Origin of the sequence: Azospirillum himalayense, assembly GCF_042657465.1 — a bacterium.
GTDB lineage: Bacteria > Pseudomonadota > Alphaproteobacteria > Azospirillales > Azospirillaceae > Azospirillum > Azospirillum himalayense.
Genome location: NZ_JBHSLC010000023.1, coordinates 177413 through 230500 on the forward strand (window position 1 = coordinate 177413; position 53088 = coordinate 230500).

General features: G+C 69.3%; 50 protein-coding genes. 23 read left to right on the forward strand and 27 right to left on the reverse strand.

What is annotated here, in order from left to right:
- A partial coding sequence (locus ACFPMG_RS14900) for a winged helix-turn-helix domain-containing protein (protein ID WP_376995875.1) occupies positions 1-310 on the forward strand: 310 nt, incomplete at its 5' end.
- Positions 311-322: 12 nt separating this feature from the next.
- Here the strand turns inward: ACFPMG_RS14900 and ACFPMG_RS14905 are convergent.
- Positions 323-649, reverse strand: a complete 327-nt coding sequence (locus ACFPMG_RS14905) for a hypothetical protein (protein WP_376995876.1) — start codon at positions 647-649, stop codon at positions 323-325.
- Between ACFPMG_RS14905 and ACFPMG_RS14910 the strand changes: the two genes are divergently transcribed.
- From ACFPMG_RS14910 to ACFPMG_RS14935, 6 genes are all read left to right on the forward strand, one after another.
- On the forward strand, positions 636-1871 hold the full coding sequence (locus ACFPMG_RS14910) for a flagellin N-terminal helical domain-containing protein (protein ID WP_376995877.1): 1236 nt from the start codon (positions 636-638) through the stop codon (positions 1869-1871). The two genes, ACFPMG_RS14905 and ACFPMG_RS14910, sit on opposite strands and share 14 nt — an antisense overlap.
- A 92-nt stretch (positions 1872-1963) precedes the next feature.
- Entirely contained in the window at positions 1964-2356 is a 393-nt protein-coding gene (gene flaF / locus ACFPMG_RS14915; protein WP_376995878.1) for a flagellar biosynthesis regulator FlaF, read from the forward strand.
- Positions 2346-2786, forward strand: coding sequence for a flagellar biosynthesis repressor FlbT (locus ACFPMG_RS14920; RefSeq protein WP_376995879.1), 441 nt, complete (start codon positions 2346-2348; stop codon positions 2784-2786). The genes flaF and ACFPMG_RS14920 overlap by 11 nt, the downstream gene beginning before the upstream one ends.
- Positions 2787-2793: 7 nt before the next feature.
- Positions 2794-3210, forward strand: coding sequence for a hypothetical protein (locus ACFPMG_RS14925; protein WP_376995880.1), 417 nt, complete (start codon positions 2794-2796; stop codon positions 3208-3210).
- Complete coding sequence (locus ACFPMG_RS14930) at positions 3207-4001, forward strand: DUF1217 domain-containing protein (protein WP_376995881.1); 795 nt, start codon at positions 3207-3209, stop codon at positions 3999-4001. The genes ACFPMG_RS14925 and ACFPMG_RS14930 overlap by 4 nt, the downstream gene beginning before the upstream one ends.
- A gap of 41 nt (positions 4002-4042) precedes the next feature.
- Entirely contained in the window at positions 4043-5131 is a 1089-nt protein-coding gene (locus tag ACFPMG_RS14935; protein WP_376995882.1) for a hypothetical protein, read from the forward strand.
- A gap of 24 nt (positions 5132-5155) precedes the next feature.
- Here ACFPMG_RS14935 and ACFPMG_RS14940 read toward each other — a convergent pair whose 3' ends face one another.
- On the reverse strand, positions 5156-6352 hold the full coding sequence (locus ACFPMG_RS14940; RefSeq protein WP_376995883.1) for an MFS transporter: 1197 nt from the start codon (positions 6350-6352) through the stop codon (positions 5156-5158).
- A gap of 262 nt (positions 6353-6614) precedes the next feature.
- Here ACFPMG_RS14940 and ACFPMG_RS14945 point away from each other — a divergent pair, with 262 nt between their 5' ends.
- A complete protein-coding gene (locus ACFPMG_RS14945) occupies positions 6615-7487 on the forward strand; it encodes a LysR family transcriptional regulator (protein ID WP_376995884.1) in 873 nt (290 codons plus the stop codon).
- A 6-nt stretch (positions 7488-7493) separates the two neighbouring features.
- On the opposite strand, the gene ACFPMG_RS14950 is transcribed toward ACFPMG_RS14945, so the two are convergent.
- Together ACFPMG_RS14950 and fliI are read right to left on the reverse strand one after the other, a co-directional pair.
- The gene (locus ACFPMG_RS14950; protein WP_376995885.1) at positions 7494-8099 is read right to left on the reverse strand and encodes a hypothetical protein; all 606 of its coding nucleotides are present in this window, start codon (positions 8097-8099) and stop codon (positions 7494-7496) included.
- Positions 8096-9436, reverse strand: coding sequence for a flagellar protein export ATPase FliI (gene fliI / locus ACFPMG_RS14955; protein WP_376995886.1), 1341 nt, complete (start codon positions 9434-9436; stop codon positions 8096-8098). Before fliI ends, ACFPMG_RS14950 begins: the two co-directional genes overlap by 4 nt.
- 125 nt (positions 9437-9561) lie before the next feature.
- Here fliI and ACFPMG_RS14960 point away from each other — a divergent pair, with 125 nt between their 5' ends.
- The 9 genes from ACFPMG_RS14960 to ACFPMG_RS15000 all read left to right on the forward strand — a co-directional run bounded on the left by ACFPMG_RS14960 (position 9562) and on the right by ACFPMG_RS15000 (position 16696).
- On the forward strand, positions 9562-9954 hold the full coding sequence (locus ACFPMG_RS14960; RefSeq protein WP_376995888.1) for a flagellar basal body rod protein FlgB: 393 nt from the start codon (positions 9562-9564) through the stop codon (positions 9952-9954).
- Positions 9955-9974: 20 nt separating this feature from the next.
- The gene (flgC, locus tag ACFPMG_RS14965; RefSeq protein ID WP_040137944.1) at positions 9975-10394 is read left to right on the forward strand and encodes a flagellar basal body rod protein FlgC; all 420 of its coding nucleotides are present in this window, start codon (positions 9975-9977) and stop codon (positions 10392-10394) included.
- 13 nt (positions 10395-10407) lie between these two features.
- A complete protein-coding gene (gene fliE / locus ACFPMG_RS14970) occupies positions 10408-10773 on the forward strand; it encodes a flagellar hook-basal body complex protein FliE (RefSeq protein ID WP_201043616.1) in 366 nt (121 codons plus the stop codon).
- 147 nt (positions 10774-10920) lie between these two features.
- Positions 10921-11187: a flagellar biosynthesis protein FliQ gene (gene fliQ, locus ACFPMG_RS14975; RefSeq protein WP_014199655.1), complete on the forward strand. Its 267-nt coding sequence runs from the start codon at positions 10921-10923 to the stop codon at positions 11185-11187.
- 1 nt (position 11188) lies between these two features.
- Complete coding sequence (locus ACFPMG_RS14980; protein WP_376995891.1) at positions 11189-11971, forward strand: lysozyme family protein; 783 nt, start codon at positions 11189-11191, stop codon at positions 11969-11971.
- 83 nt (positions 11972-12054) lie between these two features.
- Positions 12055-14148 (forward strand): flagellar biosynthesis protein FlhA, encoded by a 2094-nt coding sequence (flhA, locus tag ACFPMG_RS14985; RefSeq protein WP_376995892.1) that lies wholly within the window; start codon positions 12055-12057, stop codon positions 14146-14148.
- Positions 14149-14158: 10 nt separating this feature from the next.
- Complete coding sequence (locus ACFPMG_RS14990; protein WP_376995893.1) at positions 14159-14917, forward strand: flagellar biosynthetic protein FliR; 759 nt, start codon at positions 14159-14161, stop codon at positions 14915-14917.
- Between the two features lie 24 nt (positions 14918-14941).
- Positions 14942-16042 carry a flagellar biosynthesis protein FlhB gene (flhB, locus tag ACFPMG_RS14995; RefSeq protein WP_376995894.1) on the forward strand — a complete coding sequence of 367 codons (1101 nt, stop codon included), beginning with the start codon at positions 14942-14944 and terminating at the stop codon, positions 16040-16042.
- A gap of 114 nt (positions 16043-16156) precedes the next feature.
- A complete protein-coding gene (locus tag ACFPMG_RS15000) occupies positions 16157-16696 on the forward strand; it encodes a hypothetical protein (RefSeq protein ID WP_376995895.1) in 540 nt (179 codons plus the stop codon).
- A gap of 28 nt (positions 16697-16724) precedes the next feature.
- Here ACFPMG_RS15000 and ACFPMG_RS15005 read toward each other — a convergent pair whose 3' ends face one another.
- The 7 genes from ACFPMG_RS15005 to ACFPMG_RS15035 all read right to left on the reverse strand — a co-directional run bounded on the left by ACFPMG_RS15005 (position 16725) and on the right by ACFPMG_RS15035 (position 23761).
- Positions 16725-17726, reverse strand: coding sequence for a glycosyltransferase family 9 protein (locus tag ACFPMG_RS15005; RefSeq protein ID WP_376995896.1), 1002 nt, complete (start codon positions 17724-17726; stop codon positions 16725-16727).
- Positions 17727-17981: 255 nt separating this feature from the next.
- The gene (locus ACFPMG_RS15010) at positions 17982-18509 is read right to left on the reverse strand and encodes a flagellar protein FlgN (RefSeq protein ID WP_376995897.1); all 528 of its coding nucleotides are present in this window, start codon (positions 18507-18509) and stop codon (positions 17982-17984) included.
- Complete coding sequence (locus ACFPMG_RS15015) at positions 18506-18811, reverse strand: rod-binding protein (protein ID WP_376995898.1); 306 nt, start codon at positions 18809-18811, stop codon at positions 18506-18508. The genes ACFPMG_RS15010 and ACFPMG_RS15015 overlap by 4 nt, the downstream gene beginning before the upstream one ends.
- Before the next feature lie 24 nt (positions 18812-18835).
- On the reverse strand, positions 18836-19972 hold the full coding sequence (locus ACFPMG_RS15020) for a flagellar basal body P-ring protein FlgI (protein ID WP_376995899.1): 1137 nt from the start codon (positions 19970-19972) through the stop codon (positions 18836-18838).
- A gap of 37 nt (positions 19973-20009) precedes the next feature.
- Complete coding sequence (locus ACFPMG_RS15025) at positions 20010-21074, reverse strand: flagellin (protein ID WP_376995901.1); 1065 nt, start codon at positions 21072-21074, stop codon at positions 20010-20012.
- A gap of 4 nt (positions 21075-21078) precedes the next feature.
- The gene (gene flgK / locus ACFPMG_RS15030) at positions 21079-22464 is read right to left on the reverse strand and encodes a flagellar hook-associated protein FlgK (protein WP_376995902.1); all 1386 of its coding nucleotides are present in this window, start codon (positions 22462-22464) and stop codon (positions 21079-21081) included.
- A gap of 25 nt (positions 22465-22489) precedes the next feature.
- On the reverse strand, positions 22490-23761 hold the full coding sequence (locus ACFPMG_RS15035) for a flagellar hook protein FlgE (protein WP_376995903.1): 1272 nt from the start codon (positions 23759-23761) through the stop codon (positions 22490-22492).
- 311 nt (positions 23762-24072) lie between these two features.
- On the opposite strand from ACFPMG_RS15035, the gene ACFPMG_RS15040 reads away from it, so the two are divergent.
- Positions 24073-24678, forward strand: a complete 606-nt coding sequence (locus tag ACFPMG_RS15040; protein ID WP_376995904.1) for a cold-shock protein — start codon at positions 24073-24075, stop codon at positions 24676-24678.
- Between the two features lie 74 nt (positions 24679-24752).
- Here ACFPMG_RS15040 and ACFPMG_RS15045 read toward each other — a convergent pair whose 3' ends face one another.
- Entirely contained in the window at positions 24753-25076 is a 324-nt protein-coding gene (locus ACFPMG_RS15045; RefSeq protein ID WP_376995905.1) for a hypothetical protein, read from the reverse strand.
- Between the two features lie 129 nt (positions 25077-25205).
- On the reverse strand, positions 25206-26249 hold the full coding sequence (locus ACFPMG_RS15050) for a hypothetical protein (protein WP_376995906.1): 1044 nt from the start codon (positions 26247-26249) through the stop codon (positions 25206-25208).
- Between the two features lie 204 nt (positions 26250-26453).
- Between ACFPMG_RS15050 and ACFPMG_RS15055 the strand changes: the two genes are divergently transcribed.
- Positions 26454-26657: a hypothetical protein gene (locus ACFPMG_RS15055; RefSeq protein ID WP_376995907.1), complete on the forward strand. Its 204-nt coding sequence runs from the start codon at positions 26454-26456 to the stop codon at positions 26655-26657.
- Positions 26658-26705: 48 nt separating this feature from the next.
- On the opposite strand, the gene ACFPMG_RS15060 is transcribed toward ACFPMG_RS15055, so the two are convergent.
- The 10 genes from ACFPMG_RS15060 to pyk form a co-directional block, all read right to left on the reverse strand.
- Entirely contained in the window at positions 26706-28904 is a 2199-nt protein-coding gene (locus ACFPMG_RS15060; protein WP_376995908.1) for a methyl-accepting chemotaxis protein, read from the reverse strand.
- An 83-nt stretch (positions 28905-28987) separates the two neighbouring features.
- Positions 28988-29665: a YjbE family putative metal transport protein gene (locus tag ACFPMG_RS15065; RefSeq protein ID WP_376995909.1), complete on the reverse strand. Its 678-nt coding sequence runs from the start codon at positions 29663-29665 to the stop codon at positions 28988-28990.
- A gap of 78 nt (positions 29666-29743) precedes the next feature.
- Positions 29744-31027, reverse strand: coding sequence for a TRAP transporter large permease (locus ACFPMG_RS15070; RefSeq protein WP_137118266.1), 1284 nt, complete (start codon positions 31025-31027; stop codon positions 29744-29746).
- Complete coding sequence (locus tag ACFPMG_RS15075) at positions 31018-31557, reverse strand: TRAP transporter small permease (RefSeq protein WP_376995910.1); 540 nt, start codon at positions 31555-31557, stop codon at positions 31018-31020. The genes ACFPMG_RS15070 and ACFPMG_RS15075 overlap by 10 nt, the downstream gene beginning before the upstream one ends.
- A 64-nt stretch (positions 31558-31621) precedes the next feature.
- Entirely contained in the window at positions 31622-32608 is a 987-nt protein-coding gene (locus ACFPMG_RS15080; RefSeq protein ID WP_376995911.1) for a TRAP transporter substrate-binding protein, read from the reverse strand.
- 443 nt (positions 32609-33051) lie between these two features.
- Positions 33052-33810, reverse strand: coding sequence for a GntR family transcriptional regulator (locus tag ACFPMG_RS15085; protein WP_376995912.1), 759 nt, complete (start codon positions 33808-33810; stop codon positions 33052-33054).
- A gap of 73 nt (positions 33811-33883) precedes the next feature.
- Positions 33884-34831 carry a DMT family transporter gene (locus ACFPMG_RS15090; protein ID WP_376995914.1) on the reverse strand — a complete coding sequence of 316 codons (948 nt, stop codon included), beginning with the start codon at positions 34829-34831 and terminating at the stop codon, positions 33884-33886.
- 148 nt (positions 34832-34979) lie between these two features.
- A complete protein-coding gene (locus ACFPMG_RS15095; RefSeq protein ID WP_376995915.1) occupies positions 34980-35894 on the reverse strand; it encodes a formate/nitrite transporter family protein in 915 nt (304 codons plus the stop codon).
- Between the two features lie 28 nt (positions 35895-35922).
- A complete protein-coding gene (gene pflA, locus ACFPMG_RS15100; protein ID WP_376995916.1) occupies positions 35923-36702 on the reverse strand; it encodes a pyruvate formate-lyase-activating protein in 780 nt (259 codons plus the stop codon).
- A 67-nt stretch (positions 36703-36769) separates the two neighbouring features.
- Positions 36770-38308, reverse strand: coding sequence for a pyruvate kinase (pyk, locus tag ACFPMG_RS15105; protein ID WP_376995918.1), 1539 nt, complete (start codon positions 38306-38308; stop codon positions 36770-36772).
- Between the two features lie 519 nt (positions 38309-38827).
- Between pyk and ACFPMG_RS15110 the strand changes: the two genes are divergently transcribed.
- Positions 38828-41350, forward strand: coding sequence for an HWE histidine kinase domain-containing protein (locus ACFPMG_RS15110; protein ID WP_376995919.1), 2523 nt, complete (start codon positions 38828-38830; stop codon positions 41348-41350).
- A 50-nt stretch (positions 41351-41400) separates the two neighbouring features.
- On the opposite strand, the gene ACFPMG_RS15115 is transcribed toward ACFPMG_RS15110, so the two are convergent.
- The 3 genes from ACFPMG_RS15115 to ACFPMG_RS15125 all read right to left on the reverse strand — a co-directional run bounded on the left by ACFPMG_RS15115 (position 41401) and on the right by ACFPMG_RS15125 (position 45959).
- Positions 41401-44166, reverse strand: a complete 2766-nt coding sequence (locus ACFPMG_RS15115; RefSeq protein ID WP_376995928.1) for a hybrid sensor histidine kinase/response regulator — start codon at positions 44164-44166, stop codon at positions 41401-41403.
- Positions 44167-44310: 144 nt separating this feature from the next.
- Entirely contained in the window at positions 44311-44988 is a 678-nt protein-coding gene (locus tag ACFPMG_RS15120) for a TetR/AcrR family transcriptional regulator (protein ID WP_376995920.1), read from the reverse strand.
- A 230-nt stretch (positions 44989-45218) separates the two neighbouring features.
- A complete protein-coding gene (locus tag ACFPMG_RS15125; protein WP_376995921.1) occupies positions 45219-45959 on the reverse strand; it encodes a TetR/AcrR family transcriptional regulator in 741 nt (246 codons plus the stop codon).
- Positions 45960-46165: 206 nt separating this feature from the next.
- On the opposite strand from ACFPMG_RS15125, the gene ACFPMG_RS15130 reads away from it, so the two are divergent.
- Both ACFPMG_RS15130 and ACFPMG_RS15135 read left to right on the forward strand, forming a co-directional pair.
- Positions 46166-47350: an efflux RND transporter periplasmic adaptor subunit gene (locus ACFPMG_RS15130; RefSeq protein ID WP_376995922.1), complete on the forward strand. Its 1185-nt coding sequence runs from the start codon at positions 46166-46168 to the stop codon at positions 47348-47350.
- Positions 47351-47366: 16 nt separating this feature from the next.
- Complete coding sequence (locus tag ACFPMG_RS15135) at positions 47367-50519, forward strand: efflux RND transporter permease subunit (RefSeq protein ID WP_376995923.1); 3153 nt, start codon at positions 47367-47369, stop codon at positions 50517-50519.
- Positions 50520-50642: 123 nt separating this feature from the next.
- On the opposite strand, the gene ACFPMG_RS15140 is transcribed toward ACFPMG_RS15135, so the two are convergent.
- A complete protein-coding gene (locus tag ACFPMG_RS15140) occupies positions 50643-51479 on the reverse strand; it encodes a MurR/RpiR family transcriptional regulator (RefSeq protein ID WP_376995925.1) in 837 nt (278 codons plus the stop codon).
- Positions 51480-51851: 372 nt separating this feature from the next.
- Here ACFPMG_RS15140 and ACFPMG_RS15145 point away from each other — a divergent pair.
- A partial coding sequence (locus ACFPMG_RS15145) for a pyruvate formate lyase family protein (RefSeq protein WP_376995926.1) occupies positions 51852-53088 on the forward strand: 1237 nt, incomplete at its 3' end.

Sequence of the window (53088 nt, forward strand, 5' to 3'; positions counted from 1 at the left end):
GGCCGCCCACCACCGCCGCGTGGTCTCCAAGGAGCACATCTACGACGAGGTCTACGGCCTGTCCGGTGCCGACCCGCTGGACAAGGTCATCGACGTCTACATCTGCAAGCTCCGCAAGAAGATCGCCGAGGCCACCGGCGGCTCCCGCTACATCGAGACCGTCTACGGCCGCGGCTACAAGTTCGAGGCCCCGCCCGAGCATGAAGAGGCCACTCCGGCCGCCGCACCCGCCACCGCCGCCCGCCGCTTCCCGGCCATCCCCTTCGCTGCGTCCGGGCTGCACCCCGGCTGTCTCATCGCCGCCGAGTGACGGCGCCTTATTTCAAAGTCCCGCCTTACATCCTTCTTCCGACAGTTTGAAAAACGCCATGGCCGCGGCCCTTCGGGGCACGGCGGCTGAGCCGCTTTGCGCGGTCGCCGCATTTTTATAAAATGCGTCATTACTTTTAAAAGATCCCCATCTTTGAAAGACGAATGCGTCACCCTGGAAATGCTGCGGTTTTTTACTCCGGTTTAAACGGGGTCGGTCACAGTCGAATGGTCGGTTGCGCGCCCATAAAAACCAAGTGGGAAGGCCCGCGCAGCCCGGCCCCAGCGTCAGAAAGGCGCTCTGCATCTCGCGAATGGAGATACACATGGCCTCGATCATGACCAACACCTCGGCGATGACCGCGCTGCAGACCCTGCGTCGCGTGACGGGCGATCTGGAGACCACGCAGGACCGCATTTCGACCGGCCTGAAGGTCAACAGCGCCAAGGAGAACGCCGCTTACTGGTCGATCGCCACCACCATGAAGGCCGACGTCGCCGGCTTCAAGGCGGTGAAGGAGTCGCTGGAACTGGGCTCGGGCACGACCAACACCGCGTCGGTCGCCGCCAAGAGCATCTCCGAATCCCTGACGAACCTGAAGCAGCGCATCATCGCCGGTCAGGCCCAGGGCGTCGACAAGAAGCTGATCCAGGCCGACGTCGACCAGACGGTCCGGCTGATCACCGGCGCCGCCAACGACGCGTCGTTCAACGGCGACAACCTGCTGCGCGTCACCTACTCCAACGACGGCACGGCCAAGGACAAGGACGTCCGCATCCTGGCCTCGCTGAGCCGTGACGATACCGGTGTGGTGCCGAGCTACATCGACTTCCAGCGCCAGGACATGCGCGTCGCCTCGATCGTCGGCAAGGCGACCATCGAACAGCAGACCGATTCGACCAACGACCTGAAGGCGTCGCTCGACATCAAGCTGGGTGCTCCCGGCGCGACCTTCATCGATGGCCAGAACCTGGGCCTGAAGTCCCTGGAGCTGAACATCACCGATGAGGCCGGCGTCAAGCGGGCCGTGACGGTGGATCTGTCGGCGATCGACTACGACACCGACCTCGCCACGACCCAGGGCCTGATCGAAACGGCGATCAACGCCGCGGTCGGTCCGGAGTTCGATGTCGCCTTCAACGGCGACACCCTGGAGTTCACCGACCAGGACCCGAACACCGACGGCAACTTCCGCGCCAAGATCGACGGTCTGTGGATGAACACGACGGAGAGCGACGCCTTCGGCGGTCTGGCCGACCTGTCGCAGCTCGACGTCGTCAACAACGCCGCGAAGTCGCTGGCCGTCATCGACAAGATGATCGACAGCGTCATCGCCAAGGCGACGGTGATCGGTTCCATCGAGAACCGCGTGTCGGTGCAGAACGACTTCGTGTCGAAGCTGACCGACGCGATGAACAAGGGCATCGGCGCCCTGGTGGACGCCGACATGAACGAAGAGTCCAGCCGCCTGCAGGCCCTCCAGGTCCAGCAGCAGCTCGCCATCCAGGCGCTCTCGATCGCGAACCAGGGACCGCAGAACATCCTCTCGCTGTTCCGCTGATCCTTGTCCGGCCGGCGTCCTCCATGGGCGCCGGCCGCCTTCCTTCGTCCCGACATCGCGCGACATCCGTGCGCATTCCATAAGGTGCGTCCATGAGCATCGCCGCCTACAAGCAGACGATGGCCGAGTGCGAAGACCCGCGCCGCATCGAATATCTGGTGTTCCTGCGCATCACCCTCGCCATGGAAGAGCACCGCGGGGCCGGCTGGCGGTCGGACGCGCTGAAGGGCGCGCTGTGGCGCAATCTGGAACTCTGGAACATCCTGCGCGCCGATCTGGTGGACGACGACAACGCGCTGCCGGAAAACCTGCGCGCCGGTCTGATTTCCCTGTCCTTCTCGGTGGAGCGGCAGACCCGGCTGGTGCTGCGCGGCGAAGCCGACGCGGGTGTGCTGATCGACATCAACCGGTCGGTCATGCGCGGTCTGCAAGGCGTCGCCCATGCGGAGGCGCCCGTTGCGATGGAGGCCGCCTATGGCGCTTAAGCTCCGCCTCAAGCCCTGCGAGCGGGTGGTCATCAACGGCTGCGTCGTGCAGAACGAGAACCGCCGCTACACCCTGACGGTCAGCAATTTCGCGCAGATCATCCGCGGCAGCGACATCATGCAGGAGGAGGAGGCCGACACGCCGGTCCGCCGCGCCTACTTCGTGATCCAGAGCATGCTTCTCGACCCCCGCGCCGCGGAGGAATACGGCAGCGTCGTCGCCGGCATGATGGCCAAGCTCTACACCGCCTTCCTCCATCCGGACATGCAGGACCGCATCATGCAGGCGATGCGCAACGTCAGCGACCGGGATTATTACAAGGCGCTGGCCTGCCTGCGGCCGGTCATGGCCTACGAGGATGGCCTGCTGCATCCCGCCCGTCCCGCGCGCGCGCCGGCCGGGGCGCCCGAAGCCCACGCGGAAGGATGACGACGCCATGGCCGCACCCATCCAAGGAATCACGGGCGGCTCCGGTGTGACCGGCGAGCGGTCCGCAGCCAGCGCCGACGTCATTGCCGAGGCGCGCCAGCGCCAGGCCGACCGGCTGCGCGCCGCCCAGGCCGAGTCCGCCAAGCGCACGGAGATCGTGGAGGAATCCGAGACGAGCGCGGAGGCCGACAACCGGACCCGTTCGGAGCCGATCCCGCCCTACCGCGTCAATCTCGACCCCGGTACCGGTCGCCTGTCCACCGAGGTGCTGAACATCGAGACGGGCGAGGTCATCCTGCGCATTCCGCCGGCCTACGTCGATCCGTTGGACCTGACGGGCGTTACGGATGCCCCCGCGGATGCCCACAAGGGTGCCGATGCCGCCAGGCCCACCGACGGCCACGATCCGGAGGCGAAGGCATGAGCACGATCCAGGATTACCGTCAGATCGTGCGGAACCAGGACCGTTTCGAAAACATGATCCGGGTCCGTTCGGACGTGAAGCGCAACGTCGAGTATTTTCAGGAGAATATCGGCAAGATCACCAGCGCCGAGGAGCTTCTGAAGGACGAGAAGCTCTACCGCTTCGTCATGGAAGCCTTCGACCTGGAAAGCCAGATCTTCGCGCGCGCCCTGATCCGCAAGATTCTGGACGAAGGCGTCACCGACCCGAACGCTCTCGCCAACCGCATGAACGACGCCAAGTTCAAGGAACTGGCGACGGCCACGGCCTTCCCGGAAACCGGCGGCGCCACGCTGAAGGAGCCGGCGATCGTCCAGGCGATCGTCGACCGCTATGTCGACGTGAAGATGGAAGTCTCGGCGGAGGAGAAGAATCCGGCCGTCCGCCTCGCCCTCTATTTCCAACGCAAGGCCGGGCGCATCACCAACTGGTATCAGGTGCTGTCCGACCGCGCGCTCCAGAAGGTCGTCTTCACGGCCATGGACATTCCGGAGCAGTCGGCGCTGGGCGACCTGGACCGGCTGGTGGACAGGATGAAGAAGCGCTTCGACATCGCCGATTTCCAGGACCCTGCGAAGGTGCAGACGTTCCTGGACCGTTTTTCGGCCATGTACGACCTGAAGAACGGCGCGCCCGCGGGGGCCTCCGCCGGTCTGCCTTACATCGGGCCGGTCAGCCGCGGGGGACGCTCCCCGATCATCGCCATCGACTCGTCCATCACCATGTCGCTGCTGAATTTCCCGCGCTTCTGAGCAGAGAGCGGCGGAATTTCGGCAGGCGGAACCTCCGGAGGATGGCTGTGCAGCCGAGCCGACAGGCCAGGCCGCCGGGCGCGTGGCCGCATGTCGTGGCCCTGCTGCCCGGCCCGGACGACCGGGACGAGGACACGGCCCGCGACTCCCTTCATATCCTGCCGATGACCATCCTGCCGCTGGAGACTCCGGGGTTGCGCCGGGCGCGGCTGATCAAGAACGTCCGGCTCCAGACGGTGGTGGAGCTGTTCAACGATGTCCACGCCGGCAGCGGGCAGGTGATGCCCAGCCAGTTGCCGCTGCATTTCGGCAACCGCTCGCCCGAGCTGGACCGCGACCTGCTGATGATCGGGCAGATCGCCCAGGCCGCCAGCTTCGACGTCTATTCGCTGCGCATCGAGCTGCGCCGCCTGAAGATTGCGGTGGACGAGCACGCCGCGCTCCGCCTGTCGCAGCGCCGGAAGGACCAGCTCACCCGCTACATGCGCGTCTTCACCCGGCCGCTGATCGAAAGCGTCTACGGCAGCGACGACGTGCAGGTGCAGAATGTCGAGGACCTGATCCGCCTGTTCGCCGAGCCCGATCTGGCGGAGGTGCGCCGCCGGCTGACCATGATGGCCGACCGGCTGGACATCGCCATGGCCGACATCCCGGCCTTCCTGGAGGAGTACGGCGACATCTTCCTGTCGCTGGCCTATTTCAAGCAGTGCCTGGACGAAATCGTCCCCGACGTGCAGGCCTTCCTGGCCTGGATGGACGCGGTCCGCGGCTTCAGCGAGGTCCGCCGCGACGCCCGTCACGCCCGGATGCTCGACGAGGTGGGCCGTGACCTGACGGAGATCGCCGCCTCGATCACCGGGCGGTTCGAGAGCTTCGACAACCGCTCCAAGGACTTCTGGCGCAACATCAACGCCCAGAGCTTCCGCAGCATCCGCGACCTGATCACCAACCATCACGTCACCATCGGCGGGGTGCTGTGCGGGTTGGCGGTGAAGATGGCCCTGTGGAAGGCCCGCTTCTCCAGCGGCGGCGGCCCGGTCCGCCGGCTGGAGTTCATCCGCTCCGAAATCCTGCCGGGCCTGTCGCACATCCGCTCCCTGGAGCGCTCGGCGCGGAGCGGGGGGCGGTAAGGCCCCCGGCATTCCACAGACCTCCTACCGGCGCCGCGCGGCGAGCTGGAGGGCGGTGGCCGTCGCGGCGACGGCAATGCCCAGGCCGGTCACGGCGGTCCAGCCCCCGGCGTTCCAGGCCAGCGTCGCGGCACTCGACCCCAGCGCGCCGCCCAGGAACATGCCGCCCATGAAGATGGTGTTCAGCCGGGCGCGGGCTTCGGGGCGCAGGGCGTAGACGATGTGCTGGTTCGACACCAGCGCCGCCTGAACCGCGAAGTCGAGCAGGATCACCCCGGCGACCAGACCGGCGACCGACGTCCACAGCCCGAACAGCAGCCAAGAGGCGAGCGTCAGCAGCGTGCCCAGCAGGATCACCCGGTGCGGCCCGCTGCGGTCGGCGATCCGCCCGGCCATCGGGGCGGCCAGGATGCCGACCGCGCCGACGATGCCGAACAGCCCCGCGGCGTCGGCGCCCAGGCCGAAGCGCGGCTCGGCCAGACGCAGCGCCAGGATGGTCCAGAAGGTGGTGAAGGCGGCGAACAGCAGCCCCTGGGTGACCGCGGCCAGCCGCAGGGCCGGGAATTCCCGCCACAGATGGACCAGCGAGCGCATCAGCGCCGGGTAGCGCAAGGACGCGTTCGGGTGGCTGCGCGGCAGCATGACGGCCATCAACGCGGCCGCAGCCAGCGCCAGCGGCACGGCCAGCCAGAACATGGCGCGCCAGCCCTCGTGCGTGCCGACGAAGCCGGCCAGCGTGCGGCTGAGCAGGATGCCGGTCAGCACCCCCGACATGACGCTTCCCACCGCCGCCCCGCGCCGCTGCGGCGAGGCGAGATGGGCGGCGAAGGGAACGATCTGCTGCGCCACCGTCGCCGAGACGCCGAGCAGCAGCGAGGCGGCGACCAGCAGGGCGGGACCCTGCGCCAGCGCCGTCGCGACCAGCGCCGCGGCGAGCAGCAGGAACTGCCCGACGATCAGCCGCCGCCGCTCCACCAGATCGCCCAGCGGCACCAGGAGGAGCAGGCCGGCGGCGTAGCCCAGCTGCGTGGCGGTCGGGATCATGCCGGTCAGCGGGCCGGGCAGGTCGCCCTCGATCAGGCCCAGCATGGGCTGGTTGTAGTAGATGTTCGCGACGGCCAGCCCAGCGGCGGTCGCCATGGCGAAGGTCAGCCCGCGGCCGAGCCGGGTCTGGTCGGGCGTGTGGGTTGATGTGTGGGACATTGTGTCGGTGATGCTCATGACAGGGGGTCCTTTCCGACAATCCCTCTCCCGCCCCGGGAGAGGGTGGCGCCGGAGGCGCCGGGTGAGGGTCGCACGAGGATCGAAGCGCTGATCCTCGGCGGCACCCTCACCCTCCCGCCGCTTTGCGGCGGGCCCCTCCCTCTCCCGGGGCGGGAGAGGGGTTCTCAACGTGCGAAAACCTTGGAACGGACCCTATCGCACTTTCACAATCCGCATCAGTCATGCAGAATGAATGGCCTGTATATCGGAATATGAAGCAATGGACCTCGCCGGACTCGCCGTTCTGGTGGAAGCCGCCCAGGCCGGCAGCTTGGCCGGGGCCGCCCGGCGGCTGGGCATCTCGCCGCTGATGGCGACCCGGCGGCTGGCCGCGCTGGAGGAGGCCATGGGGGCGCGGCTGATGCAGCGGACCACCCGTTCGCTCGCCCTGACGCCGGAGGGGGAGGCGATGCTGCCCTTCGCCCAGGCGATGCTTGAGAACGAGGCGGCGGCGCGGGCCAGCGTCCGCCCGTCCTCCGCCGGCGCGTCGGGGCTGCTGCGGCTGACCGCCTCCGCCGCCTTCGGGCGCAAGGTGGTGGTGCCGGTGGTCGCGGACTTCCTGACGGACAACCCGCAGGTCTCGGTCGATCTGCTGCTGACCGACACGGTGGTGGACATCGTCGGGCAGGGGATCGACCTCGCCATCCGCATCGCGCGTCTGAAGGACAGCGCGCTGATCGCGCGGCGGCTGGCCGACAACCCGCGGGGGCTCTACGCCACGCCCGGCTATCTGGCGGCCCGCGGCACGCCCGCCGCCGTCGCCGATCTGGTGGAGCACGAATGCCTGTGTCTGTCCGGCACCACCCATTGGAGCTTCGCGGGCGACGGACGGGAGCGGCGCATCCGGGTGCGTGGGCGCTTCACCGCCAACTCCATCGAGGGGTTGCGCGACATCTGCCTCGCCGGGCTCGGCATCGCCGTCCTGTCCGAGTGGGACGTGCGCGACGAGGTGGCGCGCGGCGCGCTGGTGGCGCTCACCCTGTCCGACGGGGCGTTGGAGCCGCTGGCGGTGTGGGGCGTCCACCCCTCGGCGCGCTTCGTGCCGCCGAAGGTGCGGCTGTTCATGGACGCGCTGGCGAAGGCTCTGCGCTGACCGGGGTCAGAGCCGGGCGGCCGCGCGGTCCGCCGGCTGGGTGGCGTGCAGTTCGTAGAGCTTCGCTAGGATTTGCGGGGCGGGCTGCTCCGCCTTGGGTGCCGGTGCGTCCGCCGCCTTGTCCGCCGCGGCGTCGGTGCCCGGCGCCTTGCGGGCGAGCGCCTCCGCCAGCACGGCCGGGGACGGGCGATGGTCCGCCGGATGGTCATGCGCCGGACCGGCGAGGAAGGGCAGGGGCGGGGCGTTGGACGGCACGTCCTTCGCCGCAGCCTTCGTCTCTTCCGCGCCTCCCTCGGCCAGCGTGACGAGGTGGCCCAGCGGGTCGTCGCCGGTCACCGCCTCGAACGCGGCCATGGCGGCGCTGCCGAGCAGGCCGATGGGGCCGCCGAACAGGAAGCCGCCGGCCAGCCGCGCCGGCAGGCCGATGTCGTCGCCGGTGGCGTGGCGGTAGACCTGCGACACCCCCGGCAGATGTTGCAGCGGATTCACCGCGTCCAGCAGGTCCCCGAAATCCAGGCTGAGGTCCGCCGTCTCCGGCTTGGCGGCGGCGGGCTTGGCCGGAGCGGTGGTGGGGGCAAGCGCGCGGGTGGCGAGCGCGTTGGCGTTGGTCATGGAGCGACTCCCGTGGGAACGGCGAGGATGCGGTCGAGAATTCGGAAGGAGTCGAGAGACGGCGTGGCGTCGTCCTTGCCCTGGCGCAGGAACTCCTCCAGCGCCGGGTTCAGCGCGACGGCGCCATCTACTTCCGCGTCGGTGCCCTGTTTGTAGGCGCCGATGCGCACCAACTCCCGCATGTTGTCGTAGGTGGCGGCGAGGCTCCGCGCGCGGCGCAGCAGAGCGTTCTGCTTCGCCGTGTGGCAGCCGGGCAGCAGGCGCGACACGCTGCGCAGCACGTTGACGGCGGGGTAACGCCCCTGCTCGGCGATGCGGCGGTCCAGAACGACGTGGCCGTCGAGGATGCCGCGCACCGCGTCGGCGATGGGCTCGTCATGGTCGTCGCCGTCCACCAGCACGGTGAAGATGCCAGTGATGTCGCCCTGGCCATCCCGGCCCGGCCCGGCGCGCTCCATCAGCTTGGGCAGTTCGGCGAAGACGCTGGGCGGGTAGCTCTTTGCGGTCGGCGGCTCCCCGGCGGCCAGCCCGATCTCGCGCTGGGCCATGGCGAAGCGCGTCACGCTGTCGATCAGGCAGAGGACGTGCAGGCCGCGGTCGCGCAGTTCCTCCGCCACGGTCAGGCAGAGATGGGCGGCCTGCCGGCGCATCAGCGGCGGCTCGTCCGAGGTGGCGACGACGATGACGGAGCGGGCGAGGCCGTCTGCGCCCAGATCGTCCTGGATGAATTCCTGCACCTCGCGCCCGCGCTCGCCGACCAGACCGATCACGATGGCGTCGGCCCCGGCGTGGCGGGCGACCATCGACAGCAGCGTCGATTTGCCGACGCCGGACCCGGCGAAGACGCCCATGCGCTGGCCGCGGCAGATCGGCGTGAAGACATCGATGGCGCGCACGCCGGTGTCCATCTTCGCCCCCACCCGGCGGCGCGCGTAGGCCGGCGGCGGGGCGGCGCGCAGCGGGCGGGCGTGGTGGCCGTTGCGCAAGGGACCGCGCCCGTCGATCGGCTCCCCCAGCGCGTTGACCACGCGGCCCATCCAGCCGGGGCCGGGACGCAGCGTGAAGGCGGTGTCGTCGGTAACGGCGGTGCAGCCCTCCGCCACGCCGTCGAGGTTGTCGAAGGCCATCAGCAGCGTGCGGCCCTGCCGGAAGCCGATGGTCTCGCACAGCAGGCGCTGGCCGCGCGCCGTCTCCGCCCAGCATTTGTCGCCCACCGCCAGGACACGGCGCAGTCCCTCCACCTCCAGCGTCATGCCGGCGGCGCTGCGGATTTCGCCGCGCCAGGATCGGGTCGGCATCCGCTCGATCTCGGACAGAAGGTTGGAAAGCACGCGCATTGCCGGGACGTCTCCGCCGTGTCGGAACGGGTTGATCCTGCCACGAGGATTTTAAATCCGGTTTTAAACGGCGGGCGTCATCTTGGCCCTGCCTTGCTTTCCGGCTTCGCGATAGGGCCGTTCCAATGGATTTTAGCAATATTTCGGTGTTTCGGCTGACCGGCGCGCGCCTCGATTACTTGGCGGAGCGGCAGAAGCTGATCGCCGCCAACGTCGTGAACGCCAACACGCCCGGCTATCAGCCGAAGGACCTGAAGCCCTTCGCGGCGCTGATGGACGGCCCGCAGACGGTGGCGCCCGCGCTCACCTCGCCCATGCACCTGACGGGCTTCAACCCGTCCGGCGCGGTGCAGGAGGCGCGCAAGCCCGAGCAGTGGGAAACCACGCCGGACGGCAACGCCGTGTCGCTGGAGCAGGAGATGTCCAAGGGCAGCGAGACGCGCGACGCCTTCGCCCTGACCGCCGGCCTGTTCCAGCGCAACCTGCAGATCCTGCGCGCCGCCTGGCGCGCCGGCTGACGACTTCGGAGTCCCCTCCCATGCTCACCGATCCCCTCGCCGCGACGATGCGGATCGCCAGTTCGGGCCTGCAGGCGCAGGGCACCCGGCTGCGCGTGGTCGCCGAGAACATCGCCAACGCCGATTCCACCGCCATGACGGCGGGCGGCGATCCCTACCGCCGCAAGACCGTCTCCTTCGCCACCACGATGGATCGCGCCGCCGGGTCGGAGATCGTGAAGGTCAAGCAGATCGGGCGCGACCGCAGCGACTTCCAGCTCGTCTACGAGCCCTCTCACCCTGCCGCCGACGAGAAGGGCTACGTCAAGCGCCCGAACGTCCAGCCGCTGATCGAGATGATGGACATGCGCGAGGCCAGCCGGTCCTTCGAGGCGAGCGTCAACGTCATCGAGCAGTCGCGCAGCATGATGAGCCGCATGATCGACCTTCTGCGCGGCTGAGGAGACCCAGAGCATGATCGAACCCATCGGCCGCGCCGCCGCCGCCTACGGCCTCCACCGCGCCCCCCTGGCCCAGCCGGCGCCCGCCGCTTCGCTCGCCACCCCGCCCGCCGCAGCGGCTTCCGCGGCATCACCGTCCGCCGAGACGGCAGCGTCGGCCGAGAGCAGCTTCGGCGCCTTCCTCGACCGTCAGGTGTCGCAGGCGGTGGAGACGCTGAACGAGGGCGAGCGCATGTCCGTCGCCGCCGTCGCCGGCAAGGCCGGCACGCACGAGGTTGTGCGCTCCGTGCTCGCCGCCGAGATGACCGTGCAGACGGTGGTGTCGATCCGCGACCGCATGGTGCAGGCGTATCAGGACGTCATGCGGATGGCGATTTGAGCGCGTGTGTTGGGACGTAATGCCCCCTCCCTAACCCTCCCCCGCTAACGCAGGGGAGGGGATTCAGTCCCTCTCCTGCGAAGCGGGGGAGGGAAGGGGCCCGCGAAGCGGGAAGGGTGGGGGCAACCGCTCCCCAGGAGAACCCCCATGAACGAAGCTGACGTGCTGGAAGTCCTGCGCACCGGCATCTGGACGATGCTGCTGATCGCCGCGCCGCCGCTGGTCATCGCGGTCCTGGTGGGCGTGGCGATCTCGCTCGTCCAGGCGCTGACCCAGGTGCAGGAGATGACGCTGACCTTCGTGCCGAAGATCGTCGCCATCCTGGTCACCACCGTGCTGGCGCTGCCCTTCATGTACGGCGCGCTGACCACCTACGCCGACCGGCTGGGCAGTCTGATCGTCTCGGTGCGGTGACATGCGCCGGCTGGCCGGACTGGCGATGCTGCTCCTGGCCGGGCTCCCGGCCGGAACCGCGACCGCCGCGGAGGTGAAGCCGCCGGCCGCGCAGATCGGCACATGGTCCACCGCCCTCTATGCGCCGCGCGTCCTGCCCGCGCGCAGCCTGCCGCCGGAGGCCGCCTGCATCGACGCCATCCTGGCGGCGGAGCGCGAGGCCGGGGTGACCGACCACATGCTGCTCGCCATGGGTTTCACCGAGGCCGGGCGGATGACCGCCGACCGGCTGTTCACCGTCTGGCCGTGGACCGTCAACACCGAGGGCGCCTCCCACTACTTCCCGACGCGGGACGAGGCGATCGCCTTCGTGCGCGCCGCGCAGGCGCGGGGCACGCGCTCCATCGACGTCGGCTGCCTTCAGGTCAATCTGAAATGGCACCCCGACGCCTTCCCCGACCTGGAGACCGCCTTCGACCCGCGCGCCAACGCCCGCTACGCTGCGCGCTTCCTGGGCGACCTGCACCGCGCGCAGGGATCGCTGGACGCCGCCATCGCCCGCTACCACTCCGCCCAGTCGGAGCGCGGTGCGGCCTACCGCGAGCGGGTCGGCGGCAACCGGCGCTGGGTGGCCGGCGCCATGGATTACCTGAAGACGCTGGCCGCCGGTCCCCAGGCCGCCACTTCCCAAACCGCCCCCGGCGCGTTGCCCGCCTGGGGCCGGGCGGAGTTGGGCCGCCTGTCCTTCCTGTCCAGCCTCTACGCCAACGCGGTGGTGAAGCCGCTGCTGCCGGCAACGGAATGAGGCGGCGGAGTAGCGCAGACGTAAAAGCCGGTTTTACCGCGGGGCGCTAGCGTACCAACGGTGCCGCACCCTGGAGTTCCCGCATGGCTTTCACGGACACCCTTCGGAACCGGATGACCAGCCTCGGCGATGCGGGGCTGGCGAACCGCGACGTGCTGTTCGCGCTGGGCATCCTGCTGGTGCTGGCCGTGCTGTTCCTGCCGGTGCCGACCTGGTTCCTCGACCTCGGGCTGGCGCTGTCGCTGGCGGTCAGCGTGCTGATCCTGATGGTCTCGCTGTGGATCGGCAAGCCGCTGGACTTCTCCTCCTTCCCGACCGTGCTGCTGGTCGTCACGGTGCTGCGGCTGGCGCTGAACATTGCCTCGACCCGCCTGATCCTCAGCCACGGCCACACCGGCCCGTCCGCCGCCGGCCATGTGATCGAGGGCTTCAGCCAGTTCATCATGGGCGGCAACTTCGTGATCGGCGTGGTGATCTTCGCCATCCTGATCGTCATCAACTTCGTGGTCATCACCAAGGGCGCCTCCCGCATCGCGGAGGTCGGCGCGCGCTTCACGCTGGACGCCATCCCCGGCAAGCAGATGGCCATCGACGCCGACCTCTCCGCCGGCATGATCGACGACGTCGAGGCCCGCCGCCGCCGCAAGGAGTTGGAGGACGAGAGCACCTTCTTCGGCGCCATGGACGGCGCGTCGAAGTTCGTGCGCGGCGACGCGGTGGCCGGGCTGGTCATCACCGCCATCAACGTGCTGGGCGGCATGGCCATCGGTATGGCGCAGCAGGGCATGTCCTTCGAGTCCGCGGCGTCGGTCTACACCATCCTGACGGTGGGCGACGGTCTGGCCACGCAGATCCCGGCGCTGGTCGTCTCGCTGGCCGCCGGCCTGCTGGTGACCAAGGGCGGCAACGTCGGCTCCGCCGATCAGGCGGTGCTCGCCCAGCTCGGCGGCTATCCCAAGGCGCTGATGGTGGCGGGCGGGCTGCTCTGCACGCTGGGCGTGACGCCGGGTCTGCCCGCCGCGCCCTTCGTCCTGCTCGGCGGCGGCTTCGGCGCGGCGGGCTGGTACGCGATGCGCGGCAAGATGCGCCGCGCTGCACTCGCCCGGCTGGAGGAAAGCCGCAAGGCGCCCACCGCCCCGGCCGAGGAGGCGGTGGAGGACATGCTGAAGGTGGACGAGGTCAAGGTGGAGGTCGGCAACCACCTTGTCCCGCTGATCCTCAACAAGAACGGTCCGCTGACCGGCAAGGTGAAGACGCTGCGCAAGCGCTTTGCCAAGGAGTTCGGCTTCATCCTGCCGTCGGTGCGCATCAAGGACAGCAGCTTCCTGCCGCCCAAGGGCTATGTCGTCAGCGTGATGGGCGTCGAGGTGGCGAGCGGCGAGGTGCGGCCCAAGCAGCTTCTCGCCATCGACCCGTCCGGCGGGGCGGCCCCCGACCTGCCCGGCGAGGCGACGCGGGAGCCGACCTTCAACCTCCAGGCCCGCTGGATCGACCCGGCGCGGCACGAGGAGGCCATCGCCAAGGGCTACACGGTGGTCGACCCGGAAAGCGTCATCACCACCCACCTGACCGAGGTCATCAAGGACCACCTCTCGACCCTGCTGACCTTCGCTGCCATGCAGAAGCTGATCGACGGGCTGGGGCGGGAGTACCAGAAGCTGATTTCCGACATGGTGCCGTCGCGCATCACGCTGGTGGTGGTGCAGCGCGTGCTCCAGGCGTTGCTGGCGGAGCGGGTGTCGATCCGCAACCTGCCGGCCATCGTCGAGGCCATCGCCGAAGCGGTGAACTGGACGCGCAACATCACGCTGGTGACGGAGCATGTGCGGGCGCGGCTGGGCCAGCAGATCTGCCAGTCGCTGACCGCACCCGACGGCTTCGTCCCGGTCATCGTCCTGACCCCGCGCTGGGAGCAGGTGCTCCAGCAGAGCATTGTCGCGGAGGGCGAGGACCGGCGCTTCGCCATGCCGCCGACCCAGGTGCAGGAGTTCCTGACGGCGCTGCGCATCACCATCCAGAAGCACGCCACGCCGCAGGTCTGGCCGGCCCTGCTGGTCGGGGCGGAGGTGCGGCCCTTCGTCCGTTCCCTGCTGGAGCGGGTCAGCCCGATGACCCCGGTCATCAGCCACGCCGAGCTTCACCGCAAGGTGTCCGTCAAGACGATCGACCAGGTGTGAAGGACCAGTGATGGACACGCTCGCCGACCTGCTCAGCCTGGAGGTCTACCGCGCCTTCCTGGTCTTCGCCCGCGTCGCCGCGGCGGTCAGCCTGCTGCCCGGCTTCGGCGAGCTGGCGGTGCCGCCGCGGGTGCGGCTGTGCATCGCGATTCCCGTCGCGCTGGCGCTGACCCCGACGGTGCCCGGCCTGCCCGACCGGCTGCCGCCGGACGCCGCGGTGATGCTGGAGCAGATCTTCGCGGAGACGGTGGCCGGCGCCTTTCTCGGGCTGGGGGCCAAGCTGTTCCTGGCGTCGCTCCAGGTCGCCGGCAACATCGCCGCCCAGGCGATGGGCCTCGCCAACCCCTTCGGCGCCGACGCGGCGGGGTTCGAGAGCGGGTCGATCCTGTCGGGCACGCTGGTCATCGCCGGGCTGGCGCTGCTGTTCGCGCTCGACCTGCATTACCTGATGATCGACGCGCTGGTCCGCTCCTACGGAAGCTGGCCGGCGGCGACGCTGCCCGATCCCGGCATGGTGGCGGGGCGCTACGCCCAGCTCGTCGGCGTCACCTTCCGGCTGGGCGTGCAGATGGCCGCACCCTTCCTGGTCTTCGGGTTGATCGCCAACCTGGCGCTGGCTCTGGTCAATCGCGTGATGCCCTCCATGCCCGTCTATTTCGTCGCCACCCCGGCGATGGTCGGCGGCGGGATGCTGGTCTTCCTGGTGACGGCCGGCGCCATGGTCACCGCGACGCTGGCGGCGCTGGCCGGCTGGCTCGGCGGGCGATGAGAAGGGGGCGGTGAGGAGGCGGCGATGTCCGACAACACCCAGGACGAGGACCAGAAAACCGAGGAGCCGACCGAGAAACGCCTGCGCGAGGCGATGGACAAGGGCGACGTCCCCCGCGCCCGCGACGTCGGTCTGGCCGCCACCATGGCGGCGGCCTGGCTGATCGCCGCGGCCGGCGGGCCGCTCGCCGCCTCGCGCCTCGCCGAGGTGCTGCTGCCGCTGATCGAGAATCCGAACGACATCCGGCTCGACGGCGGTCCCTACGACGTGATGAACAGCCTGCGCTGGCTGATCGGCGGGGTGGCGGTGGCGATGCTGCCGGTGCTGGGCCTGCTGGTCGGCGGGGCGGTGGTGTCGGCGGTGGGGCAGGGGCCGCTGCTGGCCGCCGGCGACCGCATCCGGCCCAAGCTGTCGCACCTGTCGCCGCTCAGCGGCTGGCGCCGCATCTTCGCACGCCACGCGCTGGTCGAATTCGTGAAGAGTCTCGTGAAATTGGCGATCATCGCCTGCGCCGTCTGGTTCGCCGTGGCGCCCTACATCGATTGGACGGAGGGGATCGTGGGCATGGACGTTGCGGCGCTTCCCGACCTGCTGCGGGACCTGACCCTGCGGCTGCTGCTGGCCGTCCTTCTGGCGACGGTGGTGATGGCCGCCGTGGACGTGCTGTGGAACCGGCTGGAATGGCGCCGCCGCCTGCGCATGACCTTCCAGGAGCTGAAGGACGAGTTCAAGCAGACCGAGGGCGACCCGCATCTGAAGGCGAAGCTGCGCGAGATCCGGCGCGACCGTTCGAAGCGCCGCATGATGGCGAACGTGCCGCGCGCCACCGTGGTCATCGCCAACCCGACCCACTTCGCGGTGGCCCTGGAGTACGACCGCGCCAAGATGCCGGCGCCGGTCTGCCTCGCCAAGGGGGCCGACCTCGTGGCGCTGCGCATCCGCGCGGTGGCGGAGGAGAACGGCGTCCCGGTGATCGAGAATCCGCCGCTGGCCCGCGCCCTCTATGCCGCGTCGGAGGTCGACGCGGTGATCCCGCTCCAGCATTACCAAGCGGTGGCGGAGGTGATGATGTATGTGCTGCGTCTGAAGAACGGTGGGGCCGCGCAACCGGCGCAGCGGGCATAATGGGGTGGGCATGAAGGGGCGGGCGCCGGATGGTTTGGAATTCCGCTTAATGTCTTTTCAACGGGTTTGGCGGTAGACGAAGGAAATCCTCCCCTTCCGCGGCGCATCACGGCAATGAGTGACAGCGACGACCTGTTCGAGATGTACCGCTCCGACCGCGCCGCCTCCGGCGCGCTGAAGGGGGAGGCGCTGGCCGCCGCGCTGGCCGACAACGTGCGGCGCAGCTTCGCCGAGATGGACCGGCTGATCGCGGAGGTGACGCAGGCGCTCGCCCAGGCGCGCTACACGCTGCGCCTCGCCCCGGCGGTAGTGGACCGCGGCAGCTACCTTCAGCACGACCGCTCCTCCGAGAGCTTCCGCGATTACCTGCGCCTGTGGAGCCACCGCCGCGCCGAGGCGGGCAGCGGCGGCATGCATTGGGAAGCGAAGGTCCTGGTCACCGACAGCCGCCGCCGCTCGGCGGAGCTCGGGATGGGCGTGACCGTCGAATGGCCGACCGCGGACCGCGCGGCCGATTGCGCCTTCGTGGAGTTCTGGACGACCGGCCAGGGGGTGAACCTGCCCTCCGAGGGCCGCAACTTCCAGCGCGCCCTGGTCGCCTGCCTGCGGCGGCTGGAGGAGGCGGGTGAGATCACCCCCGCCGTGAAGCGCTGAAGGTTTGAAGCGCTGAAGGTTTGATCGTTCACGAACCGATCAGCGCCTCGACCTCCCGGATCGCGGCGTCGGCGGGAATGCGCTCCATCTCGCGGCCACCGAAGGCGGAGGCCGTCAGCACGGCCCCCCGCGTCACCTTGGGGCGCAGCTTCTCCGCGATGGTCGGGCCGTAGAGGGTCAGCAGCGGCACGTCGGCAAGGCCGAACAGGTGGCTGGTCCCGCTGTCGTTGGCGACCGCCGCGGAGCAACGCCGGGTCAGAGCGATGGTGCGCACCGGGGAATAGCGCGGCTCTGCCGGTTCGGCGTCCTGGAGCGGGAACAGCGCCTGCGGCACGGCGGCGCGCAGTTCGGGCAGCCAGTCCAGCTCCGCCGGGCCGAGGATGAAGACCGGCACCCGCCCACCGGCGACCTGGGCGCGGGCCAGTTCCACGAAACGGTCCAGCGGCCAGCATTTCACCCGCTTGCCCGCCCCCGGGGCGATGGCGACGTAGCCCGGCCCGTCGGGCAGGACGGCGCGCGCCTCGGCCTCGGCCTCGGCCGGGATGGGAACGGCCATGTCCAGCGGGGGGCGGCGCCCGCCGGCGACCTCCAGCAGATCGAACAGGCGGTCCAGCACATGCCGCGGCTCCTTGTAGCCGGGCGGTGGGCGGCGATCCGACAGACGATAGCCGGCGCAGGCCGAGACGAACAGGTCGTGCTTCAGACGCCGCGCCAGCAGCGTCCGCCAGGGCAGGGACTGGGTGTCCAGCACCAGGGAGAAACGATCCTTGATGGGCATGGGCTTCAGCAGGCCGAGCGGGCTGCGGCCGATGCCGGTGTCGGCGTGGAACTCGTCGATCAGCCCGTCCATCATCGGGCGCAGCGTGGTCGCCAGATGGGTGCCTTCGGTGGTGATCCAGGTGATCCGGTGGTCCGGGAACAACCCCCGCAGGGCGCGCACGAAGGGAATCTTGATGAGCGCGTCGCCGATCAGTTCGCCATGGGTGAAGACGGCGAGCGACGGCGAGCCGGCGCGGTCGGTTGCGGGCATACGGAAGCCTCGGGAGGATGCGGCCAAGCGGACGGCGGACTATAGCGGCCCGCAACCGGCGGCGGAACCCTCCGCAAAGCCGCCGTCTTTCAATCCCCTCTCCCGCCCCGGGAGAGGGAAGGGGCCCACGCGGAAGCGTGGGAAGGGTGAGGGTGCTGCCGAGAATCGGCCCCTTGATCCTTGGACGACCCTCACCCGGCGCCTGTGGCGCCACCCTCTCCCGGGGCGGGAGAGGGAACTCTAATTCGGCTGGGCCTACAGCTCGGCGTTCAGGCCCGACGCCGACAGCTCGACCGGGCGCACCGCGTGGCCGGAGGGGGCGTAAAGGCCGTCGCTGGCCGCCTTCTCCAGGGCCACGAGAAGGCTGCGGTTGATCGACAGCACGGCTTTGCGCATGGCGACCAGCCCCGCCGCGTTGTCGTTGATGGCGCGGTCCAGCCGTTCCACCCGCTCCAGGATCATCGCGCGCAGGTCGTCGTTCAGCCGCAGCGTGCCCGACTGCGCCTGGGTCATGATGCCGCCCAGACGGTCGGCCATCGCCTGCTTGCGCCGGGCGTAGACCTCCAGCCCCTCCAGATCGCCGGCGGCGAGCGCCGCCGTCTCCTCGTCCAGCAGGACGCTGAGTTCCGCCACCGTGTCGAGGAACTCCGTCATCACCACAGCGGTCGGCCCGTCGGCCAGCGCGGGACTCTCGGGCTCCGGGGCAGCGACGGGGGCGGTGTCCGCCTCCGGCTTGGCGTCGGGGGCGAATTCGCGGATCAGGTCCTTGAAACGGCGGCTCATCCCTTGGTTCCTTCGCTCGTCTGGCCGTAGAGGCGGGCCACGTCGGCCTCGACCATGCGGCCGATCCCCAGCGTGCCGGCCTCGGCGATGGCCTTGCCGTATTCCTGGAGCATGAAGCTGCGCCACGTCCGCTCGCCCTGGCCGCCGCCGAAGGCGCTGCCGGTGTCCACGCCAGCGAACATGGATTCCAGCATCTGCCCGACCATCAGCGCCTCGAACTCCTGCCCGGCCTTTTCGGCGGCACGGTTCGGGGCGGCGGGTTTCGCCGCTTGGGCGGTCATGGAAAGGGGGGAGATGTCCATCGCATCCTCGTCCGGCCGGAGGGGTCAAATGATTTCCAGGTCGGCGTGCAGGGCGCCCGCCGCCTTGATCGCCTGGAGGATGGCGACCATGTCGCGCGGCCCGACGCCCAGCGCGTTCAGCCCGTTGACGAGCTGCTGCAGGCTGACGTTGCCCCCGATGGTGACGAACTGGCGCCCGTTGCCCTCCTGCACCTGCACGTCGGTGCGCGGCACCACCACCGTCTGACCGTCGGAGAAGGGCTGCGGCTGCGACACCTGGGGCGTTTCCACCACGCGGACGGTCAGGTTGCCCTGGGTGATGGCGACGCGGCTGATGCGCACGTCGTCGCCGATGACCACGGTGCCGCTGCGCTCGTCCACCACCACGCGGGCGATGCCGTCCGGCCGCACGGTGAGCTGTTCGATGTCGCCGATCAGCCGGGCGACCGCGCCGGTGTAGCGGGGCGGAATGCGGACATCGACGGTGGTCGCGTCCAGCACATGGACGGCGCTGCTGCCCAGCCGCACCGCCACCGCGTCGGCGATGCGGTTGGCGGTGGTGAAGTCGGGGTTGCGCAGGGCCATGCGGACGCCGGTCACCTCGTCCAGCGCGAATTTCAGCTCGCGCTCCACGATGGCGCCGTTGGCGATGCGGGCGCTGGTCGGCACCCCCTTGGTCACGTTGGCCGCCACCCCGCCCGCCGAGAAGCCGCTGACCGACAGCGATCCCTGGGCCACGGCGTAGGCCTGTCCGTCGGCGCCCAGCAGCGGCGTGACCAGCAGCGTGCCGCCGAGCAGGCTGGTGGCGTCGCCCAACGCCGACACGGTGATGTCGATGGTCGTGCCCTGGCGGGCGAAGGGCGGCAGCGAGGCCGTGACCATCACCGCCGCGGCGTTGCGGGTGCGCAGCACCTCGTCGCGGGTGTTGATGCCCAGCCGTTCCAGCATGCCCTTCAGGCTCTGCTCGGTGAAGGGCGTGTTGATCAGCCGGTCGCCCGAGCCGTTCAGCCCGACCACGAGGCCGTAGCCGATGAGCTGGTTGCGGCGCACCCCGTCGAAGGTGACGAGATCCTTCACCCGCGTCTGGGCCAGCCCCTCTCCCGCCACGGCGGCGGCGGCCAGCAGGCAGGCCATGGCCAGCGCCAAAGCGCGGAGGGTGCGGCGGATCGGGCCGTGCGTCATCAGACCGTCTTTCATCGTCCCGTGGGAAAGTGGTTTCCTACAGGTAATTGGTGAGGCTCATCCGGGCGATGCGGGCAGTGGCCGCCGCGGTCGCCTCGATCTGCACTTCGAGCTGGTTCATGCGCAGGCTGGCTTCCGCCGGATCGACGCTTTCCATCGCGTCGAGCTGGTCGTTGAGAATGCGGAGCTGTGTGGTGTTCGCCGCCGCGACGTCGTCGAGCTGCGCGCGGTGGATGCCCAACTGCGCCGTGGCGTCGCGCACCCCGTCCAGTCCGCCCGACACCTTGGAAACCGCCGCATCCATGTAGGGTTTGTAGGCGTCCAGCGGCAGCTGGCTGGTGTCCAGGCTGGCCAGCATGTAGAGGCCCTGGAGCAGGTCCCGCATCGCCGGGTCGTTGCCCTGGATGCCGTAGGGGATCTCGGTCGAGCGGTCGGGCCGGGCGCTGAGGCGTGGCGCCGTCGACGGCGCTCCCAGGTAGAATCCCCCCTCGAAGCCGAGCGGCGAGGCGGAGGGGGCGGCGAACAGGCCATCCAGCGCCGCCACCGCGGCGGCGGTCTCGGCGGGAGTCTGCGGCGAGGAGTTGCCTCCGGTGGCCGTTGCGATGGCGTCCTGGACGATCTGCATGGGCGACGGAAGGCCGGACTCGTCGCCCTGCACGGAGCGCATCGGCGGCGTCTTCACCTCCACCCCGCCGAACAGATAGCCGTTGCCGGAGGAGGCGTTGAGCATGCCCACCACCTGATCCAGCACGGCGCGCGCCCGCACCTGGAGCGAGGTGCCGGTGGACGAAGGCTGGCCCAGCCCGACCGAGGCGGCGGCCAGCACGTCCTGCCCGGCGGACAGGATGTTGGTCAGCGCGCTGTCCATGGTGCCCAGCCGCCCTTGCAGCAGGGCGGTGGATTTCAGGGTCTGCTCGGTCTCGTCGAACAGGTTGCGCAGCGCGATGGCCTGCCCGGTGCGGGCGCCCAGCGCCTTGGCGACGTCGAAATGCTTGCCGCTGGCGATCTCGTCGTTGTTGCGCAGCCGTTCGAGCTGAAGCTCGGTGTTGGCGGTCTGCAGGCGCTTGGCAAGGCCGAGGGTGGAGACGGCGTTGTAGAGCATGGCATCAGTTCCGGATCTGGAGCAGCGTGTCGAGCATCCGCCCGGCGGCCTGGAGCACCTGGGCGCTGGCGCCGTAGCTCTGCTCGATCAGCAGCAGCTTCTGCATTTCGTCGTCGACGTTCACGCCGTCTCGGTTGAGACGCGCCGATTGCAGCGCGTCGGCGCTGATCTTGCGGGTCTTCATCTCGGACTCGGCGGTGGTGCGGTAGCCCTGCTGGGTGGAGACCAGGCCGGTGGCGTAGTCGCCCAGCGTCGCAGAGGATGGGAGGTCCGGATCGCCGAAGCTGCGGGTGGCGGAGAAGGCGTTGAGAAAGCGGTCGATCTGCGTGGTGTCGCCCGGCGCCAGCGGCGCACCGGCCCGGACGCCGCTCTGCACCTTCCAGGGATTGCTGCGGATGTCGCCGTTGACGGCGATGCGCGAGGCTGGTCCGCCGGTGCCGGCGGCCATGACGAACATGCCGGTCGTTCCGGGTTCGGATTCCGCCGCTTCGAACTGTTGGACGATGCCCGCCGCCAATTCGTCGAGCTGGGCCAGCGCCCGCGGCATGTCCTGGTGGGCGGTCTGGACATAGCCCATGATGCGCCCGCTCTGGATGTCCTGGTCGGGGTTGTCGGAGATGATCTTGCCGCCGGCCACCAGATCGCCACCGACGAGCTGAAGCGGTTGGGCACCCGCCGGCAGCTCGCGGTCGAGAAGCGTCTGGCCGTTGCGGGTCATCACCACAACCTCCCCGCTCTCGCGGGTGTGGGTGCGGATGCCGATCTCGTTCGACACCTGATCGAGCAGCCGGTCGCGCTCGTCCATCAGGTCGCCGGGCTCGGCGCCCTTGGCCTTCTGGGTGGCGATGGCGCTGTTCAGCTCGCCGATGCGGACGAGCGAGCGGTTGACCTCGTCGACCGAGGACTGGAGCCGCGCCTTGGCGTCGTTCTGCACGGTGATGGCCGCGGCGGCGGTGTCGTGCAGGCGGCGCACCAGCGATTCCGCGGAATCGACCACGGCGGTGCGCGCGGCCTCGTTGTCCGCCTGGTTGCGGAGCTGGCTGAAGGACTGCTGGAGCTTCGCCAGCGCGGTGGAGACGGACCGCTCGTCCTGCGGCTGGCCCAGCGCCGTGGCGTAATCGGCCAGCGCCGAGGCGCGGGTTTCCTGCGCGGTGTAGCGGCTCTGCTCGAACCGGGCGTCGCGGATCAGGAACTCGTCCACGCTGCGCAGCACGCCGTCGACGCGCACGCCCTGGCCGCGCCCGCCGCTGATCGCGGTGGAGACGGCCAGATCCTTGCGGACGAAGCCCGCGGTGGTGGCGTTGGTGATGTTGTGCGAGACCAGCGCTGCTTGCTGCTGGGTCGCGCGCAGCCCGGACAGGGCGGCGCTCAGGGCCAGTTGGAGGCTCATGGCGGGCTATCCCCTTTCCCGTCCGTCAGCGCTTCAGACGGGTGGTCTCGTCCACCATCTCGTCGGCGGTGCGCACCAGCGTGGCGTTGGAGGAGTAGGCGCGCTGCGTCTCGATCAGCGACACCAGCTCCTCCGCGATGTCGACGTTCGACTGCTCCAGCGCGTAGCCGGCGACCGAGCCCACGGTGCCGCTGTTGCCGTTGCTCAGCGTCATCGTGCCGCTGTCGATGCCCAGCGTGTAGGTGTTGCCGTCCTGGGGGACCAGCCCGCCGGGGTTGACCACGTCGGCGACCGGCACCTGATAGAGCGGCTGGCGGGCGCCGTTGTCGTAGACGGCCCACAGCGTGCCCGCCTTGTCGACGTCCACGGTGCTGACGCGGCCGGCGCGGGCGCCGTCGCCCATGAACTGCGGCACGTAATCGCCGTTGAGCTGCGTCAGGGAGCCGAGGTTGAGGGAGATCGTGTCGGCGGTCGGGGAGGCTGGAGAGGTCAGGGTGATGGACGGCAGCGCGCCGATGGGGAGGCCGGCTGATCCCGTGCCCGTCGCTGCGAAGTCGACGTAGACCGGATCCGCACCGGGGTCCGGATCGTAGGTCACCGTATAGCCTGGAGGAGCGTTCACGCTCACCGCCCACCTCTGGTCGGTCGGGGTGCTTCCCGGATCGGTCACCTTCGTCCAGGTCACCGTGACGTCGCGCGGAGTGCCGATGCCGTCATAGAGAGAGGTCGAGGTGCTGAAGCTGGTTCCGGAGGCTGCCTGGGCCGGCAGGTTGCCGGCGAAGCTCATCTGCGTCGTCTTGCTGCCGCCGTAGGCCAGCCCGGCGATGGAGACGGCGCTCAGCCCGTCGAAGCTGCTGCGGTTCACCGCGGGCAGGCTGCCGTCCGGTCCCAGCTTCCAGGCCTGGAGATACTGGCCGGCGCTGTTGCGCAGGAAGCCCTGGTCATCGGGCAGGAAGCTGCCGGCGCGGGTCAGCGCGTAGCCGGGCGAGGTTCCGGTGGTGCCCGCGTTGTCGGCGACGACGAAGAAGCCGCGGCCCTCGATGGCCATGTCGGTGGCCGACTGGGTGCCCTGGATGGTCCCGTCCTTCAGCACCTGATAATGCACGTTGGAGCGCACGCCGCCAGCGGCGTAGTTGCTCGTCGAGCCGGAGGAGGTCATCAGCGTCGAGAAGTCGACCGCGGAACGCTTGTAGCCGATGGTGGCGGAGTTGCTGATGTTGTCCGAAATGGCGGCCATCCGCGAGCTTTGCGCGGACATCCCGCTCACACCGGACCGCATGGCGCTGAACAGGCTCATCGGGAGATCCTCATCTCAAATCGGTTGGGCCGGAAGCGAGCCACGGGATTCTCCGCGATGGACTTCGGAAGGGAGAGTACAGGGCGGCTTTTAAAGCGGATTTAAAGAGCGTGTTCAGGCGTTTACTTAAAATTTTCCGCTCTTTTTGTTGGCTGCCCGTCGGGCCGGCGGCTGGGCGCGCCTCTCTTTCCGAAAGGAGAGGGGTGGAACCGAAATGCGATTGCGGGGGCGGCGAACGGATGCCGCATTGCGCGGATCGACAAATCCGGTCACTGTTGGACCGGTTGTCCTCCATGCATCGAGTGTCCAGAGTGAGCGAAGAGCAAAAGCAGCAGGTTACGGCGGTCGTCAAATGGTACAAGGCCGACAAGGGCTTCGGCTTCGTCCGCTTCGCCGACGGAAGCGGTGAGGCGTTTCTGCATTCCCGGGTTCTCGCCTCGCTGGGCGAGGTGTCGCTGACCGAAGGCACCGGCCTCGTCTGCGACATCGCCGAAACCCCGAAGGGGCCGCAGGTCGTGGCCATCCATTCCATCACCCCCGCCGACCCGGCAGAGGTCAAGCCGGCCCGCGCGCCGAAGCAGCGCCGGCAGCGCCAGCTGGAGGCCGGCGATCCCCAGGCGCCCCGCCCCGCCCCGGCCGCCATCCGCGAGCCCAAGCCGCGGCGCGAGCGGTCGGCGCCGGCCCTGATGCCGGTGCCAACGGGTGAAATGATTTACGGGACCGTGCGCTGGTACAATCTGGACAGCCAGTCCGGCCTGATCGACCCGTGGGACGACGAGACGGGCATCGGCGTCTATTTCGACCGGGCGATCCTGCGCCAGTCCGGGCTGGAGGTGGTGGCCGACGGCGAGGACGTGCGTTTCGTCGCCGTGCCGGGCGACGGCGGCCCGACCGCGCTGCGTGTCGAACTGGTGTGAGCCAACGGCATTCAGGCGCCGCGGGGTTTCCGCCCGGCGGCGCCTGAATCAGATCGAGACCCTGGCTGTTGCCCTCAGCGGGGGGTGAAGGATCGCGAGGGGCGGCGCTCGACGACCACCGGCGGACGCTGGTCCATGCCGCCGGAAGGGCGTGACGGGTAGTGGCCGCGGGATTCGGAGGAGTCCATCCGCCCGGCGGCCTCGCGCACCTCGAAGATGCGGCGTTCGACCGGCAGGCTCTCCGCCAGGACGATGACGGTGTTGAGCGAGATCCGGTCGATCGCCGGCTCCATCCGGTCGGCGCGCAGCCGGCCCGCCTGCACATGTTCCTCCACCTCGGCTTCCGAGCACTTCAGCCAGGCCGCCGCCTCGGCGATGGAGAGTGACTGGTCGCGCATCGAAGAAGCTCCAAGACTGGGGTGGGGACAGGAAACCGGCTTGCCAATAGGGGTGTACCCGATTTCCGCGCCGAACAACAGGGTGGCGAAGGGGCGTCCCGCCACAAGACGCCCGGGAACCACCTCTTTTTACTCCTTGGTGACGGTCCGGCAGCGCTGCTGGAGAAGGGAGACGGCCTGGGCGGCCTCGTCGCCCTGCAGCGTGAAGGCCCGCTCGTCCAGCAGACGCCCGTCGGCGTTGAAGGCGCGGACGAACAGCCCGTGTGCGGTGCTGGTGACCACTGCGTCCACCACGGCGTCCGCCGTCTCGTCGCTCGCCACGTCGATGAAGGAGGCGAGTTCCGCCAGTTCCCCGCCGTCGGTCCAATCGGCCTCGGCGATCAGGTCCAGCAGGTCGTTCAGCCCGCCGGCCGGCTCGCAGCGCTGGACGCGCGGGTCGGCGCCCTGGATGGCCGCCGTGAAGCGGGCCAGCGCCTCGCGGATGCGGGTCTCCTCCGCGGGGTCGAGTTCGGGTTCGCCGTCCTCGCCGACGCGGGCCAGCCCCAGGAAATCGGGAACCGCGTCCTCGCCGGCGGCCTCGACGGCTTCCGCCTCCTCCTCGATCAGGCCGACGACGCCGACCAGCCGGGTGCCGGCGTCCGCCGGATCGGCCAGCAGGTCGGCCTCGCGGACGAAGCGCAGCGCCGCGTCGGTCGAGTCCAGCATGCGCAGCAGCAGGGTGCGGCGGTCGGCGGCCTCCAGATAGACCAGCGCTTCCGGCTCCAGCCAGACCGGCAGCAGGCGCGTGTCGGCGGCGGTCTCCAGCAGACCGGTGGAATCCAGCGCCTCTTCGATGGTTTCCACGGCGGGCGGCTGCGACAGATCGCCGGAGACCTCCACCGCCAGCCAGAAGAGGGTGGCGATCATGTCGTCGCCCTGGGCATCGGTGCGGCGGACGGATTCGGCGATGGTCTCCACCTCGTCGAGGAATTCCGGTTGCTCCTCCTCGCGCAGCTTGTCCAGCGCGGCTTCCAGCACCGCCTGACGGCCGGCGTCCAGCGTCTCGTCGAGCAGTTCGTCGAAGCGGCGGTCGCTGTTGCGCCAATAGCGGACCAGGCGCTCCGCCGGCGTGCCTGTGAAGGTTCCGGAGGCCGGCTTGCCCGCGCCGTTCCGCCCGTTGCCTGTCTTTGCCATGCTGCCTCTCCTGACTGGTCCGCCGGCGCTGTCGGGCGCGGGGGTGACGATACGGGCAGTGACCGTAGTGGCCGAAGGGCGCGCTGGCAAGCCGCCTGTCAAGCCGCCTGTCAAGCCGTTGCCTTGCGCTTTCAGGGCACTCGACAGCGGCGGCCGTCCTGCGGCAGGCTGGAGCCCGCAATCAAAAGCCGGAGGGCAGGGCCCGTGACGACGCGCGATGAGACCGAGGTCCTGCTGGCGGAGCTTCGCAAAGGCTTCGGGGTGGCCTCGAACAGTGAGCTTCTGCACCTGCTCGCCGCGCTGGGGCGGGTCGTCCTGGATGAATCCAGCCGCGACGAGCGTGGCCGCCGCGTGCTGAAGATCATCGGCAAGGGCGGGCGCGAACGCCAGATCGTGATCTCGGAGTAAGGGAGAAGCGCCCTTCCCCGCGCACCGCCGCGGGGAAGGGCATTCCCGTCAGCTCGCGCGGACGCGCTGGAGGAAGCCGGACAGCTCGCGGTTGAGCGCGTTGGCGCCGTCGGCGAGGTCGTGGGCCTTGTCGAGGAGGGTGCGGGCGGCGGTGCCGCTGCGGTCGGCGGCGGCGTTGACCCCGGCGATGGTCTGCGTCACCTCGGTGGTGCCCAGCGCCGCCTGATGGACGTTGCGGGCGATCTCCTTGGTGGCAGCGCTCTGCTGCTCCACCGCCGCGGCAACGGTGGCGCCGATGGTGCCGACGCGGGTGACCACTTGGACGACCGCCTGGATCTCGTGCACGGCCTCGCCGGTCGCGCTCTGGATGCCCGCGGCCTGGGCGGCGATCTCGCCGGTGGCTCGGGCGGTCTGGGCGGCCAGCGCCTTCACCTCGTTGGCGACGACGGCGAAGCCCTTGCCGGCTTCCCCGGCGCGGGCCGCCTCGATGGTGGCGTTGAGCGCCAGCAGGTTGGTCTGGCTGGCGATGTCGTTGATGAGATCGACGACGCGCCCGATGCTCTGCACGGAGTCCGCCAAGCCGCCGATCTGCCCGTTGGCGCGCTCGGCCAGAGTCATCGCCTCGCGGACGATGTTGGTGGACTCGGTGATCTGGCGGGTGATCTCCTCGATGGAGCTGGTGAGCTGCTCCGACGCGGCGGCGACCGTCTCCACGTTGGCCGAGGTCTGCTCGGTCGCGGCGGCGACGCTGGTGGCGAGGCGGTTGGTCTCCTCCGCCGTGGCCGACATGCTGCGGGCGCTTTCCTCCATCTCGGTGGATTCCGCCACGAAGCGGCTGACCACGCTGCCGACGGCCCCCTCGAAGCTGCTGGCGATCTCCTCCAGGGAGCGCTTGCGGTCCTCCTCGGCGCGGCGGGCGGATTCGATCTGCTCGGCCTCCAGCCGGCGCTTGGCGAGGGCGTTCTCGCGGAAGACCTCCACCGTGCGGGCCATGGCGGAGATTTCGTCGCGGCCGCCGGCGGGAACCGTCACGTCGAGGTCGCCGGCGGCGATGCGCTCCATCCCGCCCTGAAGGGTGAGCAGGCGGCGCACCACCATGCGGCGCACGAAGACCAGGACGACCAGCGCCGACAGCAGCAGGCTCACCACGCCGACCCCGATCTGAAGGATCGTGCCGTTGGACAGGGCCTTCTCGCTGTCCTCGGCGGCGGTGGTGATGGCGCCCTCCTGCGTGTGCACGAGGTTCACGACCGCCATGGACAGCGTTTCGGACAGGCTCAGATTGTTGGTCAGCAGGTCCCGCTGCGCCTTCAGGATCTCCAGCTCGGCCAGACGGGTGGGAATCAGCCCGTTCGGCTCGATCGAAAGGGTTTCGATCGCCTTCAGCGGTTCGGCCATCGCCTCCCGCGAGGCCTCGGGCAGCTGTCCGGAGTTGGCGGCCATCGTGGTTACGAGGATGCGCGTCTGCGCCTCGATGATCGACAGGCGGTTTTCATCGAAGCTGGCGGCGGCTTCGGTCAGCAGGCCGCGGACGGTGGTGGCGCCGTCGTCGATGCCGCGGACGATGGCGAGCTGCTCCTCGGTCTGGAGATACTCCTCGCCGGCCTTCAGCCGCTCCTCCGCCGGGCGGGTGTCATCCCGGAAGGCGGCGCGCTGCATGTCCACTCCGCTGCCGTGGATCGATTTCCAGGGCGCCACGAGTTGCGACAGGCGCCGCGTGGCGGTGACCACCTGCTCCAGGAGTTCGGAGCGGCGGTCGCTCAGCCCGATCCGCTTGTCCGCGGCTTGGTCGAGCAGCGTGACGTTGGCGAGCAGGGCCTGGGCGGCGCTGCTGGCGGCGGCGGTTTCGGACGGACGACCGGCGTGGGACGCGGCGTTGGCGCTGTTCTGCTCCAGGTCGGCCAGATCGCGCAATTCGCGTTCGAAGTCGTGCCGTTCCATGGCGATGCGCGCCGCCAGGTCCGCCTTCTCCTCCTTGCTGGTGACGGAGCGGAAGGCCGGGGCCAGCGCGTCGATGCGGCCCGCGTGCTGGGCCGCCCGCAGAGCGCCAAGCGCGGACGGCACGGCCTCCGCGGTGATGACCTGCAGCGTCCGGCCGAAGCCGGCGTATCCGGTCAGCGCCACCCCGATGGCGACGAGCGTGCAGCACACCACGGCGCCGACACCGGTGAACAGGCGCCCCTGAACGCCCCCCAGCCGGCTTGGGCGCACCGCCTTATCCTGGGCAATTTCTAACGGTTTGGACATGTCATCTCTTCCCCAACGGCGGTCTTGCTTCTCGTTGGCGCCGCCGCACGCCGTCCGCGGCAGGCCTTATCCCTGTCTTCCCGTCAGCCGAGCCAGGCCGTGTGGGCCAGAACCTCGTTCGAGCCCCGCCAGACCATGTCGAGCGCAACATAAGTGATGATCGCAAGACCGATCCAACCAATCCAGCGATGTTTGTGCAGAACACGTGCAATTACGTTCGCGGCGGCGCCCATCAACGCCACCGAGAGCAGCAGGCCGAGCACGAGCACGGTCGGATGCTCCTTGGCAGCACCGGCCACCGCCAGCACATTGTCAAGCGACATCGACACGTCGGCCACCACGATCTGCCAGACGGCGGCGCCGACGGTCGCGGCGCCCGCGGCGGCGACGGCCGTGTTGTTGGCGATGGAGGCCGTTCCGGGCAGGACGTCGGGGGCATCCAGTGCCTCGTCGGGCGTCACTTCGTCAGCCCCGCCGGAGCGCAGCTCGCGGAACATCTTCCAGCAGACCCAGAGCAGGAGCACGCCGCCGGCCAGCGTCAGCCCGATGATGGCAAGAAGCTGCGTGGTCATCAGCGCGAAGATGATGCGCAGCACGATGGCGGCGCTGATGCCCCACAGGATGACCCGGCGCCGCTGCTCCGCGGGGACGGCGGCGGCGGCCATGCCGACCACGATGGCGTTGTCGCCGGCCAGAACGAGGTCGATGGCGACCACCTGCCCGAAAGCGACGAGTTGCGGCCAGAGTTCGGCGGTCATCATGATTCGTCTCCATTGCAGCGGGGCGCCCGGTGATCGGAGCGCCCCGCGATGTCCTGTGTGTGCGGTTGCGGCGCCCGGTCAGCGCATGAGCATGTGCGGGAGCCAGAGGGAGAAGGTGGGAACGTAGGTGACGAGGAGGAGGGTGACGAAGAGGGCGCCGTAGAAGGGGGTGATGGAGCGCATGACCTGGCCGACCGACACCTCGCCGATGGCGCAGCCGATGAACTGGGTGGTGCCGACCGGCGGCGTGTTGAGGCCGAGCGCGCAGTTGATCAGCATGACGATGCCGAACTGCACCGGGTCCATGCCGTACTGCATGGCGATGGGCAGGAAGATCGGCGTGCAGATCAGGATCGTGCTCGCCATGTCCATGAAGGTGCCGAGCAGGAACAGGATGATGTTGATCAGCAGGAAGATGACCAGCGGGTTGGTCGAGATGCCGGCCATCAGCTCGCCGGTGATCTCGGCCACCTGATAGAGGCCCATGATGTACTGGAACATCGTCGAGACGCCGATCAGCAGCAGGACCACGCCGGTGGTCTTGACCGTCTTGGCGGCGGCGGCCAGGAAGTGGTCCCAGGTCAGCGTGCGGTAGACGAAGGTGGTGAGCAGCAGCGCGTAGATCACCGCGATGGAGGCGGACTCGGTGGCGGTGAAGACACCCGAGGTGATGCCGGCCAGGATGATCACGACGATGAGCAGGCCGGGGGCCGCGGCGGCGAAGGAGCGGCCCAGGATGGACCAGCCGGGGAAGGTGCCGGCGGGGTAGCCGCGCTTGACCGCGACGTAGTAGGCGGCCCCCAGGTTGCAGACCATCAGCAGCAGGGCGGGGACGATGCCCGCGGCGATCAGCGCGCCGATGGAGGCTTTGCCGCCGGCGGCCAGCGCGTAGATGATCATGTTGTGGCTGGTCGGCATCAGCGCGCCGACCAGGGCGGCGTGGGTGGTGACGTTGACGGCGTAGTCGGCGTGGTAGCCCTCGCGCTTCATCATCGGGATCATCACCGCACCCATGGCCGAGACGTCGGCGACGGGGGAGCCGGCGACGCCGCCGAACAGCGTGCAGGCGACGACGTTGGACATGCCGAGGCCGCCGCGGATGTGGCCGACCATGTTCTTGGCGGTGGCGACGATCTTGTCGGCGACGCCGCCGTGGAGCATCAACTCGCCGGAGAAGACGAAGAAGGGGATGGCGAGGAAGGAGAAGACGTTCATGCCGGACATCATCTGCTGGAAGATGACGGCGACGGGGAGGCCCTCGTAGAGGATGGTGCAGAGCGCCGACAGGCCGATGGCGAAGGCGACCGGGATGCCGAGGACGAGGAAGCCGAAGAAGCTGATGGAAAGGATGGTCAGTTCCATGATGGTGCGACCTCCTCGCCGCGGATGATGGCGACGACGTGTTCGATGGCGAAGAGCACGATCAGGACGCCGGAGAGCACGAGCGGGATGTAGCGGACGGCTTCGGAGACGTGCAGGTTGGGGATGTAGTAGGCGGCGACGGAATTGCCGAGGACCCAGCCGTTGTAGGCCATGCAGGCGCCGAAGACGCCGACGAGGGCGTAGATGACGATCTCGACCTTGCGGCGGATGGCGTCGGGCAGCATGACGAGGAAGGATTCCAGGCCGATGTGTCCGGCGTCGCGGACCCCGACGGCGGCGCCGATGAGGGTGACGTAGAGGACCAGCACGATGGCCAGGCTTTCCGCCCAGGTCGGCGAGTCGTTCAGCACGTAGCGGCCGAAGACCTGATAGAACACCACACCGACGATGGCCATCAGGCCGACCATCGCCACGCACATCCCCGACCGCGCCAGCCGCGCGTTCACCCGCGTCAACAAGCGCGGGGCGGCGAGGGGGCGGACCTCTTCCAATTCAAGTTCGATGCTCATGATGCCGTCCTTCCCGCGGGGGTGCGGCGCCGGCCGGACTTGGCCGGCGTCGCGACCGCGTGCCTTACTTCGTGTCCTGGATGCGTTGGACGAGGCCCTGCAGCTTCGGTGTGTTCGCGAACTTGGCGAAGACGGGCTTCATCGCATCGATGAATTCCTGCTTGTTCTTCACGTCGCTGATCTGGGAACCGGCCTTCTCGACGATGGCGCGGGAGGCCTCCTCACGCTCCGTCCACAGCTTGCGCATGTAGGGGACGGAGTCCTTGGCGGCCTTGCGGATGGCGGCCTGGTCGTCCTTCGACAGGCGATCCCAGGTGACCTTGGAGAAAACCAGCACCTCCGGCGCCATCGCGTGCTCGGTGCGGGTGAAGTACTTGGCGGCCTCGAAGTGGCGCGAGGATTCATAGGACGGGTAGTTGTTCTCCGCCGCGTCGACGATGCCGGTCTTCAGGCCGGTGTAGACCTCGCCCATCGGCATCGGCGTCGGGTTGGCGCCCAGCGCCTCGATCATCGACACGAACAGGTCCGACTGCTGGACGCGGATCTTCATGCCCTTCAGGTCGGCCAGCGACGACACCGGCTTCTTGGAATAGAGCGAGCGCGAGCCGCTGTCGTAGAAGGCCAGACCGACCAGCCCCTGGCTTTCCATGGCGGCGAGGATCTCGTCGCCGATCGGGCCGTCCAGAACGGCGTGCATGTGGTCGGTGTCGCGGAAGATGAAGGGCAGGGCGACGACCATCGTCTCCGGCACCACGTTGTTCAGCGGCGCGACGTTGATGCGCATCATGTCGAGGCCGCCGATCTTGATCTGCTCGATCGTGTCGCGCTCGTTGCCCAGCGCGCCGTTCGGGTAGACCTTCACGCCGAGCTTGCCGTTGCTGCGTTCGCTCAGCAGCTTGCCCATGTATTTGACCGCCTCGACGGTCGGGTAGTCGCCGGGGTGGATGTCGGCCGACCGGAAGTCGCGGGCCGAGACCGGGGCGGCGAGCAGCGCGCCCGCGGCGCAGGCGGCCAGCAGCGCCATGCCGAGGCGGCGGAAAGTGTTCTTCATGGACCGTACTCCTGCCTTAGGAGAAGTGCCTGTTGGAGCGGAGGCGGGGTGTCGGCCCGCCGAAAATGGACAAACGAATAGGTCCAGCGTTCGGAAGAAGCCCCGGCTGTTCGGCTGCGCGCTTCGAATAACAGCGCTGCGAAGGCGGGGGCAAAAAATAATCCCGAAGGGGATGAGGGCGCAAAATCCCGGCGCCATCGGCGCGTGCCGACGGGGGTGAAGCTGGGCGGTTCTTGTCCTTTGTTCCGAAGCGCCCGCGGCGTTCTTCCGCGCGGCTGCCCTGGTGTTGTCCGGTGAGCGGGCGGCGTCGGTTGTTCACGTCCATGCCACATCCCGCTGCGCTAGTTATATTAATATATCAGCTTTCGAGGCAAGCACAAAACGGAGGCCGGAAAGCGTGACGCCAAAATGTCGCAAGCCCGGTGGGGACTAAAGGTTGGGGACTAAAGCCGGGGCGGGGTTTGACGTCCCGCGGCGGTGGGCGCGTCGGTGAAATAAAGCGGTGCGGCGGCGCGCAAATCGTCGATGGCCAAGCGCAATCCGTCGAGATGGGCACCGAGCGCCTCGACGCTGGCTTCGCGGTCGTGGGCGGCAATGGCCTCCACGATGGCGTCGTGCTCGGCGATCACTTTCGCCATCTGGCCGGGGACGGGCAGGGTCAGGCGCCGGCAGCGGTCGACCTGCACCTTCACCTGTTCCACCAGCGCCCAGAAGCCGGGGAATCCGGCAATGTCGGCGAGCAGGGCGTGGAAGCTCTCGTCGGCCTCGTGGAAGCCGTCGCGGTCGCAGGCGGCGCAGAGGTCGCGTTGCTCCTCCAGCGCCGCGCGCAGCTGCGCGATGTCGCCGGGGGTGGCGCGGATGGCGGCCATCCGCACGGTAGCCTCCTCCAGCGCCTTGCGGATCACCCCGGCCTCGGGCAGGGCGGCGACCGGGATCAGGGACACATAGGTGCCCGACTGCGGGAAGACGTCGATCAGCCCCTCGTCGGCCAGCCGCAGCACCGCCTCGTGCACGGGGGTGCGGCTGACGCCGTAGGCCGCGGCGATGCGGGCCTCGGCGATGGGTTCGCCGGGTCGTCGGCGCATCCCCAGAATGTCGTTCCGCAGGTCGCGGTAGATGGGAGAGGCGGAGCGCGGCGCGGGCCGGACCGTGGCGAGCCGGCGCTGCCGCGGCGGGGCGGCGGTGAGTGTGTCCGATGGCATGAGCCACCTCGTCAGACGGGCGGGTCGCGCGGGCGTGGGCCGGCGCCCCGGTGAACGTGTAAAAGCTAATATATTAGTGTTTGCGCCCGGTGCTGAGTGGCAAAGTGTGGGACACCCCGGGCGAAGTGTCGCACGTCTCCGTTCCGGCCCGGCGGCGCGTCTCGCGGATCAGGATCAGCAGGCCGCTGGCGATGACGATGGCGGCCCCGGCCAGCACGTGGGTTCCCGGCCAGTCGCCCCAGAACAGCCAGCCGAACAGGCAGGCCCAGAGGATTCCGGCGTAGTTGAAGGGGCTGATGACCGCCGCCGGGGCCAGGGCGTAGGCGCGGGTGGCGAAATACTGCGCGCCGCCGCCGACCAGCCCCATCGCCGCCATCAGCGCGAAGCCCTCCGCCGTCGGCATCGTCCAGACGAAGGGCAGGGCGACGGCGCTGAGCAGCGTGGAGAAGGCGGTGAAGTAGAAGACGGTGGTGACCGGCGCCTCCGTCCGCCCCAGCTGCCGCATCGCCATCATGGCGAAGGCGTAGGCGACGGCGGCGCTCAGCCCGACCAGCGCGCCGGTGTTCAGCATGCCGCTTCCCGGCTGCACGATGACCAGGACCCCGGCGAAGCCCACCGCCACCGCCCCCCAGCGGTAGGGGCCGACCCGCTCCCCCAGCACCGGCACGGACAGCGCGGTCAGGAACAGCGGGGCGGAGAAGGACAGCGCCACCGCGTCGGCCATCGGCATCAGGTGGTAGGACAGGAACAGCAGCACCATCGAGGTCAGGCCGATCGCTGCCCGCCAGAAATGGCCGCCGAGATGCTCCGTCCGCAGGCTGCGCCAGCCGCCGGCGCGGGCCAGCATGGCGGCGGCGGGCAGCAGGGCGAAGGCGTTGCGGAAGAAGGTCACCTCGGCCAGCGGGTAGTCCGCAGCGAGATGCTTCGCCAGCGCGTTCAGCACCGCGTAGAGGAACACCGCCAGCAGCATGGAGACGATGCCGCTGCGCGCTTGGAGATGGGTGGGGATGGGCTGGGCCATGGGTGCCCCGGGGGTGGTTCGTTGGTGAGACCTTGCCCCCACCCCGACCCTCCCCCGCTGACGCAGGGGAGGGAGTTTGTCGCGAAGCGGCGGCAGTCCCCTCCCCTGCGAAGCGGGGGAGGGTTAGGGTGGGGGCAAACAACGCCGCTCAATGCGCCGTGCGGCGGCTCGGGCGGCGGTAGATGAACCAGTAGACGGCGCCGACCAGCACCGCGCCGCCGAACCAGTTGCCCAGCGTCACCGCGGCGAGGTTCAGCAGGAACTGCCCGACCGGGATCACCGGCGCGGCGCGGCCCAGGTCGGCCCAGAAGGAGGCCGGGGCGCCCCATTCGATCAGCAGGCCCAGCGGCACGAAATACATGTTGGCGACGCAGTGCTCGAAGCCTGCGGCGACGAAGGCGCTGACCGGGAAGACGATCGCCATGATCTTGTCGGTCACGCTGCGCGCGCCGAGCGCCAGCCACACCGCCAGACAGACCAGCACGTTGCACAGGATGCCCAGGAAGAAGGCCTGTCCGGCGGGCAGCCCGGCCTTGGCCGTGGCGAAGTAGAGCGCCGAGGCGCCCACCGCCCCGTGGCCGAAGGCGTACTGCCCGGACAGGAAGACCAGCAGCGCCGTGCCGGCGGCGCCGACGAAGTTGCCGATCCACACCGTCGTCCAGACCTGGAGCATCCGCCCGGTCTTCACCCGCCCGCTGGCCCAGGCCATGACCATCAGCGCGTCGCCCGTGAACAGCTGGGCGCCGCCGACGATGACCAGGATCAGCCCCAGCGAGAAGACCAGCCCGCCGAGCAGCCGGGTCACCCCGTAGGGCAGCATGCCCTCCGCCCCCGACATGGCGACGGTGGCGAACAGGCCGCCCAGCGCGATGAAGGCGCCGGCCAGGACGGCCAGGGCGAACAGCGTCGCACCGTCGTAGTTGGCCTTCTTGACGCCCAGATTCTCCGCCGCGAGCGCGATGGCGTCGGGCATCAGCGCGTCGAGGGAGGACGCGGGCGGGGCGGCAGGGGAGGCGACTGGGGAGGCATGCGCAGGAGCCTCCGGAAGGGAATGCGTGTCCATAAAGATGCTCCTCGTCTCGTACGGCGTCTCACACGGCCTTCAGGCCCTGCGTCCGGAAGATGCCGCGCACCCGCTCGGTCAGCTCCGGCGGGGGAGGTTCGGTGGTGGCCAGCGCGTAGGGCAGGCCGAGCTGCTTCCACTTGAACTCGCCCATCTTGTGGAAGGGCAGGACGTCCACCCGCTCCACCACCTCCAGGCCGGCGGCGAATTCCGCCAACCCCTCGATCTCGTCGAGATGGTCGGTCAGGCCGGGAACCAGCACGTAGCGCAGCCAGATCGGCTTGCGCAGCACCGACAGCCGCTCGGCGAACTCCAGGGTCGGGCGCAGCGGCACGCCGGTGACGGCGCGGTAGGTGGCTTCCTTGAACGCCTTGATGTCCAGCAGCACCAGATCGACGTCGGCCAACAGATGGTCGTCGGCGTGGCCGCCGAGGAAGCCCGAGGTGTCGAGCGCGGTGTGGAGGCCGAGCTGCTTGGCGCCGCGGTAGATGGCCGCGCAGAATTCCGGCTGGACCAGCGGCTCGCCGCCGCTGATGGTCAGGCCGCCATGGGCGCGGTGCAGGAAATCGGCGTAGGTGGCGATGTCGGCCAGCACGTCGGAGGACTGGGCCGGCGACCCTTCGTGCATGTGGCGGGTGTCGGGGTTGTGGCAGTACTGGCAGCGCAGCGGGCATCCGGCCAGGAACAGGACGTAGCGCAAACCCGGCCCATCGACCGTGCCGCCCGTCTCCACCGAATGGACCCAGCCGCGGACCGATGCGCCCGTCCCGGCGGCGTGCGCGGGTTGGGGGGTAATCGGGCTGAGCATGAGGCACCTCGTGAATGGGCGCCGGTGTCCGCTTCATTGCGGCACCGGCGCTGTGTGCCATCCTATGTCAGGCCCCGGCGTCGGCCATGACCGGGGTCAATTGATCTGACCGCGATTCTTGCGCGTACTGCGTGTATCCGGCCCCCGAATGGATGGGCGGAAGGACGGGGCGCTCCACCCAGGCGATGCGCAGGATGTTGGTCGAGCCCGGCATGCCGAAGGGCACGCCCGCGGTGATGACCAGCCGCTGCCCGTCCTCCGCCAGACCGTGCGCGTAGGCGATGCGGGTCGCCTTGTGCACCATGTCGGAGAAGTTCTGGATGTCCTCGGTCAGCACGCTGTGCACGCCGTAGGCCAGCACCAGACGGCGCGAGGCGGCGACGGTCGCGGTCAGGCAGAGGATCGGCACCTCCGGCCGTTCGCGGGCGGCGCGCAGCGTGGTGGAGCCGCTGGTGGTGTAGGTGACGATCGCCGCCGCGTGGATGGTGTGGGCGACCTGCCGCGCCGCCGCGGTGATGGCGTCGGCGGCCGTCTCCTGCGGGTCGGCGTGCTGGGCATCCATCATCGTGCGGTAGAGGTCGTCATGCTCGACCCGGCGGGCGATTCGGTCCATCATCGACACCGCCTCCACCGGATAGGCACCCGATGCGGTCTCCGCCGACAGCATCACCGCGTCGGCGCCGTCGAAGACGGCGGTGGCGACGTCCGACGCCTCGGCGCGGGTCGGGGCCGGGGCGCCGATCATCGATTCCAGCATCTGGGTGGCGACGATCACCGGCTTGCCGGCCTTGCGCGCCTCGCGGATGATCCGCTTCTGGATGCTCGGCACGTCCTCCGGCGGCATCTCCACGCCGAGGTCGCCGCGGGCGACCATGACGCCGTCCGAGAGTTCGACGATGCGCTCCAGATGCTGGATGGCCAGCGGCTTCTCCAGCTTGGACATCAGGGCGGCCCGCCCGGCGATCAGCTTGCGCGCCTCCGCCACGTCCTCCGGCCGCTGCACGAAGGACAGCGCCACCCAGTCCACTTCCTGGTCCAGCGCGAAGACGAGGTCGGCGCGGTCCTTCGCGGTCAGCGGCGACAGCGGCAGCAGCACGTCGGGCACGTTCACGCCCTTGCGGTCGGACAGCCTCGTGCCGGCCACGACGACGGTGTCGGCGTGGTCGGGGCTGCAAGCGACGATGCGCAGCCGCACCTTGCCGTCGTCCAGCAGCAGGTCGGTGTCGGGGCGCAGGGCGGCGAAGATTTCCGGATGGGGCATGCCGACGCGGGTGGCGTCGCCCGGCTCGGTGGAGAGGTCGAGGCGGAAGGGCTGGCCCACCGTCAGTTCCACCGAACCGTCGGCGAAGCGGCCGAGCCGCAACTTCGGCCCCTGGAGGTCGGCCATGATGGCGATGGGCCGTTCCAACTCGCGCTCCAGGGCGCGGATGGCGCGCACGCGGGCGCCGTGGTCGTCGTGGGAGCCGTGGCTGAAATTGAGGCGGAAGACGTCCACGCCCGCCTCGAACAGCGCGCGGATCATCTCCGGCGAGGAGGAGGACGGACCCAGCGTGGCGACGATCTTCGTCTGCCGGAAGCGGCGGATCGGGGAGGTGGGGGCGGTCATATCGAAACGGGCTCCGCAAAAGAGGGCGGGGACGGCGGGCGCGGCGCGCGGGCGTTCATCGGTAAGACCGCCGCGCCAGGGCCGGCGTGACGGATGCGGCGCGCGGCGGTCGGTGCGGTTCTTGGGGATGCGCTCGCGGCACGGGCGGGCTTGGGCCGGCCGGGCTGCGCGTCTGTCCTTCGCAAAATAAAATACTAGTATATCAGATTGAAAGGCAAGCCCGTTTCGCGGGGCGGGGCGGCCCTTCGGCCAAAATGCCGCAGGCTCACCCGCCCAATGGATTGGCCGGCGTGTAGGGCTTTTTGCCGAGGGGGATGGTATTGGACCCCCTTCGATTTTGGATTATTTTACCGACACGACGTGCTTTAAGACCGCTTCGGTGTGTTGGCATGGATTAAGCCAAGGGATCGGCAAATCATCGGCCCACTCGGATGCATGGGACAAATTTGAGGAACGCCGGAACAATGACGATGGTGGCCGAATGACGCGGGCGGTGCGGCTATGAACGGTGGCGTAGACTTGAGCAATTGCGACCGGGAGCCGATCCATCTCGTCGGGTCCATCCAACCAAGCGGATTCCTGATCGCGCTGTCGACGGATTGGATCGTCAAGCACGCCTCGTCCAACATCGGGGCGTGGCTGGGGGTGGAGCCCGACGCCCTGCTGGGGCTTCCCCTGACCGAGGTGATGGACGAGGAGGCGCTGCACGCCATCCGCGGGCGGCTCCAGCTTTCCCTCATCAACGGGTCGGTGGAGCGCGCCTTCCGCCTGAAGCTGTCGGCCAACGCGCTGCCGCTGGACATCGCGGTCCATCTGTCCGGCCAGTCGATCATCGTGGAGGCGGAGCCGAGCGAGCCGGACGGCGAACTGGACGTCGGCTCCATGGTCCGCGCGATGATCGGACGGCTTCAGCGCACCGCCGACTTCGACTCCTGCTGCCGCGAGGCGGCGCGGCAGCTGCGGTCGCTGACCGGCTTCGACCGGGTGATGATCTACCGCTTCGACCGCGACGGCGCGGGCGAGGTGATCGCGGAATCCGCGGTGCGCGGCATGCCCTCCTATCTGGGGCTGCGCTATCCGGCGTCGGACATTCCGAAGCAGGCCCGCGCGCTGTACGAGCGAAACTGGCTGCGCTGCATCAACGACGTGGACGCCCCGCCCGCGGCCATCCTGCCGCCCGTCGGACCCGAGGGCGAACCGCTCGACCTGTCGATGAGCGTCCTGCGCAGCGTGTCGCCCATCCATTGCGAGTATTTGCGCAACATGGGCGTCGCGGCGTCGCTGTCGGTGTCGATCCTGCGCCGCGGCAGGCTGTGGGGCCTGTTCGCCTGCCACAACATGGTGCCGCGGCGGCTGTCGCTCGAGCGGCGTACGGCGGCCGAGCTGTACGGCCAGATGTTCTCCTTCCTTCTGGAGGGTGTCGAGCGCGACCGCGAGGAGGCCTACGAGGCCAAGGCGCATCTGCTCCACACCCGCATCATGGCGGTGATGGCGGACGGCGCCTCCTCCATGGAGAATCTGGAGCGGTTGCGCGGCGAGGTCGGCCACTACATCCGCAGCGACGGCTTCGCCATCGTGCTGGGCGGCCAGACCCTTGTGGACGGCAGCACCCCGACGCCGGAGGAACTGCTCGGGCTGGTGCGCATGCTCAACCGCGCGCACGCCAGCCGCGTCTTCGCCACCAGCGAGATCGCGCAGGTCCACCAGCCCGGCCTGGACTTCGCCGAGCGCGCCGCCGGCATGCTGGCCATCCCGGTGTCGCGCAAGCCGCGCGACTACATCATCTTCTTCCGCAAGGAGTCGGTCCGCACCGTCACCTGGGCCGGCAACCCGGACAAGCCGGTGGAAGCCGGCCCCAACGGGCAGCGGCTGACCCCGCGCAAGAGCTTCGAGGCGTGGAAGGAGACGGTCCTCGGCCAGTCCGAACCCTGGACGGAGGCCGACCTGCGCATCGCCGACTCCCTGCGGATCACGCTGATGGAGGTGGTGTTGCGGCTGGCCGACCAGGCGGAGGAGGAACGCCGGACGGCCCGCGAGCGGCAGGAACTGCTGATCGCCGAGCTGAACCACCGGGTCCGCAACATCCTCAGCCTCGTCCGCGCGCTGCTGGCCCAGAGCCGGGCGGGGGTCACCCGCGTCGAGGAATTCGCGGAGATCGTCGGCGGGCGCATCCAGGCGCTGGCGCGGGCGCACGACCAACTGACCGCGGAGAACTGGAAGCCCTCCCCCCTGCGCCCCCTGATCGCGGCGGAGGTCGACGCCTATCTGGGCAACCGGGCGGAGCGGGTGGTCCTGTCGGGGCCGGAGGTGCTGCTGTCGCCGCCGGCCCTGTCCGTGATGGCGCTGATCATGCACGAGCTGGTGACCAACGCCGCCAAATACGGCGCCTTCGCCGACAGCGGCGGCCGGGTGAAGGTCCGTTGGAGCCTGGACGACCGGGACGCCCTGGAACTCTGCTGGGAGGAAAGCGGCGGGCCGCCCGTGCAGGCGCCGACGCGGCAGGGCTTCGGCACCACCATCATCGAGCGTTCGGTCCCGCACGAGCTGAAGGGCGAGGCGACGGTGACCTACGCCCTGGCCGGGCTGAGGGCGCGCTTCACCATACCGGCCATCCATGTCAGCCTGGCGCCGGAACGTCCGGCGGTGATCGAAGCGGCGGTGACGCCCTGCGCGGCGGCGGACATTCCGCTGGGCGGGACGGTGCTGCTTCTGGAAGACAACATGATCATCGCGATGAGCGCGGAGGACATGCTGCTGAAGCTGGGTGCCGAGCGGGTGGAGACGGTGGCGAGCGTCCGTCAGGCGCTGCTCGCCATCGCCGAGGACCCGCCGGGCATGGCGCTTCTCGACGTCAACCTGGGAACCGAGACCTCCTTCCCGGTGGCCGAGCGGCTGCGCGAGCTGGGCATCCCCTTCCTGTTCGCCACCGGCTACGGCGAGTCCGCGATCTTCCCGGAGGAGTTCCGCGACGTGCTGGTGCTGCGCAAGCCCTACGATTCGGAGCAGGTGCGGCGGGGACTCCAGACGGTGCGGGGGCTGTAGCCGGTCGTCGGGAGAACTGGTCATAGGGAGATTTGGCCCGCTCCGCACCGTCACGCGGCGGTGCCGGTCTGGCGGGTCAGCGCTTCCTGCAGCAGGCGGGCGGTCACCGGCTTGAACATCACGCCGATCCCGTGCCGTTCGGCCTCCTGCATCACGTCGGGGCCGGAATCGCCGGTCAGCAGGACGGCGGGCACCGGCGCCCCGGCCAGTTCACGGATCTTCAGGATGGCCTCGGTGCCCACCTTGTGCTCGCGCAGGCGATAGTCGGCGACCATCACGTCGGGCCGCCGCGCCGCCGCCCGCAGGCGGTCCAGCGCCTCCTCGGTGGAGGAGGCGACGATGGTGTCGTAGCCCCAGTCCTGGAAGATCGAGCGCAGCCCCATCAGGACGATGGCGTCGTCGTCGATCAGGACGGCCAGCCGCCCGCGCTCCGTCTCGCGGGGTGGAAGTGCCGGAGCCGGGCTTTCCGTGGCGTCGCCGAGGGGGACGGAGATGCGGAACACCGACCCCTTGCCGAGTTCGGAGCGCACCTCCACCGGGTGGCCGAGCAGGGCCGACAGCTTCTGCACGATGGCGAGGCCGAGGCCGAGCCCCTGGTTGCGGTCCCGCTCGGGGTTGCCGACCTGATAGAACTCCTCGAAGATCCAGGACATCTGCTCGCCGGAGATGCCGATCCCGGTGTCGCGCACCTGGATGCCGGCGTGGCCGTCCAGGGGGTGGCACTCCAGGCGGATCGCCCCGCGCTCGGTGTAGCGGATGGCGTTCTCCACCAGATTGCGGACCATGCGTCCCAGCAGGTTGCGGTCGCTGCGCACGGTCAGGTCGTGATGGTTCACCACCTGGAGATCCAGACCCTTGGCGGCGGCGACCGGGGCGTAGGAGGAGCCGATGTCGTCGAGCAGCGGCTTGACCGCGATGTCCTCGATCCGCGGCTGGATCACCCCGGCGTCCAGCTGCGAAACGTCCAGCAGGCTGTCGAGCAGGCCCTTCAGCGTCTCCATCCCACGCTCCAGCATCGCCAGGGCGTCGCGCCCGCGCGGGGAATGGACGTGGCTGTGCAGCGCCTCGGCGAAGAAGAACATGGACTGCATGGGTTGGCGCAGGTCGTGGCTGGCGGCAGCCAGGAAGCGGCTCTTGGAGCGGTCGGCCTGCTCCGCCGCCTCGCGGGCCATGCGGCTGTCGTGCACGTCCACCGCGGTGCCCACCCAGGCGATGATCTGATCGTTCTGGCGCATCGGGTTGATCCGGCAGACGTGCCAGCGGTAGGCCCCGTCGTGGCGCTGCATGCGCACGTCGAAGCCGTAGGATTCGCCCGCGGCGATGCCCCGCTCGCGGCAGTCGAGCAGCCGTGGATAATCGGCGGGGTGGATGTAGGACCAGCGTTCCCCCTGCTCCAGGCTGCGCCCTGTGTAGGAGCGCCAGGCGGCGTTGTAGTATTCCCGGCCGCCGTCCGGCCGGTTGATCCACATCATCACAGGGGTATTCTCGACCAGCTCGCGGAAGCGGGTCTCGCTCCGCCGCAGGGCCTCCTCGCCGGCCTTGCGCTCGGTGATGTCGGTCAGGGTGACGACGGCCAGCGTGATGCAGCCGTCGGGGTCGCGCACCGGCTCGGCGTCGGCCAGACAGGTGATGGGACCGGCCGGGGTGTCGCGGCGCAGTTCCTCCTGCCGAACCACCGTGCCGTCGCGCAGGGCGCGGACCAGCGGCAGCTCCGAAGAACCTTCCGACGGGCTGCCGGTGAAAGGGCGGGGGTAGTCCTCGATGCGGTCGATCCGGCCCAGAGGCTGGCCGATCAGCCGTTCCGCGGCGCTGTTGTGCAGGATCACCCGCCCGGTTGGCGCCTCGGCCACCACCACGCCGGCGCGCAGATGCTCCAGCACCGCCTTCAGCAGCGACCGCTCCGTCTCGCGCTGGCGGGTCAGGCGCCCGATGGCCCAGGCGGTTCCGGTCAGGGTGAGCAGCAGGATGAGCAGGAAGGGGAACCACGACCACAGGGTGGCCACGTCGACGGTGCGCAGCGCGGCGGCCCGGTCGATCCCCACGGCGATGGCGAGGCCGCTGCCGTTGGCGCCGGGCGGGGAGTAGGCGGTGACGCGGGGCGTCCCGTCCAGCCCTTCGGTCAGCGCCGTCGCCGTCTCCGCGCCGCTGAGGTACAAGCCGAGCCGTTCGGGAAGCGGCTGGCCGACGATTCCCTGAAGGTCCGGCACGCGGACGAGGACGGTGCCGGCGCGGTCGGCCAGAAGGACGGTCACGTTCGGCGGCAGGGGTTTGCGCGCCTGATACTGGCGCAGCCAATCGAGGTCGAGCAGGGCGGTGACGACCGCCGGTCCGCTCCCACCCTCCTTGCCGCTCTCGCCGCCCCCCCGTGCGTAGGGCAGGGCGAAGGGCAGGACACGGCGCCGCGGCCCCTCGGTGGCGACATACTCGCCCACCGAGAAGAGGCCGGTGGACAGGGCCTGCCGGACCTGCGGCTGGTCGGCGGTCCCGGTCCCGACGGTCCGCCGGTCGGTGGAGCACAGGACGATCCCCGACCGGTCGGCGAAACCCAGCGTCAGATAGCTGGGCAGGCGCTGGCGCAACCGCTCCATCGTCTCCTGGCAGGCCGGGCCGGCGATGTCCGCTTCCGCCAGCGTGACCAGGATGTGTTCGATGTCATCGACGATCCGCTGCTGTTCGGTCTGGATCAGGTCGAGCAGGCGCAACGCCTCCTGACCGAGTTCGGCCTCCCGCTCCGCCCGCAGCCGGGTGTGGGAATAGACCTCGAACCCGATCAGCGGGGCCAGGGTGAAGACGAGCAGCAGAAGCCAGCGGACCATGGACACGATCGACCGTCCCGGCCCGGAGGCCGTTGGGATGAAGGAAGCGATCGTGTGAACCCTAGCATACCGCAGTATGTTGCAGTGCCTGTCCTTCGGTCCTAACGCTTTCCTGCGCCCGGCCGGGCCGTCCTCAGCCCAAGGTCAGTGCTCCGCAATGGGGCGGGCGCCCATCAGGAAGAGGGCGACGGCCCGTCCGACGTAACGCTCAACCTCCTCCCTGGAGAAGGATTGTTCCGGCAGGATCAGGCGGCGCAGCAGGATGTTGCCGGTGATCATGCCGATGAAGCCGCGGGCGGCCGCCTCCGGCTCCGCGACGGACAAGGCACCGGCGGCGGTCTGCCGCGCCAGATAGTCGGCCAGCCGCCGCTGGGCGGTTTCCGGGCCGATGCGGAAGAAGGCTTCGGCGATGTCGGGGATGCGCCCGCCTTCCGACACCAGCACGCGGACGATGGCCATGGTGCGGTCGTCGAACAGCGCCGCCACGAGGTGAAGGGCGAAGCGGGTCAACCCGTCCTCCGGCGCTGCCCGCTCGTCGGCCTGGATGGCGGCGAGCCCGTCCTGGATGCGGGCGCTGTTCTCCTCCATCATCGCGCGGAACAGCCCCTCCTTGTCGCCGAAATGCTCGTAGAGGGTGGCGCGGGAGCCGCCGGCCCGACCGATGATGTCGGTCAGCGTGGTCTTCTCGAAGCCCTTCTCGACGAACAGCGCCGCCGCCGCGTCGAGCAGGGCCTGCCGGCGCGCCCGACCGCGCGGGCCGACCGTGGATGTGTCCTTGTCCGTTGCCCTGTCCGTCAATTCCCTGGCGTTTCCCCGGTCCATCGGTTTTTTCCTTAGCGCTGGCGGCGGTTGCCCTCTCCCCAGCCCTCCCCCGCTTCGCAGGGGAGGGGACTGCCGCCGCTTCGCGGAAGGCACCCTCTCCCGCGAAGCGGGGGAGGGCTGGGGTGGGGGCAACGCCACAGCAAGCGCGCATCGTCGCGGGAGCTATGACCCGTGCCGCCCCCGCTGGCAAGACGGCAATACGCCGCTCTCCCCACAATCACTATCCACGGTCATGGCCGCGTCCCTGCGAGGAACAACCGTACGGACTGGCGGACGTAACGCTCCAACTCCTCCATAGAGACGGGCTCGTCCGGAAGGATCAGCCGCTTGGTCAGCAGGTCGCCGACCACCATGCCGATGAAGGCGTGGGCGGCCCCCTCCGGATCGTCGATGCGCAGGCGCCCCGCCTCGGACAGTTCGCGGAAACAGTCGGCGAGCCAACCGATGGTCTTCTCCGGGCCGACCTGGAAGAAGGCCCGGGCGATGTCGGGGATGCGCCCGCCTTCCGATACCAGGATGCGCAGGATGGCGGTGGTTTCCGGCATGGTCAGCGTGCCGGCGATGTGCAGGCCGACGCGGTACAGATTCTCTTCAAGCTCCTCGGCCATCGCCGCCGGGCCGGCGGCGCGCATGGCCGACATCTCCTCCAGCACGCGGTCGCAGTGGCGCTCCATCACCGCACGGAACAGCCCCTCCTTGTCGCCGAAATGCTCGTAGAGAGTGGTGCGCGACCCGCCGGCCTGCCGCAGGATGTCGGACAGCGAGGTCAGCGCGAATCCCTTCTCCACGAACAGCGTCGCCGCGGCGTCGAGCAGCGCCCGGCAGCGGGCCTGGCCGCGCGGGCCGCAGCCGGGCGTGTCAAAGCCGCCGGTGCCGAGTGCGGCAATGCCGCTCCCGGCGATTCCGCCCCCAGCGATTCCGCCCCCAGCGATTCCGCCGTGGAACGGTGTGGATGCCCCCTTGTCGGGCATTGCGGTTCCCCCTTGCGCGAACGGTCGTTCTGAATGTATCGTCCGGTACAGTGTACTGTATGAGACAGTACGAATAAAGGGGTCATTTCGCACCGTCCGCGCGTACCGGCTTTTTCCGTCGGTCCCGAAAGCCGGGCGGAATGTGGAACGCCCCCGGCTCATTAGGACATTTCATCGCCGCATCACGGCGTTTTCACGAGGAACGGATGTTCAACAGGAACGCATTTCTGTCTCTTGCCGTGGCGGCCTCCCTGACCGTGGTGCTGGGCGCTTGCCAGGACAAGAAGCACGCCGCGGGGGGCCAGCCGGCGCCCGGTCCGGCGGAGGTCGCGGTGGCGACCATCCAGCCGCAGAGCCTGTCCGTCACCACCGAGCTGCCGGGCCGCACCGCGGCCTTCCGCGTGGCGGAGATCCGCCCGCAGGTCAGCGGCATCGTGCTGAAGCGCTTCTTCACGGAGGGGAGCGACGTCAAGGCGGGCGACCAGCTCTACCAGATCGATCCGGCCACCTACGAGGCCAACCTCGCCGTCGCCCAGGCCGACGTCCAGAAGGCGGAGGCCAACCTGCAGGCCGCCCGCAACAAGGCGGCCCGCTACAACGACCTCGTCAAGAACAGCGTCGTCAGCAAGCAGGACTACGACGACGCCATGGCCGCGCTGAAGCAGAACGAGGCGCAGCTCGCCGCTGCCAAGGCCGCCTACAATCTGGCGCGCATCAACCTGGACTACACCAAGGTCTTTGCCCCCATCTCCGGCCGCATCGGCAAGTCCGCCGTGACGGAAGGCGCGCTGGTCACCGCCAACCAGGCGACGGCGCTCGCCACCGTCCAGCAGCTCGACCCGATCTATGTGGACGTGACCCAGACCGCCTCGCAGCTCATGCAGCTCCGCCAGGACATGGAGAGCGGGCGCATCCGCCCGGCCGAGCCCGGCAAGATCCCCGTCTCGCTGTTCCTGCACGCGGCGGAGGCCCCCTATCCGCAGCGCGGCGAGCTTCAGTTCTCCGACGTGTCGGTCGATCCGGGCACCAGCTCCGTGCAGCTCCGCGCGGTCTTCCCGAACCCGAACCTGAATTTGCTGCCCGGCCTGTTCGTGCGCGCCCGCGTCGAGCAGGGCGTCGCCGAGAACGCGCTCGCCGTGCCGCAGGAGGCGGTGCAGCGCGGTCCGGACGGCTCGGCCCGCGTCTGGGTGGTCGGCGACGACAACAAGGTGAACCCGCGCACCATCAAGACCGAGCGGGCGATCAACAACGCCTGGCTGGTCTCCGATGGTCTGAAGGCGGGCGAGCGCATCGTGGTCGAGGGGCTTCAGAAGGTGAAGCCGGGGGGCGAGGTCAAGCCGGTCCCGGCGCAGGCCGCCGTGGCGGCCCTGCCCGGACCGCAGGCGCGCTGAGACCGAGGACCGATCCATGTCGAAATACTTCATCGACCGGCCCGTCTTCGCCTGGGTCATCGCCATCGTGATCATGCTGGCGGGCGGTCTGGCGATCCTGGGCCTGCCCGTCGAGCAATACCCGAAGATCGCCCCGCCGACGGTGTCCATCACCGCCAGCTATCCCGGCGCGTCCGCGAAGACGCTGGAGGACACGGTCACCCAGGTCATCGAACAGAAGATGACCGGGCTCGACCACTTCCGCTACATGTCGTCGAACAGCGATTCGTCGGGCAACGTCACCATCACCCTGACCTTCGAGCCGGAGGCCAACCCGGACATCGCCCAGGTCCAGGTGCAGAACAAGCTCCAGCTCGCCGTGCCGCTCCTGCCGCAGGAGGTGCAGCAGCGCGGCCTCCAGGTGTCGAAGGCCGGCAACGACTTCCTGATGGTCGCCGGCTTCGTGTCCAGCGACGGGCGGCTGAGCCAGGGCGACATCGCCGACTATGTGGCCTCCAACCTCCAGGACACGATCAGCCGCGTCGAGGGCGTGGGCGACATCACCGTGTTCGGCCCGCAGCACGCCATGCGGATCTGGCTGGATCCTGACGCGCTGAACAGCCACCAGCTGACCACCATCGACGTCACCAACGCCATCAAGGCGGAGAACGCGCAGGTGTCGGCGGGCCAGCTCGGCGGCGCCCCGGCGGTGCCCGGCCAGCGCATCAACGCCACCATCATGGCACAGTCGCGCATGCAGACGCCGGAGGAGTTCGGCGCCATCCTGCTGCGCGTCAACCCCGACGGCGGCCAAGTGCGGCTGCGCGACGTCGCGCGGATCGAGATCGGGCAGGAAACCTACGAGATCACCGCCCGCTACAACGGCAAGCCGGCGGCCGGCCTGGGCATCAAGCTGGCGACCGGGGCCAACGCGCTGGACACCGCCGCCGCCGTGAAGGCGCGCATCGCCGAGCTGTCGGCCTTCTTTCCGGAAGGGCTGGAGGTCATCTACCCCTACGACACGACGCCCTTCGTCGAGCTGTCGATCCACGAGGTCGTCAAGACGCTGATCGAGGCGATCATCCTCGTCTTCGTCGTGATGTACCTGTTCCTGCAGAATTTCCGGGCGACGCTGATCCCGACCATCGCGGTCCCCGTGGTGCTTTTGGGCACCTTCGGCGTGCTGTCGCTGTTCGGCTTCTCGATCAACACGCTGACCATGTTCGGCATGGTGCTGGCCATCGGCCTGCTGGTCGACGACGCCATCGTGGTGGTGGAGAACGTCGAGCGCGTGATGAGCGAGGACGGGCTGCCCCCGCGCGAGGCGACCCGCAAGTCGATGGGCCAGATCACCGGCGCGCTGATCGGCATCGCGCTGGTGCTGTCCGCCGTGTTCGTCCCGATGGCCTTCTTCGGTGGCTCCGCCGGCGCCATTTACCGCCAGTTCTCGCTGACCATCGTGTCGGCGATGGCGCTGTCGGTGCTGGTCGCCCTGGTGCTGACCCCGGCGCTCTGCGCCACCATCCTGAAGCCGGTGGCGAAGGGCCACGGCCACGCCAAGCGCGGCTTCTTCGGTCTGTTCAACCGCGGCTTCGACGCCAGCAGCCGGGTCTATCTGCGCGGCGTGCGCGGGGCGGTGTCGCGGCTCGGGCGCTACGGCCTCGCCTACGCGCTGATCGTCGGCGGACTGGCCTACCTGTTCCTCCAGATGCCCTCCTCCTTCCTGCCGCAGGAGGACCGCGGAACGATGTTCGTGCTGTGGTCGGCCCCGCCGAACGCCAGCATTGAGCGCACGATGGAGACCACCAAGCAGGTCGAGACCTATTTCCTGGAGAAGGAGAAGGACAGCGTCGAGGGCCTGTTCACCATCGCCGGCTTCAACTTCGCGGGCCGCGGCCAGAACGCCGGCATGGCCTTCGTCCGGCTGCGCGACTGGAGCGAGCGCGAGGCCGCCGACCGCAAGCCGACGGCCATCGCCGGCCGCGCCATGGGCGCCCTGTCGAAGGCCAAGGACGCGGTGGTCTTCGCCTTCATGCCGCCCTCGGTTCCGGGGCTCGGCAACGCCACCGGCTTCGACCTCCAGCTGGTGGACCGCGGCGGCGTCGGGCACGACCGGCTGATGCAGGCGCGCAACCAACTGCTGGGCTTGGCGGGGCAGAACCCCAAACTGGTCGGCGTCCGCCCGAACGGCCTGGAGGACACGCCGCAGTTCAAGCTGACGGTGGACCGTGAGAAGGCCAGCGCGCTCGGCCTGTCGCTGACCGACGTCAACACGACCCTGACGGCGGCCTGGGGCTCCTCCTACGTCAACGACTTCATCGACCGGGGGCGCGTGAAGCGCGTCTACCTCCAGGCGGACGCCCCCTACCGCATGCAGCCGAGCGACGTCGACCGCTGGTACGTGCGCAACGCCACCGGCCAGATGGTTCCCTTCTCCGCCTTCACCACGGCGCAATGGACCTATGGGTCGCCGAAGCTGGAGCGGTACAACGGCATGTCGTCGCTCAACATCCAGGGCTCGGCGGCGCCGGGCATCAGCTCCGGCGAGGCGATGCAGGAGATGGAGGCGATGATGGCCAAGCTGCCGCCGGGCGTCGGCTATGAATGGACCGGCCTGTCCTACGAGGAGCGGCTGAGCGGGTCGCAGGCCCCGGCGCTCTACGCCCTGTCCATGCTGATCGTCTTCCTCTGCCTGGCCGCGCTCTACGAGAGCTGGTCGGTGCCGGTGTCGGTCATCCTGGTGGTGCCGCTGGGCGTCATCGGCGCCGTGCTCGCCGCCACGCTGCGCGGTCTGCCGAGCGACGTTTACTTCCAGGTGGGCCTGCTGACGACCATCGGCCTGTCGGCGAAGAACGCCATCCTGATCGTGGAGTTCGCCAAGGCGCTGTACGACGAGGGCATGGAGCTGAAGGACGCCGCCATCGAGGCGTGCCGTCAGCGCCTGCGTCCGATCATCATGACCTCGCTGGCCTTCGTGCTGGGCGTGCTGCCGCTGGCGACCAGCAGCGGCGCCGGTTCGGAAAGCCAGAACGCCATCGGCGTCGGCGTGATGGGCGGCATGATCTCCGCCACCGTGCTGGCGGTCCTCTTCGTCCCGGTTTTCTTCGTCGCGGTCTACCGCCTGTTCGGCAGCAAGCGTGCCGGTGCCCACCTCCCGCCGGGCACCGAGCCGGTGCACGCCGGCGACTGACGGTTCGGCCGCGGCTGCAAAAGCCCGGTCCCGGAAACGGGGCCGGGCTTTTTGCTTTGGGATCTGCGGCAGAACGGCACAGGACGGGCGGAGCGGCTTGTCTCCAAACTAATATACTAGTATTTATTGTTCTCGGGGGTGGCGGCTGAGCGCCTGCTTGTGGCGCTCCAGCCGCTCCCGCAGGGCGTCGCCTTTGCGCAGCGCCACGGCAATCGACAGTATGTCGCCGAGGACCAGATGGCTGATGCGCGACGTCATGGGCGAGTGGATGTCGAAGTCTTCCGTGACGTCGGCGAGCAGGCTGACCGTGGCGAGCTGCGCCAGCGGCGAGCCGGATCGGGTGATGGCAATGACCGCAGCCCCGGCGGACAGCGCGTTCTGCACGGCCTCCAGCATGTCGCGGGTGCCGCCCGAGCTGGACACGGCGACCACCGCGTCGCCGGGGGCGAGCGACAGGGCCGACACGAAATAGACGTGGGCGTCGCTGTAGGCGACCGTGGGGATGCCCAGCCGGAAGAAGCGGCGCTGGATGTCCTGCGCCACCGTGCCGGAGTTGCCGGAGCCGTAGAACTCGATCCGCCGCGCCCCGGCCAGCAGGTCGGCGGCGCGGTCCACCGCCTCCGCCGACAGGTTGTTGCGCACCTGCATGAGCGTCGCCAGGGTGCGGTCGAACACCTTCCCCGCGATGCCCGCCGCTCGGTCGTCCGGGCTGACCTCCTGGTCGATGAAGGGCATGCCGGCGGCGATGTCCTGGGCCAGCTTGATCTTGAACTCGCGGAAGCCGCTGCAGCCCAGCGCCCCGCAGAAGCGGGCGATGGTCGGCTCGCTGACCCCGGCGCGCTCGGCCATGTCGGCCATCGACAGGGTGATGACCTCGCCCGGCTGGGCCAGCACGCAGTCCGCCAGCTTCCGTTCCGAAGGACGGAGCCCGTCACGCACCGCCATGATCCTCGCCAGCATCGGCCTGTTCCCCCGTTCCGTCCGTCCGCCATTGTAGCACAGATAGTAAAACTACATGACCCGATAGAAGGGTGCTATCGGCGGCGCCGTCCCACATACCGGGATCGCCGACGATGCGGCGTTCCGTCACAGTAAGTTCATCGAAGAACGTGGAAAATCAACCGCTTTTGCCTTGCGCGCCTCGTGGTTCCGGTTTATGTAGCAAAACTACAGAATGATTTTTGGCCCTGCCGGCTTCACAGCCCGTTGCCATACCGCCACCCCCGCTCCGACCGGGCTCCGGCGGTCTTCCGACCCCTCCACTGGGGGGCCTCCAGGGTCGATCAGCGACGCGGCGCGTGCCGCCCAGACGCCTTTTCGTGAGGAGACATCATGGACACCCTGCTGAGAGACGGACTCGTCGAGACCCCGGAACAGCAAGCCGAGCGCCCCTGGCGCCGCTTCGTTCCGGGCGTCTGGCAGCAAGAGGTCAACGTCCGCGACTTCATCGTCCGCAACGTTCACCCCTACGCCGGGGATTCACGCTTCCTGACCGGCCCGACCGGGCGGACCAAGGCGCTGTGGGACAAGGTCACCGCCCTGCTGAAGGAGGAGCGCGCGGCCAAGGGCGGCGTGCTCGACGCCGACACGGAAGTCTTCGGCTCGATCACCGCCCACGCGCCGGGCTACATCGACCGGGAGCTTGAACTCGTCGTCGGCCTGCAGACGGACAAGCCGCTGAAGCGCGCGATCATGCCCTTCGGCGGCTGGCGGATGGTCAAGAACGGGCTGGAGGCCTACGGCTTCAAACCCTCGCCCAAGCTGGAGGAGGTGTTCCCCGGCCTGCGCAAGTCGCACAACGACGGCGTCTTCGACGTCTACACCGACGAGATGCTGCGCTGCCGCAAGTCCGGCGTCATCACCGGCCTGCCCGACGCCTACGGCCGCGGGCGCATCATCGGCGATTACCGTCGGCTGGCGCTCTACGGCGCGACCTTCCTGATCGAGGACAAGAAGGCCCAGTACAAGAGCCTTGAGGTCGACCGCATCGACGAGAACGCCCTGCGCCTGCGCGAGGAGATCACCGAGCAGATCAAGGCGCTGAAGGAACTGGCCGCCATGGCCAAGTCATACGGTTTCGACGTGTCGCGCCCGGCGGCCAACGCCCGCGAGGCGGTGCAGTGGACGTATCTGGCCTATCTGGCCGCGGTGAAGGAGGCCAATGGGGCGGCCATGTCGCTCGGCCGTGTGTCGAGCTTCCTCGACGTCTACGTCGAGCGCGATCTGCGCGACGGTTTGCTGAGCGAGGAGGAGGCGCAGGAGCTGATCGACCAGTTCGTGACCAAGCTGCGCATCGTCCGCTTCCTGCGCACGCCGGAATACGACCAGCTCTTCTCGGGCGACCCGACCTGGGTGACCGAGTGCATCGGCGGCATGGCGCTCGACGGGCGCACGCTGGTGACGAAGAACAGCTTCCGCATGCTCCAGACCCTGAACAACCTCGGCCCGGCGCCGGAACCGAACCTGACGGTGCTGTGGTCGGAAAGCCTGCCGGAGGGCTTCAAGAAATTCTGCGCCGAAACGTCGATCAAGACCTGCTCGGTGCAGTACGAGAACGACGACCTGATGC

Excerpts from the sequence above, each read along its gene's own strand:
- ACFPMG_RS15115 (WP_376995928.1), bottom strand. The coding sequence starts at position 44,166 with ATGGTCCGCTGGCTTCTGCTGCTCGTCTTCACCCTGGCCCCGCTGATC.
- ACFPMG_RS15015 (WP_376995898.1), bottom strand. The coding sequence starts at position 18,811 with ATGGACATCTCCCCCCTTTCCATGACCGCCCAAGCGGCGAAACCCGCC.
- ACFPMG_RS15045 (WP_376995905.1), bottom strand. The coding sequence starts at position 25,076 with ATGCGCGACCAGTCACTCTCCATCGCCGAGGCGGCGGCCTGGCTGAAG.
- ACFPMG_RS15020 (WP_376995899.1), bottom strand. The coding sequence starts at position 19,972 with ATGACGCACGGCCCGATCCGCCGCACCCTCCGCGCTTTGGCGCTGGCC.
- ACFPMG_RS14935 (WP_376995882.1), top strand. The coding sequence starts at position 4,043 with ATGGCTGTGCAGCCGAGCCGACAGGCCAGGCCGCCGGGCGCGTGGCCG.
- ACFPMG_RS15035 (WP_376995903.1), bottom strand. The coding sequence starts at position 23,761 with ATGAGCCTGTTCAGCGCCATGCGGTCCGGTGTGAGCGGGATGTCCGCG.
- ACFPMG_RS15090 (WP_376995914.1), bottom strand. The coding sequence starts at position 34,831 with ATGGCCCAGCCCATCCCCACCCATCTCCAAGCGCGCAGCGGCATCGTC.
- ACFPMG_RS15005 (WP_376995896.1), bottom strand. The coding sequence starts at position 17,726 with ATGCCCGCAACCGACCGCGCCGGCTCGCCGTCGCTCGCCGTCTTCACC.
- pyk (WP_376995918.1), bottom strand. The coding sequence starts at position 38,308 with ATGACCGCCCCCACCTCCCCGATCCGCCGCTTCCGGCAGACGAAGATC.
- ACFPMG_RS15050 (WP_376995906.1), bottom strand. The coding sequence starts at position 26,249 with ATGGCAAAGACAGGCAACGGGCGGAACGGCGCGGGCAAGCCGGCCTCC.
- ACFPMG_RS15095 (WP_376995915.1), bottom strand. The coding sequence starts at position 35,894 with ATGGACACGCATTCCCTTCCGGAGGCTCCTGCGCATGCCTCCCCAGTC.
- ACFPMG_RS14930 (WP_376995881.1), top strand. The coding sequence starts at position 3,207 with ATGAGCACGATCCAGGATTACCGTCAGATCGTGCGGAACCAGGACCGT.
- ACFPMG_RS14950 (WP_376995885.1), bottom strand. The coding sequence starts at position 8,099 with ATGACCAACGCCAACGCGCTCGCCACCCGCGCGCTTGCCCCCACCACC.
- ACFPMG_RS14980 (WP_376995891.1), top strand. The coding sequence starts at position 11,189 with ATGCGCCGGCTGGCCGGACTGGCGATGCTGCTCCTGGCCGGGCTCCCG.
- flhB (WP_376995894.1), top strand. The coding sequence starts at position 14,942 with ATGTCCGACAACACCCAGGACGAGGACCAGAAAACCGAGGAGCCGACC.
- flgK (WP_376995902.1), bottom strand. The coding sequence starts at position 22,464 with ATGAGCCTCCAACTGGCCCTGAGCGCCGCCCTGTCCGGGCTGCGCGCG.
- fliQ (WP_014199655.1), top strand. The coding sequence starts at position 10,921 with ATGAACGAAGCTGACGTGCTGGAAGTCCTGCGCACCGGCATCTGGACG.
- ACFPMG_RS14925 (WP_376995880.1), top strand. The coding sequence starts at position 2,794 with ATGGCCGCACCCATCCAAGGAATCACGGGCGGCTCCGGTGTGACCGGC.
- ACFPMG_RS15085 (WP_376995912.1), bottom strand. The coding sequence starts at position 33,810 with ATGCCATCGGACACACTCACCGCCGCCCCGCCGCGGCAGCGCCGGCTC.
- ACFPMG_RS14990 (WP_376995893.1), top strand. The coding sequence starts at position 14,159 with ATGGACACGCTCGCCGACCTGCTCAGCCTGGAGGTCTACCGCGCCTTC.
- ACFPMG_RS15060 (WP_376995908.1), bottom strand. The coding sequence starts at position 28,904 with ATGTCCAAACCGTTAGAAATTGCCCAGGATAAGGCGGTGCGCCCAAGC.
- ACFPMG_RS14945 (WP_376995884.1), top strand. The coding sequence starts at position 6,615 with ATGGACCTCGCCGGACTCGCCGTTCTGGTGGAAGCCGCCCAGGCCGGC.
- ACFPMG_RS15130 (WP_376995922.1), top strand. The coding sequence starts at position 46,166 with ATGTTCAACAGGAACGCATTTCTGTCTCTTGCCGTGGCGGCCTCCCTG.
- ACFPMG_RS14940 (WP_376995883.1), bottom strand. The coding sequence starts at position 6,352 with ATGAGCATCACCGACACAATGTCCCACACATCAACCCACACGCCCGAC.
- ACFPMG_RS15135 (WP_376995923.1), top strand. The coding sequence starts at position 47,367 with ATGTCGAAATACTTCATCGACCGGCCCGTCTTCGCCTGGGTCATCGCC.
- ACFPMG_RS14910 (WP_376995877.1), top strand. The coding sequence starts at position 636 with ATGGCCTCGATCATGACCAACACCTCGGCGATGACCGCGCTGCAGACC.
- flgC (WP_040137944.1), top strand. The coding sequence starts at position 9,975 with ATGCTCACCGATCCCCTCGCCGCGACGATGCGGATCGCCAGTTCGGGC.
- ACFPMG_RS14920 (WP_376995879.1), top strand. The coding sequence starts at position 2,346 with ATGGCGCTTAAGCTCCGCCTCAAGCCCTGCGAGCGGGTGGTCATCAAC.
- ACFPMG_RS15065 (WP_376995909.1), bottom strand. The coding sequence starts at position 29,665 with ATGATGACCGCCGAACTCTGGCCGCAACTCGTCGCTTTCGGGCAGGTG.
- ACFPMG_RS15125 (WP_376995921.1), bottom strand. The coding sequence starts at position 45,959 with ATGCCCGACAAGGGGGCATCCACACCGTTCCACGGCGGAATCGCTGGG.
- ACFPMG_RS15000 (WP_376995895.1), top strand. The coding sequence starts at position 16,157 with ATGAGTGACAGCGACGACCTGTTCGAGATGTACCGCTCCGACCGCGCC.
- ACFPMG_RS14960 (WP_376995888.1), top strand. The coding sequence starts at position 9,562 with ATGGATTTTAGCAATATTTCGGTGTTTCGGCTGACCGGCGCGCGCCTC.
- ACFPMG_RS15010 (WP_376995897.1), bottom strand. The coding sequence starts at position 18,509 with ATGAGCCGCCGTTTCAAGGACCTGATCCGCGAATTCGCCCCCGACGCC.
- ACFPMG_RS15120 (WP_376995920.1), bottom strand. The coding sequence starts at position 44,988 with ATGGACCGGGGAAACGCCAGGGAATTGACGGACAGGGCAACGGACAAG.
- ACFPMG_RS15140 (WP_376995925.1), bottom strand. The coding sequence starts at position 51,479 with ATGCTGGCGAGGATCATGGCGGTGCGTGACGGGCTCCGTCCTTCGGAA.
- flaF (WP_376995878.1), top strand. The coding sequence starts at position 1,964 with ATGAGCATCGCCGCCTACAAGCAGACGATGGCCGAGTGCGAAGACCCG.
- flhA (WP_376995892.1), top strand. The coding sequence starts at position 12,055 with ATGGCTTTCACGGACACCCTTCGGAACCGGATGACCAGCCTCGGCGAT.
- ACFPMG_RS15075 (WP_376995910.1), bottom strand. The coding sequence starts at position 31,557 with ATGAGCATCGAACTTGAATTGGAAGAGGTCCGCCCCCTCGCCGCCCCG.
- fliI (WP_376995886.1), bottom strand. The coding sequence starts at position 9,436 with ATGCGCGTGCTTTCCAACCTTCTGTCCGAGATCGAGCGGATGCCGACC.
- ACFPMG_RS14905 (WP_376995876.1), bottom strand. The coding sequence starts at position 649 with ATGATCGAGGCCATGTGTATCTCCATTCGCGAGATGCAGAGCGCCTTT.
- fliE (WP_201043616.1), top strand. The coding sequence starts at position 10,408 with ATGATCGAACCCATCGGCCGCGCCGCCGCCGCCTACGGCCTCCACCGC.
- pflA (WP_376995916.1), bottom strand. The coding sequence starts at position 36,702 with ATGCTCAGCCCGATTACCCCCCAACCCGCGCACGCCGCCGGGACGGGC.
- ACFPMG_RS15080 (WP_376995911.1), bottom strand. The coding sequence starts at position 32,608 with ATGAAGAACACTTTCCGCCGCCTCGGCATGGCGCTGCTGGCCGCCTGC.
- ACFPMG_RS15025 (WP_376995901.1), bottom strand. The coding sequence starts at position 21,074 with ATGCTCTACAACGCCGTCTCCACCCTCGGCCTTGCCAAGCGCCTGCAG.
- ACFPMG_RS15070 (WP_137118266.1), bottom strand. The coding sequence starts at position 31,027 with ATGGAACTGACCATCCTTTCCATCAGCTTCTTCGGCTTCCTCGTCCTC.